The 57,671-nt window shown below is 65.4% G+C and carries 51 protein-coding genes, 1 tRNA gene, 1 other RNA gene and 2 pseudogenes (1 of these 55 running past the window's edge); 8 read left to right on the top strand and 47 right to left on the bottom strand.

Annotation, left to right across the window (positions count from 1 at the left end; all coding sequences use genetic code 11):
- Positions 1 to 1,881: the 3' portion of a transcription-repair coupling factor gene (gene mfd / locus F813_RS0109930; protein ID WP_017926421.1), read on the top strand. The gene continues 1,593 nt to the left of window position 1, outside the view; only the last 1,881 of its 3,474 coding nucleotides appear in the window; its start codon lies off the left edge, out of view; it ends in the stop codon at positions 1,879 to 1,881.
- Positions 1,882 to 2,547, top strand: a complete 666-nt coding sequence (locus F813_RS0109925) for a CsiV family protein (protein ID WP_017926420.1) — start codon at positions 1,882 to 1,884, stop codon at positions 2,545 to 2,547.
- 40 nt (positions 2,548 to 2,587) lie between these two features.
- Here the strand turns inward: F813_RS0109925 and F813_RS0109920 are convergent, their stop codons facing one another.
- Genes F813_RS0109920 through F813_RS0109910 form a run of 3 tightly spaced genes read right to left on the bottom strand, consistent with a single transcriptional unit; the run spans position 2,588 to position 5,244 of the window.
- Positions 2,588 to 3,553, bottom strand: coding sequence for a S49 family peptidase (locus F813_RS0109920; RefSeq protein ID WP_017926419.1), 966 nt, complete (start codon positions 3,551 to 3,553; stop codon positions 2,588 to 2,590).
- Positions 3,554 to 3,562: 9 nt separating this feature from the next.
- Positions 3,563 to 4,261 (bottom strand): HAD family hydrolase, encoded by a 699-nt coding sequence (locus tag F813_RS0109915; protein WP_017926418.1) that lies wholly within the window; start codon positions 4,259 to 4,261, stop codon positions 3,563 to 3,565.
- Complete coding sequence (locus tag F813_RS0109910; RefSeq protein ID WP_017926417.1) at positions 4,258 to 5,244, bottom strand: RluA family pseudouridine synthase; 987 nt, start codon at positions 5,242 to 5,244, stop codon at positions 4,258 to 4,260. The genes F813_RS0109915 and F813_RS0109910 overlap by 4 nt, the downstream gene beginning before the upstream one ends.
- A 432-nt stretch (positions 5,245 to 5,676) precedes the next feature.
- Between F813_RS0109910 and F813_RS0109905 the strand changes: the two genes are divergently transcribed.
- Positions 5,677 to 8,493 carry an Rne/Rng family ribonuclease gene (locus tag F813_RS0109905; RefSeq protein ID WP_017926416.1) on the top strand — a complete coding sequence of 939 codons (2,817 nt, stop codon included), beginning with the start codon at positions 5,677 to 5,679 and terminating at the stop codon, positions 8,491 to 8,493.
- Between the two features lie 73 nt (positions 8,494 to 8,566).
- Here the strand turns inward: F813_RS0109905 and F813_RS0109900 are convergent, their stop codons facing one another.
- Positions 8,567 to 9,061, bottom strand: a complete 495-nt coding sequence (locus F813_RS0109900) for a low molecular weight protein-tyrosine-phosphatase (RefSeq protein WP_012982588.1) — start codon at positions 9,059 to 9,061, stop codon at positions 8,567 to 8,569.
- A gap of 224 nt (positions 9,062 to 9,285) precedes the next feature.
- Here F813_RS0109900 and F813_RS0109895 point away from each other — a divergent pair, with 224 nt between their 5' ends.
- Both F813_RS0109895 and F813_RS0109890 read left to right on the top strand, forming a co-directional pair.
- Positions 9,286 to 10,521 carry a flagellar hook-length control protein FliK gene (locus F813_RS0109895; protein WP_026148243.1) on the top strand — a complete coding sequence of 412 codons (1,236 nt, stop codon included), beginning with the start codon at positions 9,286 to 9,288 and terminating at the stop codon, positions 10,519 to 10,521.
- A 9-nt stretch (positions 10,522 to 10,530) separates the two neighbouring features.
- A complete protein-coding gene (locus tag F813_RS0109890; RefSeq protein ID WP_012982586.1) occupies positions 10,531 to 10,890 on the top strand; it encodes an EscU/YscU/HrcU family type III secretion system export apparatus switch protein in 360 nt (119 codons plus the stop codon).
- An 18-nt stretch (positions 10,891 to 10,908) separates the two neighbouring features.
- On the opposite strand, the gene F813_RS0109885 is transcribed toward F813_RS0109890, so the two are convergent.
- The 43 genes and pseudogenes from F813_RS0109885 to F813_RS0109680 form a co-directional block, all read right to left on the bottom strand.
- The gene (locus tag F813_RS0109885; protein ID WP_017926414.1) at positions 10,909 to 11,328 is read right to left on the bottom strand and encodes a DUF2802 domain-containing protein; all 420 of its coding nucleotides are present in this window, start codon (positions 11,326 to 11,328) and stop codon (positions 10,909 to 10,911) included.
- Positions 11,329 to 11,422: 94 nt separating this feature from the next.
- Entirely contained in the window at positions 11,423 to 11,641 is a 219-nt protein-coding gene (locus F813_RS0109880) for a hypothetical protein (protein ID WP_017926413.1), read from the bottom strand.
- A gap of 100 nt (positions 11,642 to 11,741) precedes the next feature.
- Entirely contained in the window at positions 11,742 to 12,200 is a 459-nt protein-coding gene (locus tag F813_RS0109875) for a chemotaxis protein CheW (protein WP_017926412.1), read from the bottom strand.
- A gap of 84 nt (positions 12,201 to 12,284) precedes the next feature.
- Entirely contained in the window at positions 12,285 to 13,016 is a 732-nt protein-coding gene (locus F813_RS0109870; protein ID WP_012982582.1) for a chemotaxis protein CheW, read from the bottom strand.
- Complete coding sequence (locus tag F813_RS0109865) at positions 13,013 to 13,819, bottom strand: ParA family protein (RefSeq protein ID WP_012982581.1); 807 nt, start codon at positions 13,817 to 13,819, stop codon at positions 13,013 to 13,015. The genes F813_RS0109870 and F813_RS0109865 overlap by 4 nt, the downstream gene beginning before the upstream one ends.
- Positions 13,816 to 14,733, bottom strand: a complete 918-nt coding sequence (gene motD, locus F813_RS0109860) for a flagellar motor protein MotD (protein WP_017926411.1) — start codon at positions 14,731 to 14,733, stop codon at positions 13,816 to 13,818. The genes F813_RS0109865 and motD overlap by 4 nt, the downstream gene beginning before the upstream one ends.
- Positions 14,734 to 14,740: 7 nt before the next feature.
- Complete coding sequence (locus F813_RS0109855; protein ID WP_017926410.1) at positions 14,741 to 15,484, bottom strand: flagellar motor protein; 744 nt, start codon at positions 15,482 to 15,484, stop codon at positions 14,741 to 14,743.
- Complete coding sequence (locus F813_RS0109850; RefSeq protein WP_012982578.1) at positions 15,485 to 16,591, bottom strand: chemotaxis response regulator protein-glutamate methylesterase; 1,107 nt, start codon at positions 16,589 to 16,591, stop codon at positions 15,485 to 15,487. It lies immediately after the preceding gene.
- Between the two features lie 2 nt (positions 16,592 to 16,593).
- Positions 16,594 to 18,741 carry a chemotaxis protein CheA gene (locus tag F813_RS0109845; protein WP_017926409.1) on the bottom strand — a complete coding sequence of 716 codons (2,148 nt, stop codon included), beginning with the start codon at positions 18,739 to 18,741 and terminating at the stop codon, positions 16,594 to 16,596.
- A 79-nt stretch (positions 18,742 to 18,820) separates the two neighbouring features.
- Positions 18,821 to 19,597 carry a protein phosphatase CheZ gene (locus F813_RS0109840; RefSeq protein ID WP_012982576.1) on the bottom strand — a complete coding sequence of 259 codons (777 nt, stop codon included), beginning with the start codon at positions 19,595 to 19,597 and terminating at the stop codon, positions 18,821 to 18,823.
- A 102-nt stretch (positions 19,598 to 19,699) separates the two neighbouring features.
- Positions 19,700 to 20,080 (bottom strand): chemotaxis response regulator CheY, encoded by a 381-nt coding sequence (gene cheY, locus F813_RS0109835; protein WP_012982575.1) that lies wholly within the window; start codon positions 20,078 to 20,080, stop codon positions 19,700 to 19,702.
- Between the two features lie 59 nt (positions 20,081 to 20,139).
- Complete coding sequence (locus F813_RS0109830; RefSeq protein WP_012982574.1) at positions 20,140 to 20,901, bottom strand: RNA polymerase sigma factor FliA; 762 nt, start codon at positions 20,899 to 20,901, stop codon at positions 20,140 to 20,142.
- Complete coding sequence (locus F813_RS0109825) at positions 20,898 to 21,722, bottom strand: MinD/ParA family protein (RefSeq protein ID WP_038060152.1); 825 nt, start codon at positions 21,720 to 21,722, stop codon at positions 20,898 to 20,900. Before F813_RS0109825 ends, F813_RS0109830 begins: the two co-directional genes overlap by 4 nt.
- A gap of 159 nt (positions 21,723 to 21,881) precedes the next feature.
- A pseudogene (flhF, locus tag F813_RS0109820) lies at positions 21,882 to 22,953 on the bottom strand (flagellar biosynthesis protein FlhF); the annotation flags it as partial.
- A gap of 78 nt (positions 22,954 to 23,031) precedes the next feature.
- Entirely contained in the window at positions 23,032 to 25,143 is a 2,112-nt protein-coding gene (flhA, locus tag F813_RS0109815; protein WP_017926406.1) for a flagellar biosynthesis protein FlhA, read from the bottom strand.
- Entirely contained in the window at positions 25,143 to 26,294 is a 1,152-nt protein-coding gene (flhB, locus tag F813_RS0109810; protein ID WP_017926405.1) for a flagellar biosynthesis protein FlhB, read from the bottom strand. Before flhB ends, flhA begins: the two co-directional genes overlap by 1 nt.
- Before the next feature lies 1 nt (position 26,295).
- Positions 26,296 to 27,057 (bottom strand): flagellar biosynthetic protein FliR, encoded by a 762-nt coding sequence (fliR, locus tag F813_RS0109805; RefSeq protein WP_012982569.1) that lies wholly within the window; start codon positions 27,055 to 27,057, stop codon positions 26,296 to 26,298.
- Between the two features lie 18 nt (positions 27,058 to 27,075).
- Positions 27,076 to 27,345, bottom strand: coding sequence for a flagellar biosynthesis protein FliQ (gene fliQ, locus F813_RS0109800; protein ID WP_012982568.1), 270 nt, complete (start codon positions 27,343 to 27,345; stop codon positions 27,076 to 27,078).
- An 8-nt stretch (positions 27,346 to 27,353) separates the two neighbouring features.
- Positions 27,354 to 28,121 carry a flagellar type III secretion system pore protein FliP gene (gene fliP, locus F813_RS0109795; RefSeq protein WP_026148241.1) on the bottom strand — a complete coding sequence of 256 codons (768 nt, stop codon included), beginning with the start codon at positions 28,119 to 28,121 and terminating at the stop codon, positions 27,354 to 27,356.
- A complete protein-coding gene (gene fliO / locus F813_RS0109790; protein ID WP_017926403.1) occupies positions 28,121 to 28,564 on the bottom strand; it encodes a flagellar biosynthetic protein FliO in 444 nt (147 codons plus the stop codon). Before fliO ends, fliP begins: the two co-directional genes overlap by 1 nt.
- Positions 28,565 to 28,567: 3 nt before the next feature.
- Positions 28,568 to 29,179, bottom strand: coding sequence for a flagellar motor switch protein FliN (fliN, locus tag F813_RS0109785; RefSeq protein WP_017926402.1), 612 nt, complete (start codon positions 29,177 to 29,179; stop codon positions 28,568 to 28,570).
- 12 nt (positions 29,180 to 29,191) lie between these two features.
- Positions 29,192 to 30,166, bottom strand: coding sequence for a flagellar motor switch protein FliM (fliM, locus tag F813_RS0109780; protein ID WP_017926401.1), 975 nt, complete (start codon positions 30,164 to 30,166; stop codon positions 29,192 to 29,194).
- A gap of 8 nt (positions 30,167 to 30,174) precedes the next feature.
- Positions 30,175 to 30,663, bottom strand: coding sequence for a flagellar basal body-associated protein FliL (gene fliL, locus F813_RS0109775; RefSeq protein WP_017926400.1), 489 nt, complete (start codon positions 30,661 to 30,663; stop codon positions 30,175 to 30,177).
- Positions 30,664 to 30,952: 289 nt separating this feature from the next.
- On the bottom strand, positions 30,953 to 32,047 hold the full coding sequence (locus F813_RS0109770) for a flagellar hook-length control protein FliK (RefSeq protein ID WP_026148240.1): 1,095 nt from the start codon (positions 32,045 to 32,047) through the stop codon (positions 30,953 to 30,955).
- A gap of 63 nt (positions 32,048 to 32,110) precedes the next feature.
- Entirely contained in the window at positions 32,111 to 32,563 is a 453-nt protein-coding gene (locus tag F813_RS0109765; RefSeq protein WP_012982561.1) for a flagellar export protein FliJ, read from the bottom strand.
- Position 32,564: 1 nt separating this feature from the next.
- The gene (locus F813_RS0109760; RefSeq protein WP_017926397.1) at positions 32,565 to 33,941 is read right to left on the bottom strand and encodes a FliI/YscN family ATPase; all 1,377 of its coding nucleotides are present in this window, start codon (positions 33,939 to 33,941) and stop codon (positions 32,565 to 32,567) included.
- On the bottom strand, positions 33,938 to 34,639 hold the full coding sequence (locus F813_RS0109755) for a FliH/SctL family protein (protein ID WP_017926396.1): 702 nt from the start codon (positions 34,637 to 34,639) through the stop codon (positions 33,938 to 33,940). The genes F813_RS0109760 and F813_RS0109755 overlap by 4 nt, the downstream gene beginning before the upstream one ends.
- A complete protein-coding gene (gene fliG, locus F813_RS0109750; protein WP_017926395.1) occupies positions 34,636 to 35,649 on the bottom strand; it encodes a flagellar motor switch protein FliG in 1,014 nt (337 codons plus the stop codon). Before fliG ends, F813_RS0109755 begins: the two co-directional genes overlap by 4 nt.
- Positions 35,639 to 37,297, bottom strand: a complete 1,659-nt coding sequence (fliF, locus tag F813_RS0109745; RefSeq protein WP_017926394.1) for a flagellar basal-body MS-ring/collar protein FliF — start codon at positions 37,295 to 37,297, stop codon at positions 35,639 to 35,641. Before fliF ends, fliG begins: the two co-directional genes overlap by 11 nt.
- A gap of 29 nt (positions 37,298 to 37,326) precedes the next feature.
- Positions 37,327 to 37,656, bottom strand: a complete 330-nt coding sequence (gene fliE, locus F813_RS0109740; protein WP_017926393.1) for a flagellar hook-basal body complex protein FliE — start codon at positions 37,654 to 37,656, stop codon at positions 37,327 to 37,329.
- 120 nt (positions 37,657 to 37,776) lie between these two features.
- Positions 37,777 to 39,150, bottom strand: coding sequence for a sigma-54-dependent Fis family transcriptional regulator (locus tag F813_RS0109735; protein ID WP_017926392.1), 1,374 nt, complete (start codon positions 39,148 to 39,150; stop codon positions 37,777 to 37,779).
- A gap of 186 nt (positions 39,151 to 39,336) precedes the next feature.
- The gene (locus F813_RS0109730) at positions 39,337 to 40,725 is read right to left on the bottom strand and encodes a sigma-54-dependent Fis family transcriptional regulator (RefSeq protein ID WP_017926391.1); all 1,389 of its coding nucleotides are present in this window, start codon (positions 40,723 to 40,725) and stop codon (positions 39,337 to 39,339) included.
- 86 nt (positions 40,726 to 40,811) lie between these two features.
- A complete protein-coding gene (locus F813_RS0109725) occupies positions 40,812 to 41,345 on the bottom strand; it encodes a PilZ domain-containing protein (protein ID WP_017926390.1) in 534 nt (177 codons plus the stop codon).
- A 69-nt stretch (positions 41,346 to 41,414) separates the two neighbouring features.
- Complete coding sequence (gene purL / locus F813_RS0109720) at positions 41,415 to 45,290, bottom strand: phosphoribosylformylglycinamidine synthase (protein ID WP_012982552.1); 3,876 nt, start codon at positions 45,288 to 45,290, stop codon at positions 41,415 to 41,417.
- Between the two features lie 86 nt (positions 45,291 to 45,376).
- The gene (locus F813_RS0109715; protein ID WP_012982551.1) at positions 45,377 to 45,796 is read right to left on the bottom strand and encodes a secondary thiamine-phosphate synthase enzyme YjbQ; all 420 of its coding nucleotides are present in this window, start codon (positions 45,794 to 45,796) and stop codon (positions 45,377 to 45,379) included.
- 54 nt (positions 45,797 to 45,850) lie between these two features.
- Positions 45,851 to 46,211: a transfer-messenger RNA gene (gene ssrA / locus F813_RS14110) on the bottom strand.
- A gap of 18 nt (positions 46,212 to 46,229) precedes the next feature.
- On the bottom strand, positions 46,230 to 47,324 hold the full coding sequence (rlmM, locus tag F813_RS0109710) for a 23S rRNA (cytidine(2498)-2'-O)-methyltransferase RlmM (protein ID WP_017926389.1): 1,095 nt from the start codon (positions 47,322 to 47,324) through the stop codon (positions 46,230 to 46,232).
- A 97-nt stretch (positions 47,325 to 47,421) separates the two neighbouring features.
- Positions 47,422 to 49,155, bottom strand: coding sequence for a thiosulfohydrolase SoxB (soxB, locus tag F813_RS0109705; RefSeq protein WP_026148239.1), 1,734 nt, complete (start codon positions 49,153 to 49,155; stop codon positions 47,422 to 47,424).
- Positions 49,156 to 49,631: 476 nt separating this feature from the next.
- Positions 49,632 to 50,636, bottom strand: a complete 1,005-nt coding sequence (locus F813_RS0109700) for a class I fructose-bisphosphate aldolase (protein WP_017926387.1) — start codon at positions 50,634 to 50,636, stop codon at positions 49,632 to 49,634.
- A gap of 134 nt (positions 50,637 to 50,770) precedes the next feature.
- A complete protein-coding gene (locus tag F813_RS0109695) occupies positions 50,771 to 51,328 on the bottom strand; it encodes an RDD family protein (RefSeq protein WP_012982547.1) in 558 nt (185 codons plus the stop codon).
- A 32-nt stretch (positions 51,329 to 51,360) separates the two neighbouring features.
- Positions 51,361 to 51,831 carry an SgcJ/EcaC family oxidoreductase gene (locus F813_RS0109690; RefSeq protein ID WP_017926386.1) on the bottom strand — a complete coding sequence of 157 codons (471 nt, stop codon included), beginning with the start codon at positions 51,829 to 51,831 and terminating at the stop codon, positions 51,361 to 51,363.
- Positions 51,832 to 51,868: 37 nt separating this feature from the next.
- Complete coding sequence (locus F813_RS0109685) at positions 51,869 to 53,431, bottom strand: phospholipase D family protein (protein WP_017926385.1); 1,563 nt, start codon at positions 53,429 to 53,431, stop codon at positions 51,869 to 51,871.
- 136 nt (positions 53,432 to 53,567) lie between these two features.
- Positions 53,568 to 53,644 (bottom strand) — tRNA-Val (locus F813_RS0109680).
- 268 nt (positions 53,645 to 53,912) lie between these two features.
- On the opposite strand from F813_RS0109680, the gene F813_RS0109675 reads away from it, so the two are divergent.
- The 3 genes and pseudogenes from F813_RS0109675 to F813_RS13645 form a co-directional block, all read left to right on the top strand.
- Positions 53,913 to 54,815 (top strand): complex I NDUFA9 subunit family protein, encoded by a 903-nt coding sequence (locus tag F813_RS0109675; RefSeq protein ID WP_017926384.1) that lies wholly within the window; start codon positions 53,913 to 53,915, stop codon positions 54,813 to 54,815.
- Between the two features lie 259 nt (positions 54,816 to 55,074).
- Positions 55,075 to 57,390, top strand: a pseudogene (locus F813_RS13650) (DNA methyltransferase); the annotation flags it as partial.
- A gap of 43 nt (positions 57,391 to 57,433) precedes the next feature.
- On the top strand, positions 57,434 to 57,671 hold a 238-nt coding region (locus F813_RS13645; RefSeq protein WP_038060148.1), incomplete at its 3' end, for a transposase.

The raw sequence follows: 57,671 nt of genomic DNA, 5'->3' as shown, positions 1-57,671 counted from the left end.
TCCTCGCTGCACCTGATCAGCCGCTATACCGGCGCCGACGCGGAACACGCCCCGCTCCACCGGCTGGGCAGCGAGCAGTGGAACCGCGCCCGCCGCAAGGCCGCCGAAAAGGCGCGCGACGTCGCCGCCGAACTGCTGGAGGTCCATGCCCGGCGCGCGGCCAAGCAGGGCACGGCATTCGCGACCGAGACCCCCGAGTATCACGCCTTTGCCGCTGCTTTCCCGTTCGAGGAAACCGCCGACCAGCTCCAGGCGATCGACGCGGTACTGACCGACATGGCCGACACCCGGCCCATGGATCGTGTCATCTGCGGCGATGTCGGGTTCGGCAAGACCGAGGTCGCGATGCGCGCCGCGTTTGTCGCCGTCCAGAACAATCGCCAGGTGGCCGTTCTGGTCCCGACCACCCTGCTCGCTCAGCAGCACCACCAGAACTTCAGCGACCGCTTCGCCGACTGGCCGGTGCGCATCGAGTCGCTGTCGCGTTTTCGCAGCGCCAAGCAGCAGGCCGCCGTGCTGGAAGGGCTGAAGGAAGGCAAGGTCGACATCGTCATCGGCACGCACAAGCTGCTGCAGTCGGACCTGGATTTCTCCAATCTCGGGCTCGTGATCGTGGACGAGGAACAGCGCTTTGGCGTACGCCACAAGGAGGCACTGAAGAGACTGCGCGCCGAGGTCGACATGCTGACCATGACCGCGACCCCGATCCCGCGCACGCTCAACATGGCCCTGTCCGGGCTGCGCGACCTCTCGGTGATCACGACCCCGCCGCGTGAACGCCTGGCGATCAAGACCTTCGTCAACGAGTGGAACGACGCGATCATCCAGGAGGCCTGCCTGCGCGAGATCCGCCGCGGCGGCCAGGTGTACTTCGTGCACAACGAGGTCAACACCATCGAACGCATGGCAGAGCAGATCCGTGCGCTGCTGCCGGGCGCCCGCATCGGCATCGCCCACGGCCAGATGCGCGAGCGCGAACTCGAGCAGGTAATGCTCGACTTCTACCACCGGCGCTACAACATCCTGGTCTGCTCCACCATCATCGAGACCGGTATCGACGTACCCACCGCGAATACCATCGTGATGAATCGCGCGGACAAGCTGGGCCTCGCCCAGATGCACCAGCTGCGCGGCCGCGTCGGGCGCTCCCACCACCGGGCGTACGCCTACCTGATCACGCCGCCGGAGAAGGCCATGTCGGCGGACGCGCGCAAGCGTCTGGAGGCAATTGCCTCGCTGGAAGACCTCGGTGTGGGCTTCACCCTCGCCAGCCACGACCTGGAGATCCGGGGCGCCGGCGAGTTGTTGGGCGACGAACAAAGCGGCCAGATCCAGGAAGTCGGCTTCTCGATGTACAACGACTTGCTCAACCGCGCGGTCAATGCCCTGCGCTCCGGCAAGATGCCCGAACTGGACACCCCGGAGACCCCCGGAACGGAGGTCGAACTGGGCCTGCCCGCCCTGCTGCCAGATGCCTACGTGCCCGATGTGCACACGCGCCTGATCCTTTACAAGCGCGTCAGCAGCGCCGAGAACAGTGATGCACTGCGCGAGCTGGAGGTGGAACTGGTGGATCGTTTCGGCCTGCTGCCCGATCCGGCGAAGGCCCTGTTCGAGGCCGCCCGTCTGCGACTCAAGCTGACGCCCCTGGGCATCCGCAAGCTGGAACTGGGCCCAGCCGGCGGGCGCTTCGTTTTTGGACCCAATCCCGAAATCGATATCGCCGCCCTGATCGAACTGGTGCAATCCGACCCGAATGCCTACAAACTGGACGGCCAGAAGGCTTTCCGCTTTTATGCCGAAATGGAGACCCTGGAAGCCCGCTCGCAGGCCGTCCAGCGTCTGATCCATACCATCAGCCCGAAACGACAGGCCGCCTGAATGCACGCCAAAGCCGATCGCCCGAACCCGAACCGCCGCAGGCTCGTCAGCGGCCTCGCCCTCCTGCCGCTTCTCGGGGTCGGGACGACCGCCACGGCCCAGGTCGGCCGGCGCTACCGCATCGAGCTGGTCATCTTCGAACACACGACCGCGGAGAGCCGGCGCCTGCAGGAAGAGATCGCCTCCGTGCGCGAACCCAACCTGGCGGGATCAGAGCTGGGGGGACGCATCTACCAGGATTCCCGACGCGGATTCGAGTTGCAGCGGGCGGCGAGTCGGGTCGAGGACTCCGGCGCCGGTCGCGTGATCGCACGTCTGGCCTGGGACCAGCTGGGCCGCGACCACAGCGCCACGCCCTGGCTCAAGGTGCAGCAGGGTCGCCGCCTCGGGGTGCGTCAGGCCGTGTTCGGCGACACCACCACCGCCGCCGCCCAGCCGATCGTGGCGGACGAAGACCGCTACGAACTGGAGGGCCGGCTACGGGTATGGGTCGGGCGTTTCCTCCATCTGGAGACCGACCTCGTCTACCACATCGACCGTGACGGGCCCGAACCGCTCGGGGTGACCGTGCGCGGCCACCAGCGCATGAACTCCGGCAGCCAGCTGTTCTACCTCGACCACCCGGTCGTCGGGATCATCGCCCGCGTGACGCGGCTGGACCGCTAGCCCGGGCTGGAACAGGCCAGCACCCCGCCCTCTTTCCGGTTCAGCGCCAGTTGGGCTTGGTCTCCATCGCCAGCCAGCTCTGCAGGGCCGACATGCCCAGGTCTTCGAACAACAGTTGCAGGGCACTGCGGCGTGGCTTGAAGGTCACCATCTTCTCGACACCGATCACGTCCCGCGCGACCGACTGATCGGTCCCCAGACCATCGATCAGGCCCAGGTCGACCGAGCGTTGTCCGGTCCAGATCAGCCCGTCGAACAGCTCCTCGTTTTCGTCCAGACGGTCCCCGCGCCCCTGGCGGACCACATCGACGAACTGCTGGTGCAGCCCGTCCATCAGGTCATGGATATGGCTGACGTGACCCTCGTCGAGCGGCAGAAAGGGATCCAGCAGCGCCTTGTTATCCCCGGAGGTAAACAGCCGGCGTTCGACACCGATATTGTCCAGCAGATCCACCACGCCGAAGCTGTCCAGACGCACTCCAATCGAGCCCACCATGCTGGCCTGGCTGGCGTAGATTTCGTCTGCCGCCACGGCGATGTAGTAGGCGGCCGAGGCCCCGATATCGGTAATCACCGCGTAGACCGGGATATCCTCGTGTTCATCCTTCAGCCGCAGAATCTCGTCATGGATCGCGGCGGCCTGGACCGGACTCCCGCCTCCGCTGTTGATGCGCAACATCACGGCTCGGGTCCCATCCGCCTCGAAGGCCCGTTTCAGTGTCTTGTTGAGCTCTTCCGCGTTGGCTCGCGCGCTCGACGCGATCAGTCCGTCGACCTCGACAACGGCCACGTGCTCCTCGAGCTCGCGGTCGTCCTCGAACCAGCCAGACAGGCCCATGTCACCGCCCCGCACCAGGACCAGCAGGGCGAACAGGTAGATGAACAACAACAGCTTGAAGAAGATGCCCCAACGCCGGGCACGGCGCTGCTCCACCACCTGGGCCTGAACCAGGCGCTCCAGCGTCTCGCGCTCCCAGCCCGGCTTGCTTTCGTTCGACCAACCCATCGTTTGTCCTCAGTCCTCGGGAAGCGGCTCCGATTGCCGCAGGCGATCCAGCAGGTCCTTCAGGTCGCGGGCCACGGCCAGCGGGCGTTCGTCGATCAGCCGGCGGTGATCGTGGACCCCATGCGCCACCGCCAGCGACGCAACGCCGGCGGCGCGCGCCATCTGCAGATCATAAACGCTATCACCGACCATCCGCGCCCGGGAGCGTTCCACCCCGCAGCGCGCTATCACACGCTCGAGCATCACCGGGCTGGGCTTCGACGGATGCTCGTCCCCGCAGGCCGTCGCGACAAAACGTCCCTTGAGGCCGGTAGCCTCCAGTGCCTGATCGAGCCCTGCCCGAGACTTGCCGGTCGCCACCCCCAGCAACACACCACGTTCGTCCAGCCAGTCGAGCAAGGGCTCGACATGCGGAAACAGCGGCGTCTCGGGGGCATCCGTGGCGCCCAGATAGCACTGGCGGTAAGCGGTGGCGAACGCCCCGACGAACGCTGTATCGGCACCCGGGAACAGCCTTTGCACTGCGGCCTCCACACCCAGGCCAATAATATCGCGCAAGGCACTTTCGGCGGGTGCCTCGCGACCCAGTGCCGCGCAGGCCCGCTGCAGACAGTGAACGATCCGCTGCGGCGAGTCCATCAGCGTCCCGTCCCAGTCGAAGACGACCAGGCGCAGGGCACCGCCTTCCGGTGGAAGCAATGGCTTCATTCGGACGCTTCGGGGCTCGCGAGCGCGTCGAGGACCGACTGCAAGTCGTCCGGAAGCGGCGCGGAGTACACGTGCGACTCGCCCGCCGAATCCTCGTACTGAAGCGCCTGGGCATGCAGAAACAGGCGCTTCAGGCCTGCCCGGCGCAGGACACGGTTCGCATCGGGCAGCCCGTAGTCGTGATCGCCCCCGACGGGATGACCGATGGCCTGGCCGTGCACACGGATCTGGTGGGTCCGACCGGTACCGATCCGTACCTCGGCCAGCTGGAAGGATCCATAACGTTCCAGCGGGACGAACTGGCTGATCGCCGAGCGCGCGCTCTCGGGGTCGGCATCCTCCCCCGCCCGCATGCGGCGCTTGCCGTCCGGCCCCCGACTGGAGGCAATCGGCTCGTCGCACACAATGGGCTGGTCGCTGGGGAACGCCCCCACCTGCAGCGCCAGATAGCGCTTCTCCACGCGCCCCTCGCGCAGGGCCGCGTGGAAGTCCTGCAACCCCGAGCGGCTCTTGGCAAGCAGCAGACAGCCACTGGTCTCGCGATCCAGCCGATGCCCCAGCTCAAGCTCGGAACCGGGACGCAGCTGGCGCATCGCCTCGATAATCCCAAAGGCCAGTCCGCTGCCGCCATGCACCGCAAGGCCCGAGGGCTTGTCGAGGACCAGGACCTGGTCGTCTTCATGCAAGATGGAGCGCCGCAGACGGTCCAGGACCCCCGGGGGGATGTCCCGGTCAACGGCCTCGGGTCGGTCGAGGTCCGGCACGCGCACCTCCGAGCCGAGGCTCAGCCGCTGGGTCACCTTGGCGCGCCGCCCGTCGACCCGGACCGCCCCCTTGCGCACCAGACGGTAGACCAGGCTTTTGGGAACTCCCTTGAGCTCGCGCAGGAGGAAGTTGTCCAGACGCTGACCATCCCCGCGCTCGGTGACCGAGAGCGTGCGTGGCCCGGAGGGAGACTGCGACTGTTGGGGGCGTCCTTTCATCCGGCGCGATGCTACCGCAGGCGCGCCGTCCGAACCATGTTCCCTGACATTGACGCGACGAAAAAACTTGCCCAAACGGGGGGTTATGCCCTACATTGGCGCACGGTACCTGCTGGCGGACATTGCGCCCGGGCGCCTCGAATTACCCGCCGATCTGGTCCTGCGCTGTGCGTCTTCGTGCGACCAGACGGCCATCGCCCAAAAGCGAACCTGTGACACTATTTCTTCTAACCCAGTCCTGTCTCCCCGGCCCCGCATCCCGCGGGCGGCTGGTCCCGTGGCTATTGGTGAACACCTGGCTGGCGCGTTGGATTCCCCTTCGCGCCGCCATAGCGGGCATGCGTCTCGAAACGTCGACGTGCCGCCTCCGTTCCGCACCGCGTGGCCCCGGGCTTGTGACCGACGTACAGGACGACCGACCGAGTCCATTGCATGAAACGCATCCTGATCAATGCCACGCAGCCCGAAGAGCTGCGCGTGGCCATGGTCGACGGCCAGCGGCTGTACGACCTCGACATCGAACTGCCCTCGCGCGAGCGCAAGAAGGCCAATATCTACAAGGCCAAGATCACCCGCGTCGAGCCGAGCCTCGAAGCCGCGTTTGTTAATTTTGGCGCCGAGCGCCACGGCTTTCTCCCGTTCAAGGAAATTGCCCCCTCTGCCGTCGGTGCACCGGCTGACAGCGACAAGCCCATCCGCGAGCTGCTAAAGGAAGGGACTCAGCTGCTCGTTCAGGTGGAGAAGGAAGAACGCGGCAACAAGGGTGCGGCCCTGACCACGTATATCAGCCTGGCCGGGCGCTACCTGGTCCTGATGCCGAACAATCCGAAGGCCGGTGGCGTCTCGCGGCGCATTGAGGGCGAGGATCGCGCGGAACTGCGCGAGGCCCTGTCCGGCCTGACCATGCCCGAAGGCATGGGCGTGATCGCCCGCACCGCCGGCGTGGGCCGCAGTACCGAAGAATTGCAGTGGGACCTCGACTACATGACGGCCCTGTGGTCGGCGGTCACCGAGGCGGCGGAAAAGGCCAATGCCCCAGCGCTGATCCATCAGGAAAGCAACGTGATCATCCGCGCCCTGCGCGATCACATGCGCAATGACGTCGGCGAGGTGATCATCGACGACGAGGCCGTCTATCAGCAGGCGGAGGATTTCGTCCGACTGGTGATGCCCAACAGTCTGCGCAAGCTGAAGAAGTACGACGACCCCGTCCCGCTATTCAATCGCTATCAGATCGAAAGTCAGATCGAGAGCGCCTTCGACCGCGACGTGCAGCTCCCCTCCGGCGGCGCACTGGTCATCGACCATACCGAGGCCCTGATCTCCATCGACGTGAACTCCGCCCGCTCCACCAAGGGTGGCGACATCGAGGAGACCGCCTTCCACACCAACCTGGAGGCCGCCGAAGAGGTGGCGCGCCAGTTGCGCGTGCGGGATCTGGGCGGTTTGATCGTGATCGACTTCATCGACATGAACGCCAACAAGCACCAGCGCGAGGTGGAAAACCGCCTGCGCGAGGCGCTGGAGCTCGACCGCGCGCGCGTTCAGGTCGGCCGCATCAGCCGTTTCGGGCTGCTCGAGATGTCGCGCCAGCGCCTGCGTTCCTCGCTCGGCGAGTCCAGCCAGATCACCTGCCCCCGCTGTCAGGGGCATGGCCAGGTCCGCAGCGTCGAATCGCTCGCCCTGTCGATCCTGCGCCTGATCGAAGAAGAGGCGATGAAAGACCGTACCGGCCTTGTCCTGGCGCAAGTCCCCGTCGATGTCGGCACCTTCCTGCTGAACGAAAAACGCGCATCGATCAACGAGATCGAGGCACGTCATCGGGTCGACATCAGCATCGTCCCGAACCCGCAGTACCTGACGCCGAAGTTCGAGGTCCAGCGCGTGCGCGGCGACGAACGCGAAGAGGTCGTCAGTGGCCGCGGATCGCATGAACTGGTGGAGCCCGTCGAAGAGGATACCGACACGCACGGCGAACGCCGCGGCAAGGTAGAGAAGCCCCTGGTCCAGGGTGTGAAGGTCAAGGCCCCGGCACCCATGGCCGAGTCCCCCGCCCCGCAAGCACCCAGCGAGCCCGTGCAACAACCCGGGTTCTTCACCCGCATCTGGTCCTCGCTCTTCCCCAATGCCGCCCGCAATCAGGAACCGGAAGCCGACGAGAAGGATGAGGGGCGCAAACGCGGCAAAGGCGGACAACGCCCCAGCCGAGGTGGCGGAAACAGCCGTGGGGGTGGCTCCAGCCGACGCCGTGGTGCGCGTGACGACGGCGGGGAAAACCGCGAGGCGGCCAAGCCATCAGGCAAAGGCGAGGCACGCCCGGATGGCAGCGCCGCTGGCGACGAGGGCGGCAAGGGCCGCTCGCGGCGGCGTGGCGGTGGCACGGGTGGCGCCGCCACCAAGACCCGTGACGCCGAACCCAAGGCTGCAAAACCGAAGGCGGAAGCGGAAGAGCCCACCACAAAGTCCGAGGAAGCCGCGGCACCGTCCGGGAACGGCCCGCCCACGTCCGACGACGATGGCAGCAAGGGCCGCACCCGTTCGCGCCGTTCGCGCCGTGGCGGGCGCCGTCGTGGTGGCCGTGGCCGTTCCACGAACAGTGAAGACAGCTCGGGCGGTGACAATGCCGGAAACCAGGATGCTGCCGGGGCCCCGAAGGAGGCCGACCCGTCCGGCTCCTCGTCCCCGGATAGCGACGTCCCCAGGAAGCCGGCGGTGAAGGAGTCCGGCAAGGGCGATAGCCAGTCAGGCGACAGCGAGTCCAAGCCGGCCGCGAAGCCGAAATCGGCCGACAAGGACTCCGGCCAGGCCACCGATGGCAGTAGCGCAAAGACGCCGGAAGAGAAAGGGGCCGGCAGCGACAAGGCTCAGGCCCCGGCGGAGCATTCCAGCGAGGCCGGAAAGGCCGATAAAGCGGCAGAAGACAGCCCCAAGGCTTCATCCGGCGCACGCCGGACGAAGGCGAGCGCTCAGTCCACGAAAACGGATGATGCCAAGGGCAAGAACGACTCCGGATCGCACACCGAGAATCGCCCTTCCGAAGCCGCCAAAGCGGATGACACCCCCGCGTCGAAGCCTTCTCGTGGCAAGAAAAGTGATGCCAAGCCGGCGCCCTCGAAGGCCACATCCGCCGAGGCCAGCGGTACTGCCCGATCGGAGCCGGACTCGGCACCACCGGCCGACAAGCCGGCCCGCAAGCCGGAACCGGAGTCTGCGTCTTCGGGCAGCGCGGACGACAAGCCGCGCGATTGAGGTGAAAAACGGCCGCTCGCGTTTACACGTTATCGGCCAGTGGGAGAACGCCCCGGTCGCCTGACCGGGGTCCTCAGGATACGCGCTCCAGCGCGTGTTCCCGGCAGATATGGTCCAGCAGGCCGTCGCTGGCGGCCTCGACCAGATCCATCACATGAACGAAGCCATCCGGCCCGCCATAGTACGGGTCCGGTACTTCGCGCTCGGGATAGTCCTGGGCGAACTCCAGGAAACGATGCAGCCGCGCGCGGGCGCCATCCGGCTGAATCTGCTGGGCATTGCCGTAGTTCGCCTCGTCCATCGTCAGGATGTAGTCGAACGTCTCGAAGTCTTCGACCTCCAGCTGCCGTGCCCGCAACTGATCGAGATCGTAGCCTCGGCGACGGGCTTCCTCGCGGGCGCGCGGGTCCGGCCGTGCCCCAACGTGATAACCCGCCGTACCCGCCGAATCCACCTCGATGGCGGACTCCAGACCATGCGCGCGCACGCGAGCCTGGAAGACACCGTGAGCCATGGGCGAGCGGCAGATATTGCCCAGACAAACCATCAGCACTCGAATCTTTTGCATGCCTACTTTATGTGTTCGCGAAATGGGCACACAGCATAGCAAAGCCCCGCTCCGATGCCCGCCCGTAGGCGCGGCGGACGCGGTGTGCGATGCTGGTGGCGTGCCTGCTGTGCGGGCAGCCGCTTCCCCGGCGACTCGGAGTGTCCATGCCCGACTTTACCGGCCCTCGTCCAACCGGAATGCCCGCAGGCGGCCTTGATCGGTTAGGGCCGCGCGCGAGCGCGATGCCAACGCTTGAGACCGGCACCCGGTTGCAGGTTCAGATCATCGGGCAGCTCGCCGAACGGGGAGTGCAACTGCGCCCGCTGACGTCGTCCGGCGCGCAAAGCGTGGACACCCGCGCGCCCACCTTCAATGCCCAACTGGCGACACCACTACCCAACGCACTGCTACCCGGCAACCAGTCCGGTCCGCGCCTCGCCCTCGCCGAGGTGATCCGCACGGAGCCGCGCCTGGAAGTGCGACTGTTACCCCTGCCCCCTGGCACCGCACTGGCGACCCGCCCGGCCACGCCCTCGACACCGACTTCACCATCGACTCCGACGGTGGGGCAGCAAGACGCCTCGCAGTGGCTGTTGCGCGAGTTGCGCCACCAGATACCGGGGGCGCGAGGGCTGGCCGGTGGCATGCAAACGATTCAGAACACCCTGGCCACGGCCATAGCAGCCGGCACGCCACCCACGGCGAGCGAAGCCCGACTGCTACCGGCGATGAACCGCCTGATCGAACTGACACCTCCTGCCGTGCGCCTGACCAGCCCCGATAGCCTGAATCGCCATATCCAGCAGTCCGGCCTGTGGCTGGAGGCCATGCTCGCCCAGGGAGTACGAACCAATACCTCTGGCACAGCCACTCAGGACCTCAAGGCCCAGCTGCTGCGCGTCGCCGAACACCTGCGCCAGTCGGCCGAGACCCGCGCCCCTCTGCCAACACCCGCGACGACAACCACGGCCCCACCCGCGCCCACTACGGCGGGGCTGCCTCCCATGGGAGCACTGGCCGGGCTCATCGAGGGGATGCTGAAGCGCATTACCACGCTGCAGCTGCACTCACTGCAACCCAGCGCGCAGGGGGACGACGAGTCGCATCCCCGCTGGTTCTTCGAACTGCCATTTCGCAGCCCGCAAGGGCTTCACTCGCTGGCCGGCCAACTGCAGCACGAGGCCGGCCGCCCCCCCGAACGCCCGGAGGGATGGACCCTTGTGCTGGATCTTGATTTGCAGGCGCTCGGTCCCACTCGTGTAGCCCTCGCGCTGCGCGACGACCGGGTATCCGTTCATTTCACCGCAGAACGCCCGGAAACCGCCCAGCGCCTGCGCGCCGGCACGCCGGAACTCCACCAGCGGCTGGTCGGGCGTGACCTGATCGTCGGATCACTCTCGGTGCGTGAGGGTCGGGTGGAGCCACAGGATCCGGCGAGCCTTACCTTGCGTGACGGGCTCCTGGATGAACGCGCCTGAAGGCTTGAGATGAGCAAGCGCCGCCCCCCTCACGAGCACGATGAGCCGTACGTGGAGCCGCGCGGTCCCCGCCGCCCGCAAGCGGTAGCGCTGGAATGGGATCGGCAACGGGCGCCGCGGATTACCGCGAGTGGCAGTGGTGTCACTGCCGAACAGATCCTGCGTATCGCCGAGGAACATGGGATTCCCCTGCACCAGGACCCGGGCCTGACCGAGGCACTCGCGCAGGTACCGCTGGGTGAAGAGGTGCCGGAGAGTCTTTATGTCGCCGTCGCCGAGGTGCTGGCGTTTATATTTGTGCTTGCGGGGATCACGCCCGAGGACCGCGAACAGGGATACCGCCGCAACGATTCAACGTCGGGCGAGTGAAGGCACACACAGAAGGCGCTAACGACGACCCGCAGAGCCGGGGGCGTGCAAGCTGTACAGAAGATCCAGTTCGGTCGTGGTCAAGCCGCACATACGGCGCACCTCTTCCCGCTCGCGGCCCTGACGGATCAGCTCGATCGCCTGCTGATAGGCGCCATCATCGGCGTCGCGGGCCCGGAGCTCGCTTTGCTGGTCATTGAGACGCTCCAGCGCGCGCTGCACCGCAGACTGCGCCTGGCTGTGATTGACGACCCCCTGGGAGATGACCTTCATCGCGCCCTGCAGCGCCATCACCGAGGTGGCCTGGCGCTGATAGTCCTGGCGCAACGCTGCGAGCTGGCGCCGCAAGGTCAGCACGAGCGAAACGGCCAGCACTGCCACGACGGTCGCCACCAAAGCGATTGCCGCGACAATCCAAACCACAATGCCTTCCCCCATCGGCCCAATACTCCAAACGGTCCAGAGGCGATTGTCGCGTGAAATGCCCGGATACACCAGCCGGGGCGATCCAGCGGCCCCGTGAAACGGGCAATCAGGCGTAATCGTCGATCAGGCCCTTGCGAGGGCGCTTGCGATCACGCGGGGAACGTTGCTGTGCGGGCTTTATGGCCGGACGCAGGACCGGGTCCCGATCCTGGTCATCGCTGAGCGTGCGCCCGGGCACGGTGGTGTGGACCGGGCGAACCGTGGAGTTCGTGGCCGGCGGCTGCACGGGGCGAACCGTTCGATCCGGCTGCAGTTCATCCACCATCGTCCCACCTCCCCTCCGCTTGCCGTGTTCCGGGGAACCATCCACCGGTTTGATCCGTACTACTGCACGGCGGTTCCTGATCGCCGAATGTCCCGCCCTTCTACAGCTCCCGCAGCTGCGCCCATTCCTCGTCGGAAAGGAGCTTGTTCAGGTCAACCAGGATCGTCAGCCCCTGCTCCGTGCTCGTGACCCCCTGGATGAACCGCGAACTGTCGTCGTTCCCGACTTCCGGAGCAGGCTCGACCGAATCCAGCGAGATCCTTACAACCTCCGAGACCGAGTCCACCAGGATGCCGACATTCTGGTTGTCGACATCGATGATCACGATGCGCGAGGCTTCGTCTGGCTCGCGATCGTCCAGCCCCATGCGCCTGCGCGCGTCGATCACGGTCACGACGTTGCCCCGCAAGTTGATGATGCCGAGGATATAATCCGGCACACCGGGCACGGGCGCGATCTCGGTGACCTTCAGCACCTCCTGCACCTGCAGGACGTCAATCGCGTAGGTCTCCTCCGCGAGACTGAACGTCACATACGGGGCCGTATCGGCCTTGGCCATCGCTTCTACGTCTTGTGCGCTGCTCATGTCTTCCTCGTCGCTCGCGAACCCTGTTGCGGGCCCGGTGTTCGGTTCCTGAATACTTTATCGGCCGCGCTCGTCGCGGCTTGAGTCCGGAGCACCGCCCATTTCCCAGCTACCCTGGTCCAGGGTCCGGTCGAGGGCCTCCAGGTCCAGCAACGTGGCCATCTGTTCGCGCTCCACCCCGGCCAGCCAGGGCAGGCGCTTGCGATGGCTGCGCCAGCGCAGATTCTGGGGCTCTATCACACGGGTCCCCTGAATCGAGCGGCAGGCCAGCGCAAAGCGCGACCCAGCCAGGAACACGACGTGGCGGGCCGTCTCCGGCTCGTACTCCCTGTCTTCGGGCGTTACCACGGCCGCGAGATCAATCAACTGCACCCGCCCTTGTTTGGTGTCCGCCAGGCCCAGATACCAGACAGAGTGGTTGGGCGTGGGGCGCACCTCCAGATCGTCGAGCGGCGCAACACCGCCGAGCGAGGCTAGCGGCGCCAGCAGAGTCAGATTCCCGGCCTCCAGCACCAGCGCGGAGAATCGCTCGGACGGACGCGGATACTCCTCACTTTCGACAATCGTGCGCGGGGGTGCCGGGGGCGCGACCGCTTCGGCCACCACGGGGACGTCGGGTACGGCGGCAGGCTCCGGTTCAGCGGGAGCTGGTCTCGGTTCGAGGATATCCGGGCGCAGCAGGTGCGCCGGGGCGACCGGCGCCGGTTCGTCCAGCAGGCTGCCGAAATAGTCATGCAGGGCTTCGGGTTCCGCCTTGAGCGCCAGGTTGTGATCACGCGAATGGTTCATCCCTTCTGCCTCCGGGCCCGGGCATGCGGCTGCGAAAGCTGACCGCCAATTGCCTCCAGCAAGTCCGAGTACGCCAGCACCCCACGGGCGTCCGGAATCATGAAGCACAGGGGCTGGCCAGCACTCGACGCATCGCGGAATTTGGTATCGACCGGAATCACGCCGGGCCAGACCTCATCCCCATATAGTCGGCGCAGCTCGGCAAGCGCCTCGTGCGCGGCGCGGGTGCGCCGATCGAACAGGGTGGGAATAATCCGGTACTGCAGTTCAGCCTTGCGCGACTTCTGGACCATTTTCAGGGTATTGATCATTCGTTCCAGCCCCTTGAGCGCAAGGAACTCGGTCTGTACCGGGACCAGCAGCTCGTCGCAGGCCGCCAGGGCATTGACCATCAACACGCCCAGCATCGGCGGGCAGTCCATCAGCACGTAGTCGTACTGGTCGGCGACCTGCTCCAACGCCTGGCGCAGCACCAGGCCCATCCCGCTGCGCGTACCGAGTTGCCGATCGAGCGTGGCCAGTGCCGTGCTGGCCGTCAGCAGGTCCAGCCCCGGGAAGCGGGTCTCGCGGATCAGCCCCCGCGGATCAGGGCGCTTCCCCTCTGCACACTGGCTGAACAGCTCGTATACGCCCCGCGTGGCCGTCTCGGGATCGTGGCCAAAATAGGCCGTCAGCGAGCCATGCGGGTCGACGTCGACCATCAATACGCGCTGTTCCGGCCCCGACAGCAGGCCACTCAGGGTGACTGTGGTCGTGGTCTTGCCTACCCCGCCCTTCTGGTTGGCCACCGCCCAGATCTTCACTCGGTATCCCCCTCGTCCCCATCCATCGTCGGTGCCCCCAGCGAGACCGGCAGGTCCTCGCGCAATTGCTCGGGCTCCTGCGCCCCGTCTTCACGCGGGCGCGCGCCAGGCAGGACCACGATGGCGACCCGCCGGTTTTCCGCCCGTCCTTGCTCGGTGTCATTGCTCGCGACCGGGCGATGCTCACCGTATCCAAGGGCCACCAGATTCTTCGGCTCGATGCCCGCGTCTTCAAACACGCTTACCACGGCTGCGGCGCGTCCCGACGAAAGCTCCCAGTTCGAAGGATAGACCGCCGTCTGGATCGGGACATTGTCCGTATGGCCCTCCACGTGCACCCGCGACACCCGCGGCGCCAGGATCGCCCCCACCTCATCCAGCAGGGACCGGGCCTCTGGATTCAGCGTAGCCGAACCACTGCCGAACAACAGCCGGCTGGTGATCTCGATCTCCAACCAGTACGCCTCCCGGCTGACCCGCAGATCACCATCCTCGATCAGCGGGGCCATCGCCATTTCCAGCTCTTCGGCGACCTCGGCCAGGGCCTCCAGGAAATCCTGCAGCTCGTCATCCGTGCCCGCGTCGTCGAGCAGGCCCGAAAACGCCATGTCGATCGGGGCTACACCCTCCTCGACGATACCGGGCTGCACATCGATCGGCACCAGCGCACGCATCTCATCCAGGGATTGCTCACGCGACACCGTGGGTTCGCCCACCTGGATCGGGTCAGTCTGCGCCGGCGCGCGGAAGGCATCCACCAGCGACTCCGACAGCACACGATACTTCCCGTCATCCACCGAAGAGATCGCGTACATCACGACGAAAAACGCCAGCAGCAGCGTGACCAGGTCGCCATACGGGATAGCCCAGGCCTCGTGATTCTCCGCTTCTTCATGGCGTTTTCGCCGGGCCATCGCGACCTCACTCGTGGATGAAGCCGCTAAGCTTGCTTTCGATGTTGCGGGGGTTCTCGCCCTCAGCGATCGATATCAGACCCTCCATCAACATCAACTGGTGCTGCGAGCGCTTCTGGATGATCGATTTCAGCTTGTTGGCCACCGGCAGGAACAGCAGGTTTGCCGACGCGATCCCGTAGATCGTGGCGACGAAGGCCGCGGCAATCCCCGCCCCCAACTTGCTGGGGTCCGCCAGGTTCTGCATGACCGCCATCAAACCCATTACGGCGCCGACAATGCCAAGCGTCGGGGCGTAGACCCCCATGCTCTCGAACACCTTGGCGCCCTGGGTATCGAAATGCTCGCGATTGTCCAGATCCGCCTCCAGGATCTGGCGGATGGTCTGCGGCTCGGAGCCGTCCACGAGCAGTTGCAGCCCCTTACGGGCGAACTCGTCGCTCTCCTCGTCGGCCAGCGTCTCCAGACCCAGGAGCCCTTCCTTGCGCGCCACGTTGGACCACTCCACGATGCGCGCCAGCATCGCCTCGTTGTCGATCCGCGGCGGCTTGAACGCCCAGGGCAGAATGCGCATCCCGTGGAGAAATACCGCCATGCGCGCCTGCACCAGGGTGGCCCCAAGAGTCCCCAGCACCACGATCACGAACGCGGCCGCGTTCCACAGCGCGCCCAGACCACTCCCCTTCGCGATACTCCCCCCGAGCACCGCGACGAGCCCCAGGGTGATCCCGATGAGGCTCAGGATATCCATCTAGCAAAACCCCTTGACCAGTGCAGGGCCCACATCCGGCAACGGATACACATGGTCCACGAGTCCGGCCTCCGCGACTGCGGCCGGCATCCCATACACCACCGACGTGGCCGCATCCTGTGCCCACACCTGTGCCCCGGCGCCCTTCAGCGCCCGCGCACCTTCGCGGCCATCCGCGCCCATTCCGGTCAGCACCACGGCCAGCACCTGTCCGCGCAAGGCCTCGACCGCCGAGCTGAACGCCGCATCCACGCTGGGCTTGTAGATCGTGCCCAGCGGGCTCTCGGTCACGCGCACCGTTGTCTGGCTGCCGCGCTCCAGCGTGGTTTGCATACCGCCGGGGGCCAACAGGGCCACCCCGGGACGCATGACATCGCCGTCTTGTGCCTGCTTGACCCGGATCTGGCACATGGCGTCCAGGCGCTCCGCAAAGGCCGGCGTAAAGCTCGCAGGCATGTGTTGAATCAGCAGAATCGGCTGCGGGAAGTTCGCCGGCAGGGCCTTGAGCACCTCCTGCAAGGCCACCGGGCCTCCGGTGGACGTCCCAATCAGCACCGCGCGGACCTGCCGCAGCGGCACGGCGGGCCGACTGACCGGCGGTGCCTGTCGCTGTACTTCGGCCGCCTTGCGATCGGACTCTTCACGACGCGCAGAGGGGCGGGCCTCGACCGCTGGACGTGCGCTCCCCGGCTGGCTGACCGAACGGGCCCGGCTGCGCGAAAGGCTGCGCACCCGCCGGCGCAGCATCATACGTGCGCTGTCCTCGTCGGATGCGATGTCACTGAAGCGTTTCGGCAGAAAATCGACTGCCCCCGCCTCCAGCGCATCCAGGGTCGCCTGGGCTCCCTCGGTGGTGAGACTCGAGAACATCAGTACCGGCCGAGGGTTCTCGGCCATGATCCGGCGCACCGCGGTGATACCGTCCATTACGGGCATCTCGATGTCCATGGTCACGACATCCGGGTCCAGTTCCTTGACCTTGCGAATCGCCTCCTCGCCGTTCTCCGCGCTGCCGACGACCTCGATCCCCGCGTCGGCGTCCAGAATTTCACTGATGCGGCGGCGGAAAAACCCGGAGTCATCCACCACCAGTACCTTTACCGGCATCCTTAGCCCTCGATTGTTTGCGCGGGCCGCCGGGTGCGGCCCGCCGACGGGATCTTGTGCGTCAGCAAGCCCACGAGATCGGCGACATCCAGGATCAGCGCAATCCCTCCGTCGCCCGTGATGGTCGCGCCTGCCAGACCCTTCACGCCCTGCAAGTTCTGCCCCAGTGGCTTGATCACCACCTCTTCCTGTCCGACCAGGTCGTCGACAACCAGCCCCACCTTGCGATCGGCCGTATGCACCACCACCACATGCGACTCCGCCTTGGCTTCGGGGACAAATCCCGGCTTCAACCAACGCTTGAGATAGTGGACCGGAAGCGCCTGATTTCTGACGACAATGACCTCCTGGTCATCCACATAATGGGTTTTGGTCAGATCCAGGTCCAGGATCTCCGAGACAGACGCCAGCGGGATCGCGAACCGCCGCCCGTCGAGGATAACCATCAATGCAGGAAGTATCGCCAGGGTCAGCGGCAGCTTCACCCGCAGCGTGGTCCCGACCCCAATCTCGGAATCGATCTCGATGGTCCCGTTGAGCTGCGAGATCTTCGTCTTGACGACGTCCATCCCCACCCCGCGACCGGATACATCCGAGATCTCGGTCTTGGTGGAAAACCCCGCCATGAAGATGACGTTGAAGGCCTCGCGATCGGTCATCCGCTCGGCCATCGCGGGCTCCATCAGGCCCTTCTCGACGACCTTGCGCCGCAGGGCCTGCGGATCCATACCGCCCCCATCGTCCTTGATCAGCAATGCGATGTGGTCGCCTTCCTGCGCCGCACCGAGCACCACCGTACCCTTGCGCGGCTTGCCGGCCTTTTCGCGCACCTCCGGGGTCTCGATACCGTGGTCCACGGCGTTGCGCACCAGATGCACCAGAGGATCGGACAGCGCCTCGACCAGGTTCTTGTCGAGGTCGGTGTCCTCGCCAAAGATCTCCAGCTCGATCTCCTTACCCAGGCTACGCGACAGATCGCGGATCACCCGCGGGAAGCGATTGAATACCTTGTTGACCGGCTGCATGCGGGTCTTCATCACCGACGTCTGAAGATCCGATGTCACCAACGCCAGCGAACTAATGGCCTTGCCCAGCTCGTCGTCCACATGCTGGGTTCGCAACATGCTCAGGCGGTTACGCACCAACACCAGCTCGCCGACCAGATTCATAATCTCGTCGAGCCGTTCGGTGTTCACACGGACCGAGGCCTCACGCTGAGGGGCCTGCCGGGCGCCAGCCGCCGCGGCCGCAGGCTTGGCAGCCTGTGGCTTGGCCTCGGAAGCCGGCGGTTCCTGTGCCGCACTGGCGGCGGCTTCGGGCTCCACGCTCGGCTCTTCCTGCGTGGACGACTCAGCGGCAGCAGGTGCCGGCGCGGCACTGGCAGGAGGCCCATCACCTCGCGCCTGCAACTCGTCCAGCAGGTTCTCGAATTCATCGTCGGAAATCAGGTCCTCTTCATCCCCGCTTGGCCCGGCTGCATCCGAATCCGTGCTGGGCGACCCTGCGTCCGCATTCGACGACGTAGCGGAGTCCTGGGCCGCCTGCGGCGAACCATCGCCGTGCAGCGAATCCAGCAGGGCCTCGAACTCATCGTCGGTGATCTCGTCATCGGCGCCGACCAATCCCGAGTCTTCCCCCGCCGCGTCGTCCGCGGCCATCGCGGTCGCTTCCACCTCCGCGGGGGGTGCCGGTTCCGGCTCCGGCTCGGGGGACTCGTCGGGCGTCGCGACTGCGTCGGGTTCGGAATTGCCGGCCACGTCTTCGTTCTTCGCCATCCGCCGCAGGTCTTCGACCAGATCAGCCTCCGCGGGCGTCGGATCGACCCCGGAGCGGAGGTCGCCAAACATCACGTTCAGCGTATCGAGGACCCGCAGCATGGTATCCATCAGGTGACCGTCGACCTGACGCTCCCCGTTGCGCAGGAGATTAAACACGTCCTCTGCGTGATGGCAGACGGTCACCAGCGGATCCAGGCTCAGAAAGCCCGCGCCACCCTTGATCGTGTGAAAGCTGCGGAATACCGCGTTCAACAGATCCCGGTCATCGGGATGCTGTTCCAGGTCGATCAGCTGCTCGTTGAGTCCTTCGAGCAGTTCCCCGGCCTCGATCAGGAAGTCCTGAAGGATTTCGTCGTTGGGGTCGATGGCCATTCGGTCTCTCCGTTCCGGTGAGGCTTGCCGTTAAGGGATGGGCGCCGGGAAGCCGCTGATTCAGGAATCAGCGGGCTGCCTAGAAGCCCAGACTGGACAACAGATCGTCCACCTCGTCTTGTCCTTGAACGACATCCTGGCCGGAATCTTGAGTCTTTGGCACTGCTGGTCCGTGTCCGCGCCGATCGCCCTCGCGCCGCTCGGTATCATCGTCGAGCGTCTTCTCGGCGGCCTCGATGGTCTCCATGCGCCCGCTGGACAGTCGAATGAGCGAGACCAGGTTCTCCTCCAGGTCCGTCACGAGCTGGATGACGCGCCGGATCACCTGCCCGGTAATATCCTGGTAGCTCTGCGCCATCAGTACTTCCGACAGCAAGCGCCGCAGCTCTTCGGTGTCGTCGTTGGCCTGCGCAAAAAACGCATCCAGCTCGCGGGCAAACTCCCGGAACTCATCGACCGAGAGTTGCCGATTTCGGAAACGAGTCCACTTCGCCGTCAGTTCGCCGGCCTGCTGGCTGAACGACTCGGCAATCGGCAGACTCGTCTCGATGGCGGTCAGGGTCTCGTGGGCGGCCTTCTCGGTCATCGTGACCACATAATTGAGACGCTCACGGGCATCCGGGATCTCGGCCTGGGTCAGCTCCACCAGCCGCGAATCCCCGCGGAAGCTTTGCAAGGCCTCGTGCAGGTCGCGCGTGAGCTTTCCGAGTTCGTCGAAGAGTTCGCGGTCGTAGGGACGCGCCAGCTCCTGGATCAGCGCGCGCGCGGCCACCTCGTCCCCTGCCTCCAGAACCTGCACGAGCTCCCGCGCGCGAGCGATCTGCTGCTCACCGATCGATTGTTCTTGGTCTGTCATCCAAAGCCCCTTGCTCGCTCCCCATCCCGAACGTGATGCCCGGAATCAATCCCCCGGCCATGCATTGTCGCGGACCAGGAGATGTCGACACCGAAACCCAAGTTAACCTTGCGCTTCAATGCGTTCGAATATTTTGTCGATCTTTTCCTTGAGGGTTTCCGCGGTAAAGGGCTTCACCACGTAGCCGTTCACGCCCGCCTCGGCCGCCTCGACGATCTGATCACGCTTGGCCTCCGCCGTCACCATCAGCACTGGCATCGTCTTCAGCTTCTCGTCGGCCCGAACCGCCCGCAGCAGGTCGATGCCCGGCATGTTGGGCATGTTCCAGTCGGTGATCAGAAAATCGAAGTCGCCGTTCTGGAGCATCGGCAGTGCCGTGCTGCCGTCATCGGCCTCTTGCGTGTTGTTGAAGCCAAGATCACGCAAGAGGTTCTTGATGATCCGTCGCATCGTGGAGAAGTCGTCCACGATGAGAATTTTCATTCCCTTGTCCACAGGTCACTCCGGGATAAATGATTCATGTGAGTACTAGAGCGCGGCCCTCAGAATAACTGCAAAGCCTCGCCGTCTTCGAGCCAGGAACCCAGGCGCGCGCGCAGTCGGATGACGGCCTGACTGCGGATTTGGCTCACACGCGACTCGGTCACCCCCAGCACCGCGCCAATCTCGCGCAGGTTGAGCTCCTCGATGTAATAAAGCGACAGCACCAGACGTTCGCGTTCGGGCAAATCACCCAGCGCGGCGGCCAGCTCCTCGCGAAATTCTCCAGCCTCGATCGTGCGCGAGGGCGAGGCCTCCTGCCCCTCGATCACCCGGTCCGCATCACCATCAGTGCCGCCCAGGTCGTCCAGCGCGAACAGATGGGCGCCGGCATGGTCCTGCAGCATCGAGTAGTACTCGTCGATCGGCACCTCGAGTTCCTCGGCCACTTCGACCCCGCGCGCCGCCCGCCCCTCTCTGGCTTCGACCGTCTGGATCGCCTCGGCGATCTTGCGGCTGTTGCGGTGTACCGATCTCGGCGTCCAGTCACTGCGGCGTAATTCGTCGATCATCGCGCCACGGATCCGAATCCCGGCATAGGTAGCAAACGTGGCACCCTGCCCGCCTTCGAATTGCCGCGCGGCCTCCAGCAGGCCGATCATGCCGGCCTGGATCAGGTCATCGACCTGGACCGAGGAAGGCAGACGCGCCATCAGATGATGCGCGATGCGATGCACCAGCTCGATATGCTCCGCAACGCGCTGCTCGTGGCCTGTCGCGGCCACGCTCTCGTATCCGGGAAGGCGATTACGCGGCGACATCATGCGCTCTGCAGCATCCGTTCGACGAAAAACCCGACACCACCGTCCGCACCACGGGCCACCGGCCAGCGGTCCACCGTACGGGCGAGCTCGGTAAAGGCCTTGGCCGCCGGACTGCCCGGATACTGCTGCACGACCGGCGCACGTTTCTGTACGGCCTTGCGCAGATGCTCGTCCATCGGGATGTAACCGGCAAGATCCAGGATCACCTCCGGCAGGTAGTTGTCGCAAACCGTGGTGAGTTTCTGCAACAAACGCTCGGCACCCGCGCGGTCCTGGACCATGTTCGTGACCAGCCGGAAACGCCGCATGCCATGGTCGCGGTGCAGCACCTTGATCAGCGCATAGGCGTCGGTAATCGACGCCGGCTCGTCGCAGACGACGACCAGGGTCTCCTGGACCGCCCGGCAGAAGGTCGTCACGGATTCCTGCAGACCTGCCGCCGTATCCACCACCAGCACATCCAGCGGTTTGGAATAGGCGCTGAATGCCTGGATCAGACCGTTGTGCTCAAGCGGCGTGAGATTCGCCATCGCCGCAATCCCCGACGCCGACGGGATGACCTTGATTCCCTCGGGACCCTCGATCAGGACTTCCTGGAGGTCGTCCACCTGCCCCGTCACCAGGTCATGCAGGGTGCGCTCGGGCCGCAGCCCGAGCAGTACATCAGCGTTGGCCAGCCCCAGGTCAGCATCAAACAGCATGACCTCGCGGCCCAGCCGCGCGAGCGCTACCGACAGGTTAACCGACACATTGGTCTTGCCGACGCCGCCCTTGCCGGAGGCAACCGCAATGACCTTCAACGGCTCATTAGTGCGTGGCATAGCGTCCTTTCCCTACCGGATGGATCATCTCCAGAACGCCCGCATCCCGAGTACGGCCCGGCGACGGCGCACTGCGACCGTTATTTGCGAAATCCGCCAGGCTTGCATCGGTCCATCGTTCATCGCGAGAGGATCGACGCGCTGGCCCGCGCTCCTCGCCGAGCGCCCGCCGGGTCAGATCGCCCGTCTCGACCCGGTGGAAGTCTTCGGCAATCCGCTGCCCATCGCTGACAAACGTGAGACCCAGGTGTTGATCGAGCAATACCGACAACGTCTCCCCCAACTGTTCGGCTTCGTCGAGTTTGGTCAGCACCAGTGCCGATGGCTCGGTCTTCCGAAACGCATCCAGCACTCTTCGCAGCGCCGCCGCCTGAGTGGTCGCGGAGACGACCAGCCAGCTCTCGCGCCGAACACGGTTCGGCCAGCCGGCGAACAGGGACTCGTCACCCACCGCGGAAGGTGCCTGTCCGGCGGTGTCGACCAGGATCAGGTGCCCATCCTCCGCCCGCGCGGTCATGTCGCGCAACTCGCGCGCGCCCTGCAGCACCCGCAATGACACGCCCGCCATCTGCGCGAACGCCTGCAACTGGCGCGTGGCCCCAATGCGCTGCGTATCCAGTGTGACCAGCGTAACCGAATCCGCGCCCATACGGCGGATCTGACGCAGGGCGATGCGCGCGAGCGTGGTGGTCTTGCCCACCCCCGTAGGCCCCACCAGGGCCAGTACGCCGCCTTCATCCAGGATATCCGGATGGCGAGTCGCAATCGCCCCGGAAAGGCGTGCGCGCAGCCGCTCCCAGGCCTGTTCCACGGTGCTGTCGTCGAGAATACTCCCGGCGAGACTGCGCGCCAGTGACTCGCTGAACCCCCGGTCCATCAGACGAGACTTGCACTCCGCCGCCAGCGGATGTCGCGCCGCCCACTGTGCGGCCTCGTTGTCGCTGTGCTGGCGAGTGAGCAGGCTGCGCAGATCCCGCAGTTCCTGGCGCATCGCGGCAAGCTCGGGGTCCGCGGGCCAGGCCGAGCCCGGGGTCGGACGCGAGGCGGATGGCGACGCCTCGTGCGGGGCATGGACCGCATTCACCGCGGCCTGCTGCTCGCGTTCCGAGACGCCCGCATCCCCATCTTCCAGCGCCGCGACGACCTCCAGCCAGCCATCGACACGACGGCTCGACAGGATCACTGCATCCTCGCCCTGCTGTTCACGCACCTGCCGCATCGCATCGCGCATGTCGCGTGCCCGGTACCGTCTCACATTCATCGCTGTTCTCCCGTTTAGCCCTGGCGGACCCGATCGCTACTGTTCGTCTCAGGCACTCGTGGGGGCTGCCTGCCGGGCCGAGTCTTCCTGGCCCACTGTGGCCACCACGCGGATCCGCCGGTTGTCGGGGATCTCGGTAAAGGCCAGCACCGCCAGGTTGCGCACGGCTCCGCGGAGCCACCCGGCAATCCAGGAACGGATCTCCGGGGCCACCACCAGGATGGCGGGCTGGCCGCTGGCCTCCTGACGCTGGGCGGCCTCGGACACCGAACGCTGCAGGCGTTCCGCCAGGCCCGGCTCCAGCCCCACGGTCTCGCCATTACTGCCCTGAAGGGACTTATGCAAAAGCTGTTCCAACGATGGGTCGAGGGCAATCAAAGGCAGCTCATCGTCCGGTCCCACAAGGTCCTGCACGATCGAACGCGACAGCGAGACCCGCACGGCCGCGGTCAAAACGCCGGGATCCTGACTCTTCACACCCTCCTCTGCCAGGGTTTCGGCGATCGTGCGCAGATCGCGAATCGAGACCTGCTCGGCCAGCAGGTTCTGCAGGACCTTCAGGATCACCGACAGCGAGAGCGTCTTCGGCACCAGGTTCTCGACCAGCTTCGGCGAGTGCCGCGCCAGCTGGTCCAGCAGGTGCTGAGCCTCTTCGTGACCAATCAGTCGATGGGCGTTCTCGCGGAACACCTGCGACAGATGCGTGGCGATCACGGTGGAGCAATCGACCACGGTGTAGCCGGCGCCCTGCGCCTGATCACGATCGGCCGGGTCGATCCACAGAGCGTCAAGATTGAAGGTCGGGTCCTTCGTCGGCGTGCCCGGCACAGTGCCGAACACCTCGCCCGGATTGATCGCCAGCTCGCGATCCGGGAAGACCTCGGCCTCCGCCACCGTGACACCCAGCAGGGAGATGCGATAGGCATTCGGACTCAGTTCCAGGTTGTCGCGGATATGGACCGGCTGCAGGAGGAAACCCAGCTCCTGGGACAGCTTGCGGCGAACACCCTTGATCCGACCCATCAGCTGGCCGTCCTGGGTGCGGTCCACCAGTGGGATCAGGCGATACCCGACCTCCAGGGACACCAGGTCGACCGGGGGCACATCGTCCCAGGTCAGGTCGCGATTTTCCGGACTGGTCTCCGCCGCCTCGTCGGGCACACGCTCCACCTCCACGGTCTGTTCGCGCTCACGCCGCTGCATCAGGTAGGCCGAGCCAATAGCGAGCGACGCCAGGCCCAGGAACACGGCATTGGGCATGCCCGGCACGAGCCCGAGCACGGCGATCACGCCACCGGCCACGTACAGCACGCGCGGGTTGGAGAACATCTGCCCGAACACCTGCTGGCCCATGTCCTGGGTGCTGGAGACGCGCGTCACGATGATCGCCGTGGCCGAGGACAGGACCAGAGACGGGATCTGCGCGACCAGGCCATCGCCAATCGTCAGCAGCACGTAGTTGGTCGCGGCGTCGCCCATCGACATGCCGTGCTGCAGGGTGCCGATGGTCAGCCCGCCAATGATGTTCACGAACAGGATCAGGATCCCGGCGATCGCATCGCCGCGCACGAATTTCGAGGCACCGTCCATCGAACCGTAGAAGTCGGCCTCGCTGGCGATCTCCTCGCGGCGCTTGCGCGCCTCTTCCTGAGTGAGCAGGCCGGCGTTCAAGTCGGCGTCGATCGCCATCTGCTTGCCGGGCATCGAGTCGAGGGTGAACCGGGCGCTGACCTCGGAGACGCGCCCGGCGCCCTTGGTCACCACCACGAAGTTGATGATGATCAGGATGGCGAACACCACCAGACCCACGGTGTAGTTGCCGCCGACCACGAAGTCGCCGAAGGCCTGGATCACCTGCCCGGCCGCATCGGTACCAGTGTGACCCTCCAGCAGGATCACGCGCGTGGAGGCCACGTTCAGCGCCAGCCGCAGCAATGTGGCGACCAGCAGCACCGTCGGGAACACCGCGAACTCGAGCGGGCGCGGGGTGTAGACTGCGACCATGATCACGACCAGCGACAGCGCGATGTTGAACGTAAACAGGACGTCCAGGGCGATGGGCGGCAGCGGCAGCACCATCATCGAGAGCATCGCGATCAACAGGATCGGCGCCCCCAGGCCCCACTTGCCGACAGTTCCCAGGCGGTCGAAGAAGGCCACTAGCGATTCCTCCGACGGCCGCGCTGCTGCTGCGGATCGAGATAGTCATCCGGCACCGGCAGGTCATCCGGCATCGCGACGTCTGCATCCGAGCGCTTGAGCTGATAGACGTAGGCGAGGATACGCGCGACCGCGACGAACAACCCGTTCGGGATCTCCTGGTTCAAATCCGTGGTGAAGTAGATGGCGCGGGCGACCCGGGGTGCCTCGACGCGAATGATCTTGTGTTCGTCCGCAACCGCGCGGATCGAGGCCGCGACCTCGTCCACGCCCTTGGCCACCAGCTTCGGCGCGGCCATGCGCGAGGCCTCGTAGGTGATCGCCACCGCATAGTGGGTCGGGTTGGTGATGACCACGTCCGCCTTCGGCACCTCCTCCATCATCCGGCGCTGCGCCATCTCCTGCTGCAGCTGCCGGATCTTCTGCTTGACCTCCGGCTTGCCGTCGGTCTCCTTGTATTCGTCCTTCAGCTCCTGGCGCGTCATGCGCAGCTGCTTCTGGTGGTTCCACATCTGGAACGGAGCGTCGATCGCGGCCACGAGAATCAGTGCGGCCGAGACCGCAACGAAGGTCCCCAGCGCCAGCTGCGCCGCATGTGCGATCGCCTGCTCGAGGGGCTCGTACCCGAGCATCAGCAGGCGATCCGAGAAGGTCCACAGCACCGACATCGCCACACCCGCGACCAGCACGAACTTCGCGAAGGTCTTGCCAAACTCCATCAGGCCCTGCCACGAAAAGATGCGCTTGAGACCCTTGAGCGGGTTCAGCTTGGAGGCCTTGGGTTTCGCCGCCTGCCAGGAGAAGTTGGCGCCCCCGATCAGGATGGGCGCCAACACCGCCGCGACCATCAGCACCCCGAAAAGGGGCAGCAGCATACGCAACGTCATGAAAATCTGTTCCGACAGATACGGCAGCAGCAGCGAGCTGTCATAGGCCAGATCACGCTCGATATCGAAGCGCCCGGCCGTCTGTTCGGCCAGCTGCCCGCCCAGCGTCGGACCGAAGAACGTCATGAAACCGCCGGCCGCCATCAGCACGAGGAAGGTCGACAGCTCCCGCGAACGCGGGACCTGGCCCTTCTCCTTCGCCTCGCGCAGGCGTTTCGGAGTCGGTTGTTCGGTTTTCTCTTGTCCGCTCTCGTTCTCGGCCATCCTAGAACCCCAGCATCGCTTGCATCAGGCCAAAGCCGTCGAACAACAGATCCCCAAGCCGCTCCGGCAGCCCGGGCATGGTCAGCATCAGCAGAATGAAGCCCATCAGGATCATCATCGGGAAGCCCACCGCGAAGATGTTCAACTGCGGCGAGGCCCGGGTGATCACCCCCATCGACAGGTTGACCAGCAACAGCGAAGCCACGGCCGGGATCGCTACCAGCACGGCCCCCTGGAACATCACACTGCCAAACGCGATCAGCGAGGCCAGCGCCTCGGCATCCAGCCCCGAGGGCGCAACCGGCAGCGTCTCGAAGCTCGTCAGCAGCAGCTCCAGCGCGATCAGATGCCCATTCATCGCCAGGAAGATCAGCGTGGCCATGATCACGAAGATCGTGGAGACCACCGGCACCTGCACGCCCTGCGCCGGATCCACGATCGAGGCGAAACCGAGGCCCATCGACAGTGCGATCACCTCGCCGGCCTGCGTCAACGCGGAGAACACCATCTGCAGGATGAAGCCCATCACCAGGCCGATCAGGATCTGGTGCACGGTCACCACCACGCCCTCGATGCTGATCGGGTCCACCGCCGGCAGCGCCGGCCCCTGCATGGCCACGAAGATCGCCAGTACCAGGGCGAACAGGATGCGCACCGTCGCGGTGAGCTGGTCGCCACCGAACACCGGCATCACCAGGAGCATCGCCCCAATGCGGGCGAACGGCCACATGACCGCCCCCACCCACACAAGGATCTGCTCCATGGCAAGGTTCACGCCTGCCTACCCCACCATGCCCGGCGCGGCATCGTAGAGCCGCTCCGTGTATTCGATGATCAGCGCCAGCATCCAGTGCCCGGAGATCAGCAAGGCGGCAAACATCGCCAGCAGCTTGGGGATGAAGGACAGCGTCATCTCCTGGATCTGGGTGGCGGCCTGCAGCATTCCGATCGCCAGGCCCACGGCCAGGGCCGTCAGCAGCGGCGGCGCGGCCAGCAGGACCACGACCGTGAGCGTCTCGCGCCCGACATCAACCACCATCTCCGGCGTCATGTATCCCCCTAGACAAAAAAGCTGGTGGCGAGTGTGTTCATCATCAGCGCCCAGCCATCGACGAGAACGAACAGCATCACCTTGAACGGCAGCGAGATGATCAGCGGCGACAGCATGACCATCCCCATCGACATCAGAACCGAGGCCACCACCAGGTCGATAATCAGGAACGGAATCAGGATCAGAAAGCCGATCTGGAACGCCGTCTTCAGCTCGCTGGTCACGAAGGCGGGTACCAGCAGGCGCAACGGGATGTCATCGGCGTCGTCGAATCCATCGATGCCGTTGATCTCGGCAAACATGCGGATATCACTCTCGCGGGTGTGCGCGAGCATGAACTCGCGAAGTGGCTGCACGCCGGCCTGCAGGACCTCTTCGGTCCCCATCTCCTCGTTCATGTACGGGACGACGGCGGTCTCGTAGATCTCGTCGAACACCGGTGCCATCACGAACAGCGTGAGGAAGAACGCCAGGCCAATGAGAATCTGGTTCGAAGGGGTCTGCGTCGTCCCCAGCCCCTGGCGCAGAATCGCCAGCACCACGAGGATGCGGGTAAATGCCGTCATCATGATCAGCGCCGCCGGCAACAACGTCAGCAGCGTCATCAGCAGCAGGATCTGCAGGGTGACGGAATAGGTCTCGCCGCCCTCGCCGTCGGTGGTCACCGTCAGCGCCTCGATCCCCTCACCGCCGAACTGACCCCACGCCAGTCCCGGAAGCAGCAACAGCGCCAGCGCCAGCAAGGCGCCTGGTAGATGCCTGAGCCGACCCGCCATCACGACCGCTCGCCTCCCGCCTCGCGCCGCCCCGAGACGGCTCGGCGCAACGCACTGGAGAAGTCCGCCGTAGTCGTCTCCTCCACACTGACGGGTTCCCGCAGCGTATGCAGGGTTCGCATGCCCGAGGGCGCCACGCCGATCAGCACCTGCTCCTCGCCCACCTGGACCAGCATCAGGCGCTCGCGCGTCCCCACCGAGCGCACCGCGACCAGCTCGATGGTCTGCGAACCTCGGCTCAGCCCCCCCTGGGTGCGTCGAAGAATCCAGCCCAGAACAACGATCGCAATGATCACAATGACCAGTCCGCCGATCATCTGCGTCAGGTGGGCGGCGGCCGAAATCCCGCCGTTCGCCTCCTCGGCGAACCCGATCGCAGGCCAGAGCCCCCCTGTGCCGGCCAGTCCGAGGACTGCCAGCCAATGTGCAAATCGTAGTGTCATCAGTTACTTGAGCTTGCGAATGCGTTCACTTGGGCTGATCACGTCGGTCAGCCGTATACCGAACTTCTCGTTGACCACGACCACCTCGCCGTGCGCGATGAGCGTCCCGTTCACGAGCACATCCAACGCCTCCCCCGCGAGCCGGTCGAGCTCCACCACGGATCCCTGGTTCAACTGCAACAGATTGCGAATGGGAATGCGGCTGCGACCGATCTCCATCGAGATGGTGACCGGCACATCCAGCACCATCTGCAGATTGATGTCCTCGGCCGACATACCGGCCGATGCCGCCAGCTCCTCCGGCTTGAGCGGTTCTGCTTCCGGATCAGGCTTGTGCTTGCGCTCCCTTTTCTCCGCCCCCATCAGGGCATCGGCCGATTCACTCACGCCACTGCTCGCCTGGGCCTGATTCAACAGTTCGTCCGGATCGGCGGCCGGCTCGCCGTCGGTGTCCTTCTGCTCGGCCAGCGCTGCGGCCCATTCGTCCGCCAGGGCATCCTGATCGTCTTCGGAATCGCCCGACTCGGCTTCTTCAGTCGCCTCGGTCGTGACATCGCCCTCCTCCTCGGAGGCCTGATTTTCGTCGTCTTTCTTCTGGTCTTCGGTGTCTGCCATGGGTGCAGCCCTCTATCGCTTGATAATGCGATCCGTCACCTGGATCGCATTCTTGCCATCGGATACGCCAAACTTCCCTCGAAACAGAGGGATATCTTCGACTTTCAAGGTCACGGTCTCGGGGAGAGTGATCGGAATGATGTCGCCCGGCTGGATGTCGAGCAGCTCCTGCACCGTCACTTCGGTCTCGGTCAGGGTGGAGCTCACCTCGACTTCCGCGTCCTGGATCTCTTCTTCCAGCGCCTTCATCCAGCGCTGATCCACATCGGTACGGTCCGATTGCAACCCGGTGTCCAGCTGCTCGCGGATCGGCTCGATCATCGAGTACGGCAAGGTAAAATGCAGATTGCCGCCACCACCATCGAGCTCGATATGAAACTCGCTGATCACGACGATCTCGGTGGGCGAGACGATATTCGCGAACTGCGGGTTCACCTCCGAGTTCAGGAACTCGAAGCGCAGATCCATCACCGGCTGCCAGGCCTTGACCATGTCCTCGAATGCGCCTTCGAGGATGCCGTGGACCACGCGCATCTCCATCGGCGTGAAATCACGTCCCTCGATGCGCGTGTGGTAGCGGCCATCGCCCCCGAAGAAGTTGTCGACCAGGATGAACACCAGCTTCGGGTCGAACACGAACAGACCGGTCCCGTGCAGCGGATGGGCCCGCACCAGGTTCAGGCTGGTCGGCACGAACAACGAGTGCATGTACTCCGAAAACTTCGAGACACGGGTGCCCACCACTGAGAGTTCCGCGGAGCGACGCAGCATGTTGAACAGGCGTACCCGGAGGTGTCGTGCAAAGCGCTCGTTGATCATCTCCAGCGTGGGCATGCGCCCACGCACGATCCGATCCTGCGTCGCGAAGTTGAACTCGCGGGCCTCTCCGTCATTCGGAAACGGGTCATCCGTTTCGATATCGCCGTCGTCGACGCCATGCAGGAGGGCGTCGATTTCGTCCTGGCTGAGAATGTCGGTCTGCGCCATGGTTGTACCTACTGCATGACCAGTTCGTTAAAGCGCACCGCTTCCACATCATGTGGTGCGTCCCGCTCCTCGAGGATCTCGGCGATCGCCTCGCGCAGCTCCTCGGCGAGCGATTCCTTCCCGTCACGCGTATTGAGGTCGTCGTAGTGCTTCTCTCCAAGCAGGCCCAGCACATCATTGCGAACGGCCGGCATATGCCGCTCCAGCGCTGCAATCACCTCGGGGTCGGTTGTCACCACGCTTAGCTCGACCCGGAGATAGCGAATGCGTCCGGGCCCATCAATGTTCACGGTCATCGGCTCCAGCCCGTGATAGTGACGCTCGGCAGGGCCTTCTTCGCCCGTCTCTTCCTCGCCACCGGCGGACAAGAAAAACCACGCAGCCGCCGCGCCGGCGCCGGCGAACACGAGCACCAGCAAAATGACAATCCAGATCAGCCCCTTCTTGCCCTTTTTGCCGGCGCCTTCTTCACCCAGTTCGACTTCCTTCTCCGCCATTTCCCACCCTCGAGATTCGTGAATCCGTCCATGTTGACGGCACGGGATCGCGCTGACTATTGCCTGAACTCATAGCAAAGGCAGTGCCAATATGGGTTTAGTTAATGATTTCCGTCACTTAAGGGGAACAAAAAAGATCACTGGAGGGGGATAGCCAGGAACAAAAAAGGGAATCGTCAAGATTCAGCCGCCCCGAACCCGGCAGAAGACGGGATCTTGGCGGCACAACAACAGGGGATGGAAACGACCGTGCGCGTTCACGCACCCGGTCTGCTGCGAACGGACTTACTCAGGCGAACAGGTCGAGCCGGCGGTTCAGGATCGAAAGGGTGCTACCCGTAGCCTGCTCGTCCTCGGCCTCGGGCCCATCGGCCTCGTCCCCGGCCCGCTGCCCGTCAGCCAATGGCTGCTGGCCTTCGCGCTCCTCGGCCGCCTGATCGGACACGGTCGCATCCTCAAGCGTGAGACCACTCTGGGCGAGACTCTCGCGCAGGCGGGGCATCGCCGCCTCCAGGACCTCGCGCGTCACCGGATTTGCGCTGATGAACTGGACCGTCGCGCGATCGCCATCGACGTTCAGGCGCACATCGAGCGTCCCCAGTTGCGGGGGATGCAGTTTGATCTCCGTTCGGCCGCCCTGCGCTCGCGCGAGCATGCGCATCTGATCCGTCAGTTCGCGCTCACCACCCGGCTGCAGCAGCCGCGCAAGGTCCAGGCGCAGCGAGCTGCGCGAACCCTCGCTGGCTTCTGCGGCTTGGGCATGCGCCGGCAGAATGCCGGCCAGGGGCTCGGCGCGCGCCAGTCCCCTTTGCGTCTCGGAGCCCTGGGACATCCATTGCGCCAGCAGTTCCAGCACATTTTCGCGCGAAAGGCGACTGTTCGGACCCAGCAGCTCGGTACCCGCCACGCTACCCGAACCAGTCGAGCCAGCCGGGCCCTGGCTGGACTCGAGGAACAGCCGCATGACCGCCGCCGGCAACGGCTTGATCTCGCGCGCACCACCGCTTTCATCGGCGCGGTCCATCCGCGCAACGGGCGGATCGGGGCGATCATCGACTGCCGTCATAAGCGCGGCCAGCGGCAAATCCTTGCCGCCCGGCTCGACCTCGAGGGCCAGTTCTCCCTCGTCCATCAGGGACTGCAAGCGGGCCAGCATGCCCTCCAGATCGAGCCCCTCAAGCTCCTCCTCACCGACGCCCAGATCGACCAGCAGCGCCTCAAGCTGCGGCCGAAGAATATCGAGGAAGCCCTCGCCGTCTGCGGTTTTCAGCTCCTTCAGCCCTTCGAGGCCTTCGAGCGCCTGAAGGTCCTTGAGGTCACTGCCACCCCCCAACAACTGCAGGAGCGGCATCATCCCCTGACCGGCATTGCCTGTCGCGATCATCAATGGATCCTCTGATTCATTGCCCGGCTCGCAGCCGTTGCCGGGCATTCCTGGTCAGCTTATTCAAGATTCTTGCCAGTCCTGGTGCGCAGCCTGCGCGCGCGTGTGCACTTGCCGGGTCGCCCACATGTCCTGCTCATGCTGGCGACGGCGGTCGGCCTCTCGCTCCTGTTCTGCAATGCGGCGCTCCAGGAGCTTTTCCAGGGACATCACCGCCCGGTGGCGGAGCAGCCACTCCTGGCGTGCCTGCTCCGCCTGGGCACCCGCGGCCTGCGCGCGAAGATCCTGCTGTTCCAGGGCATGCCGCAACTGATCCCGCATCCCGGAAAGCCACTTGAGCTGATTTGTGTCGTCGGGCAGTGGCGCGCGGAGATACTCGAGCTGATAGCCCTCCAGCTGAGTCCGCTGGGTCTCGACAGCGTCCAGTTGTTGCAGTCGCGCCCCCAGTTGGCGCGTGGCTTCACTTTCCTCGATGCGTCGCAGACGCAAAAGACGTTCCAGCCGCCGAGAATCCATTTCAGGCGCCCCCGATCAAGGCCAGGAGTTCGTCGCGGGCCTGATCAAACCCGACCGCCTCGTCGCGGCCCTGTCCAAGATAGGCCTCCAGCCGCTCGTGCATCGCCACCGCTTCGTCCAGATGGGTATCCGCCCCCCTGCGGTAGGCGCCCACGGCAATCAGGTCGCGGTTGCGCATGTAGGTCGAGGCAAGATCCCGGAAGCGCCGGGCCGCCTGCTCGTGCTCCGGCGTGATCAGCGCGCTCATCACTCGCGAGACCGACGCCGACACGTCGATCGCGGGATAGCGCCCGGTCTCGGCGATCTCGCGCGACAGGACCACGTGCCCATCGAGGATCGCACGCGCCGCATCCACGATCGGGTCGTTCTGGTCATCCCCCTCGGCCAGCACCGTATAGAACGCCGTGATCGAACCACCGCCCACATCCCCGTTACCGGCCCGCTCCACCAATTGCGGCAGACGCGCGAACACCGAGGCGGCATAGCCCTTCGAGGCCGGTGGCTCGCCAATCGCCATCGCGATTTCGCGCGCCCCCTGAGCAAAGCGCGTGAGCGAATCCATCAACAGCAGCACATTGAGCCCACGGTCGCGGAAGGATTCCGCGACCGTAGTGGCCACCCAGGCGCCGTGCTGGCGAAGCAGTGGCGACTGATCGGCAGGCACTGCCACGACCACGGTTCTCTGGCGGGACTCCTCGTCCAGAATCTCGTGGATGAATTCATTCACTTCGCGACCACGCTCGCCGATCAAACCAACCACGATCACATCGGCACTGGTATTGCGCGTCATCATCCCGAGCAGGACACTCTTCCCGACACCGGAGCCGGCGAACAGGCCCAGCCGCTGCCCCCGCCCGACCGACAGCAGCCCGTTGATCGAGCGTATCCCGACATCCAGCGGTTCCCGCACCGGCGCCCGCTGTAACGGGTTGATCGGGCGGCCCGACAGCGGACTGTGGTCACGCGCGCGCAAGGGCCCCTTGCCATCCAGCGGCTGGCCATTGGCATCGATCACGCGCCCGAGCAGCGCGTCCCCGACCGGGATCTCGCGTTGGGTATCGAGTGGTTCAATGCGCGCGCCGGGCGTCAGCCCCGAAGCCAGCTCCTCCGGCATCAGAAAGGTGCGATCGTTCTGGAACCCGACCACCTCGGCCGGAACGGCCGCGCCGTTTTCACCGTGGATCAGCGCCCGGCCCCCCATCGGCAGGCGCAGCCCTTCGGCCTCGAAGGTCAGGCCGGTCAGCCGCGACAGGCGGCCTTCGGACTGTGGCGGATGAACGCGTTCCAGGCGGCCACGCGACTGTTGCAGACGATCCAGCAGCCCCGAGGTCAACTGCTCCTGCCCACGCTTGCGCAGGGTGTCGAGACGCGAACTCACGAATCATCCTCCGACGCCGCGCCATCCTCGAAGGACATCGAATCGGCCGGGTTATCCAGCTCGCCCCAGACTGCGTCGACCGCTTGCTGCAGGCGCCGTTCCAGCGAGGCATCCACCGATGCCGCGCCTGCCTCCACACGGCAGCCTCCCCGAGCAAGGTTCGTATCAGCGACCCAGTGCACCCGCGCATCCAGTGACTGGGCGTACTCTTCCAGCAGGGATCGGTCATCCGGATGCACATGCACCCGCACTTCCTGATGCCGCCCCGGCAGTTGTGCAAGGGTCTGATGCAAGACCTGTTCGATGCGCTCGGGGCGGGTCTCCAGCTCGGCGCCCAGCACCTTGCGGGCCAGAGCGACCGTCAGCGCCAGAAGTTCCGGCTCCAGCTGGTCGGCGGCTTCGGCCAACGGGTCGGTCAGACCGCCTGCCAGTGATTCCAGTTTGGCAACCGTCTCGCGCAGCTGCTTGTCCGCCTTTGCCCGAGCGGCCTTCTCGGCCTCCTGTCTGCCGACCTCGTGGCCTTCGGCATATCCCGCCTCGAACCCGTTCTGTCGCGCTTGCTCCTCGATCGCCTCGATCTCGGCGGCAGTTGGCAGCCTTCGCGCCGGACGCAGCCCTTCATCGCCAATCTCCGGCGGTTCCCAAACCGACGCGTCGGGGTCATGGACCCGCGCCTGGGCGCCGGGACGGGAGGTCACAACATCGCCTCGCTACCCTGTCCGCCGAGCACGATCTCGCCATTCTCGGCCAGACGGCGGGCCACCGCCAGGATCTCCTTCTGAGCGGCCTCGACCTCACTGACGCGGACCGGGCCCTTGGCCTCCAGGTCCTCACGCAGCATCTCGGCCGCACGCTTGGACATATTGCGGAAAATCTTGTCCTGGAGCTCATCTTCGGCGCCCTTCATCGCCAGCACCAGCGAATCTGTCGAGATCTCCCGTAGCAGGGTCTGGATGCCGCGATCGTCGATATCCACCAGGTTCTCGAAGACGAACATCTCTTCTTCGATACGCCCGCCAAGATCCGAATCGGACTCCTTGATGGATTCCATGATCTCGGCCTCGCGCGAGCCTTCCATCAGGTTCATGATGTTGGCCGCTGTGCGCACCCCGCCCAGCATAGAGGTCTTGCTGGCGGCATTCCCCGACAGCTGCCGATCCAGGATTTCATCCAGCTCCTGCAGCGCCTGAGGCTGGATGCCGTCCAGCGTCGCGATCCGCATCACGATGTCCGTCTGCACGCGGGTAGGCAGGTATTGCAGCGTGTCCGATGCCTGATCGGAATCCAGGTGCGACAGCACAATCGCGACGATCTGAGGGTGTTCGTTGCGCAGCATGTCGGCGATCGCGCGCGGGTCCAGCCACTTAAGGGCATCGATGCCCTTGGAATTGCGCCCCAGCAGGATCCGGTCGATAACGCCCGAGGCCTTCTCCCCAAGGGCATTCTCCAGCACGCTGCGCACGTACTCATCGGCGCCCACGCCAAGCGCCGTTTGTTCCTGCACATGCGTGGAAAAATCGTGCAGCGCGGAGTCCACATCCGCGCGCGAGATGCGGTCCATCGAGGCCATCGCAGTGCCGATCTTCTGCACCTCTTTGGGCCCCATATGGCGCATGACCTCGGCGGCGGCTTCCTCGCCGAGACTCATCATGAACACCGCGGCGCGTTCCGCGCCATCGAGCTTTTTGGGTTGCTTGTCAACGGCCATCGTCACCCAACCAGGTCTTCATTACCTGTGCCACGCGCTTCGGATCCTCGCGCACCATCTCGCGTACCGCCTCGAGATCCATCTCCTGCTGATCCGGCCCCTTGGGACCCGTCAGTGCGGCCACGGCCGACTGCGACCCCGCCGGCGCACCGGCACTATCGTCGTCCGACTCGTCCGTCAACGCCCTTTGCTGGTCGGCCCGCCGATCACGCGGCGGGCTCGCCATCAGCTGCTTGAGCGCCGGGCGCACCACCGTCAGCAGCAGGATCAGTGCCAGCAACAGGCCTGCGCCGATCTTGACCATCTCGAGGAACCACGACTGAGACCAGAACGGCACCTCGTCTTCGATCATCTCCTCCGCCGGGGCCTCAAAGGGCGCCGTCACGACGTTCAGCGTATCGCCTCGGGCCTCCGAGAATCCAACCGCTTCCCGCACCAGCGCTTCGATCCGTTCCAGCTCCTCCGCATCGCGCGCCACGCTCTCGGTGGCGCCGTCCTCGCCCACCTGCTCACGGAAGTCCACCACCACCGCGGTGGACACCCGCCGGATCCCGCCCGGCGCCTCGCGGATATGGTTGATGCGTCGATCGACCTCGTAGTTACGCGTAATGTTGGCGCTGCGGCTCGTCGGCAACGGGGCCGGGGCCACCTGGCCTTCCGGGTCTTCTACCGCCCCGCCCTCTGGCGGCTGATTCGTCAGGGCCCCGGGGACACCGGCGGGACCGCCGTCCATCCCGGTGCGCTCGTCTTCGCGCGTCTGCTCCGAGCGCAAGGCAATGGTTTCCGGATCGTAGAGCTCCTCCGTGCGTTCCACCTGCGAGAAATCGATATCGGCATTGACCTGGACGCGCACCTTGTCCGAGCCGACGATCGGCGCCAGCAGATCGTGGATGCGCTCTGCGTAGCGTTGCTCGACCTCGCGCGAGAAGGACAGGCGATCACTGCTCGCCATGCCACCGCGGTCGGCCCCGTCCTGCGTCAACAGACGGCCACGCTGATCGACCACCGTCACCCGCTCCGCCTCGAGCTCCGAGGTGCTGGAGGCCACCAGATGCACGATCGCGGCCACCTGCGAATCGGAAAGCGATCGACTTCCACGCAGATGAACGACCACCGAGGCACTGGCAGGCCGGCGATCGCGTACGAACACCGACTGCTCGGCCTGCGCAATATGCACGCGCGCCCGCTCGACCGCGTCCAGGGACGCAACGGTGCGCGCCAGCTCCCCCTCCATCGCACGATGAAAACGCGCCCCCTCGACCATACGGCTGGTACCCAGCCCAGTGTCTTCCTGCAGCAGCTCGAAGCCCACATCGCCCGAGCGCGGCAGGCCTTCCGATGCCAGCTGAAGACGCGCCTCGGCTACATCGCCCTGGGGTACCTTCACCTGTCCGGTCGTGGCATCCACCTGGTACGAAATTCCGGCCTGGGAGAGCGCCTGCACCACTTCTGCCGCTTCCTCGCTCTCCATGCGCGGAAACAGGGGCACATAGGTGGGCCGAAAGGCCCAGTACAGTACCGCCACGATCACCACGATCGCGCCGGCGAGCATCCCAAGAAGCGCAAGCTGGCGCCCCGCCGGCATGCCATTGAACTCGCGGATACCGCCCGTGATTACGGTCGGCAGGGATTGTGCGTTCTCGGCCATGAGTACTTATTCTCCGTGGGGTCCGCGCATCAGACCTGCATCCGCATGATTTCCTGATACGCATTCAGGAGCCGGTTGCGCACCTGGTTCGTGGCCTCGAACGCGATGCTCGACTTGTTCATCGCCACCATGACCTGGGGCAGGCTGACGTTCTCGTCGCCCAACTCGAAGCGAGTCTGCAGATCGGTCGCACTCTGCTGAACATCATTCACCCCGCGCAGCGAGTCGCGCAATACGTTCTGGAACTCCGCCCCGCCGACCTTGCCCGGCTGCTGTGCGGGATTGGTCCCCTCCACGCCCGAGCCCTGGGTCAGTTGGCGCATCTGGGCCAGCACGTTCTGTATCTGCATCTCGCTCATGATCCGATTCCCCTATTCACCATCCACGCCCACGGGCGCGTGTCTTTCCCTTCGCGCCAATGCCCGTGTGGCCGGTCGGCGTCGAAATAGCACGAAGCAAAGGCCATGCCAGTCAGCCCACTAGTGATTCGACGAAGGAACCGCGAAGCCCGATTTCCGCAACCGGGCAATCTTGTAACGCAATGTTCTGGGGCTGATTCCCAGACGTTCCGCCGCCTCCTTGCGCCGTCCGCCCGACTCGCGCAGGACATTGAGAATCACCCGACTCTCCTGTGTCTGCAGGGTCTGTTCCAGCATGGGCGTCGAGTTCTCGTCGACCGAGTCGCGGTCAGCGGGGGCTGAAGCGTCCGATGCCCGACACTCGTGCGTGCCCCAGGGCATCAGCATGTCCAGGTCCAGCCAGATGGCCTCGACACCGATGACGGGTCCGCGCGCCGCATCGTGCAGGGTCACCGCGCGTTCCATCACGTTGGCCAGCTCGCGCACATTGCCCGGCCAGTCGTGTTCGACCAGCCGCTTCCGGGCAGAGGCATCGAGATCCGTCAGGGCATTACCGCTCAATCGGCGCAGCAGGGCGCGCGCCAGCGGCACGATATCCTCCGGACGCTCGCGCAAGGGCGGGATCCAGACTGGAAAAACATTCAGGCGGTAGTAGAGGTCGTCGCGCAGCACCCCTTCCGCCAGTGCCTCGCGCAGGTCGCGGTTCGACGTCGCGATCACCCGCACGTCCACGCGGCGGGCCTGCCGGCCTCCCAGTGGCTCCACCTCGCGTTCCTGCAGTACCCGCAGCAGCTTGGCCTGCAGGTTCACCGGGATCTCCGTGACCTCGTCGAGCAGCAGCGTCCCGCCATGGGCCTGGGCGAATTTACCGGGCCGCGCCTCCAGCGCCCCGGTAAACGCCCCCTTCGCATGCCCGAACAACAGGGCCTCCAGCATGGTCTCCGGAAGCGCCGCGCAGTTGACCGCCTCGAACGGGCCGTTCGCACGTGGTGAGCGGGCATGCACCTGGCGGGCCAGAACCTCCTTGCCAACGCCTGATTCGCCGGTGACGAATACCGTCGCGGGGCTCGCCGCAATCCGCGAGACAAAGGCGTCCAGCAACTGCATCGAGGCGCTTTGCGCCACCATCCGCGGCACCACGATGCTGGGCGATGGCTTGGCCACCGAACGCAGCCAGTCAGCCATGGCCTCGGCCATGTCAGGCAGGGCGAAATGCGCAGCCAATCCTTCGCGCAAGGCCCCGATCTCTTCGTCCCGCGTGGCCTCTTGCCCGACTGCCGCGACCGGTATCCGCGCACCCAGCTCGGCCCAGTTGCCCGGTGCGCCACTACGGGCCACAAGCACCGCACAAGGGCGATGCGTCTCCAGTGCGACCGGTAGCGCCTCGCCCCGACAGGATTCCAGCCGCACACGCGGGATCGTCGCCAATACACGGACCACCGCCTCGCGCAGCGCGGGTTCCGCATCGACTAGGAGAATGGTCGCTCTGGACATAAACCGGTTCCTCGAAAGTTCAGGAGGCAACCAGCAAGAAGCAAGCCAGAAAAAATCAAATGAAGTAATACAGGGACTTCAGGAGGGATTCAGATGCCTGTCGTCAAATCCTCGTCGGACGTATCGATCTCGACGCGGCCCCCACCTGACGGCTTCCCGACGATGTGGGAGCAAGGGGCAGTAACCTCAGGCCTTGCCCAATCCGAACTTGCGCATACGCTCGACCAGGGTGGTGCGGCGCATGCCGAGCCGGCGCGCCGCACGCGCGACGACCTGCCCGGTTTCGTTCAGCGCCGTAACGATCATTTCGCGCTCCAGGTCATTCAGATAGCCCCGCAGGTCTACGCCTTCCGGGGGCAACCCCTCGCGGGCCAGGCCCAATGCCCCATTCGGCGCGCTGCCGGCCTGCCCATTCGCATCGCTCTGCGGTGGCATGGTCAGGTCTTCGATCCCCTCCGGACGGACCCGTGGGGGAAGCTGCCCGAGGTCCACTGGCAGATCCGGATACATAATGGCCAACTGCTCGAGCAGGTTCGCCAGTTCACGGATGTTGCCCTTCCACGGCAGCTGGCTCAGGTGAGCCATCACAGCCGGGGTCAAATGGGCCGGCGTCATGCCCTGCTCTCGCAACCGGTCCTCCAGCGCCGCCACCAGCGAGGGGATGTCGCTCGCGCGCTCGCGCAGAGGCGGTAGTTCGATCGGGAATACGTTGAGCCGGAAAAACAGATCCTGACGGAAACTGCCCTCGGTCACCGCGTCATCCAGATTGCGGTGCGTAGCGGCGATGATCCGTGCATTGGTGGAGATGGACTTGTTCGAACCGACACGTTCGAACACCCGCTCCTGCAGAACACGCAGCAGCTTGACCTGCATCGGCAACGGCATGTCCCCGATCTCGTCGAGGAACAGCGTCCCGTCACCGGCCAGTTCGAAGCGGCCGGTACGCGCGGTAAAGGCGCCCGTAAAGGCCCCCTTCTCGTGCCCGAACAGCTCGCTTTCGAGCAGATCCGCCGGGATCGCACCGCAGTTGACGGCGACGAAGGGCTTGTCCGCACGATCGGACGCCGCGTGGATCGCCCGCGCAATGACCTCTTTGCCGGACCCGGTCTCGCCCAGAATCAGCGCCGTGGCATCGGTACGGGCCACCTGTGCGACCAGGCGCTTGACCGCGAGCATCGTCGGATGCACACCCACCAGGCCCGGCATGTCGTCGTGACCGGGCTCGCGGCCGTACCGCAGCCACTGCAGGACCTGGCTGACCTGGGCAATCGACAACGGGTGCTCGACCACGCAACCCGAGTTCGGGGCGCTGATTTTCTCGCCATCGGTGGGCTGCACGACCACGGTCGTCTGACCGTTTAGCCCATCGAACAGGCGCTGGTCCAGCTCCGCGGCCGGGCCGCACCACCATACCGCGGCGGCATCGGAACCCTGGTCGATCAGGGCTTCGGCGGATTCATGGGATTCGGTCTCACAACCAAGACAGGACAGAATCGCCTGCGTGTCGCGGGCAGCGCCTGGTTCACCGGTGAGAGCAATCCGTAGTTCCTGGCTGCGTCCATTCAGATCCGTCATACCGGCCACCGCTCGTAGACTGAGTTGACTCATGCAGGGTCCGAAGCCGACCCATACAAAGGTGTGATGAGCGTCTCAGTATCCGGCTAGTTGTGATCGGCGTCAACTTTCTGTCGTTTGTCGGCAATCTCGCGCCGATGCAGCCGAAAAATCCAGCGTCCAAGGGCCTCTCTGAGGGTGTCTTCCATGCCAGCCCACCGCATCAGCTGTACGTCTCCGGTGGTTGTCGGACTCTCGACACCCAGTACGCAAGGCTGCGGCAGCAGCCGGCTGAGGTAGATCTCCAGCCGATCACAGTCCTCGGGTACGGTGCCCGCCGGCAATACAATCCCGTGGCGTGACAACGTGGCCTCCACGGGTGCTGGACGGGCCGGGTGCAGCGATTCGGCCACCAGATGCAGCAGCAGGTCGAGCTTGTGTTCCAGGCGCTGGATCTCGGGTGCGCTCTCGTCCTCGTGCGGGATCGAGCGCGGGTGAGTGTCGTCGAACAGATCCAGGCTTTCGATCAGACGCTGTGCGAGCCCCGGATCCGTCAAGGCGCGCTCGGATGGGCCGACCGCCAGTGCACTGCTCACTCGCAGATCATCCCCCAGGTACTCGCTCCATTCGCTCGCCGTCATCGGACCTCCTGGTTACCGGCGGGGTGCGTTCCCGCCACTTGCGCGGCTTGTACAGACGCTTATAGACGATCAGCCCACAAACACACGCGCATTGCGGAACAACCGCATCCAGGGGCCATCTTCGCCCCAGTCCTGCGGGTGCCAGCTGTGCTGCACGGTGCGGAACACCCGTTCCGGGTGCGGCATCATGATCGTGGCACGGCCATCCTGCGAAGTGAAACCGGTGGCGCCGCCCGGGGAGCCGTTGGGATTCGCCGGGTAGAGGGTGGCCGGTGTGTCGTCGGCCTCAACGTAGCGCAGCGCCGCCTGATCGTGTACCGGGACTTCGTCCCGGTACTGCACGCGGCCCTCCCCGTGCGAGACCACGACGGGCAGCAGAGACCCGCCCATACCGTCCAGCAGGACCGAGGGTCCCGGCTCCACCCGAACGAGTGACAACCGGGCCTCGAACTGCTCCGAGCGATTGCGCACAAAGCGCGGCCAGTGATCCGCCCCGGGGATCAGCGGGGCCAGATGAGACAACATCTGGCAGCCATTACAAACCCCGAGCGTAAAGCTGTCGGTGCGGTCGAAAAAGGCCTGAAACTGATCGCGCAGCGCCGCATGGTTCAGGATGGTCTGGGCCCAGCCGCCCCCGGCCCCGAGCACGTCCCCGTAGGAAAAGCCGCCGCAGACGGCGAGGCCCTGCATCTCGTCCAGTGCTCGTCGACCCGAGAGTAGGTCCGTCATGTGGACATCCACCGGCTGAAAGCCCGCGCGCTCGAACGCCGCCGCCATCTCCAGCTGGCCGTTCACCCCCTGCTCGCGCAGAATCGCCACGCGCGGCCGCTCACCGGTCGCGATCATGGGCGCGGCGATATCCTCGGCCGGGTCGAAACCAAGGCGTGCTGTCAGGCCGCCATCTTCGTCTACGCGAGAGAATTCCTCGTCGGCGCATTCCGGATCGTCGCGCAGCCGCTGCATCGCGGCCGAGGTGGCCTGCCACACGCCCTGCAACTGCGCCCGCGTCGTCTCCAGCAAATCCTTCGGTCCCTGGCGTACGAGGACGCGGTCATCCACGCGCACGGTCGCAACGCGGTGCAGGTGCGCGCCCAGGCCCACGGCGTTCAGCCCGTCACGTAGCGCCGCCTCGGCCCCCGGGGCCAGCTGCACGACTGCGCCCAGCTCCTCGTTGAACAGCCACTCCTGAGCGCGGTGGTCGTCGGGCACCGTGACCTCCAGCCCGCAACGACCGGCGAAGGCCATCTCCGCAAGTGTCGTGAACAGGCCGCCATCGGAGCGATCGTGGTAGGCGGCCAGCAAATCCTTGCGGCGTAGCCCCGTGATCACATCAAAGAAACCACGCAGGCGCGCCACATCGACCAGATCCGGTGCCTCGCGCCCGATATGCCCCCAGGCCTGGGCCAGCGCCGAACCGCCCATGCGGGTGTTCCCCTCGCCCAGATCAATGAGCCACAGGGTCGAATCCGCGCTTGGATTCAGCTCGGGCGTCACGCTGCGCCGGACATCGGCGACCGGGGCAAAGCCCGAGACAATCAGCGAGACCGGGGAGTACATGTCGCGCGCCTCGCCATCGGCGGTCTCCCAGACCGTACGCATCGACAGCGAATCCTTGCCCACCGGAATGGAGATACCCAGCCCCGGGCAAACGTCCTCGGCCACCGCGCGCACCGTATCGAACAGGTTCGCGTCCTCCCCGGGCACGCCGGCGGCCGCCATCCAGTTGGCCGACAGCCGAATCATCTCGGTACTGTCGATATCCGCGGCGGCCATGTTGGTCACGACCTCGCCGATCGCCATACGCCCCGAGGCCGGGCCGGAGAGCACCGCCAGCGGCGTGCGCTCACCCATCGCCATTGCCTCGCCGGTATAGCCCTCGAAGTCGGTCAGCGTCACGGCGCAATCGGCGACCGGCACCTGCCACGGGCCGACCATCTGATCGCGCGCGACCAGCCCGCCCACGCTGCGATCACCGATCGTGATCAGGAAGTGCTTGGCCGCCACCGCCGGCACCTGCAGCACGCGACGCACCGCCTCATCCAGCGGGCAAGCCCCCGCGTCAAAGTCAGTGGCCGGCGGTGCCGTACGACGGTCCTCGCGCGTCATGCGCGGCGTCTTGCCGAGCAGCATGCCCATCGGCATGTCCACGGGCGGCTCGTGGAACAGCCGGTCCTCGACCTTCAGGTGCCCTTCCTCGGTCGCACGCCCCACCACCGCGAACGGTGCCCGCTCGCGCTCGGCCAGCATGCGGAAGGTCGCCAGGCGCGCGTCGTCCACGGCCAGCACGTAGCGTTCCTGCGCCTCGTTGCACCACAGCTCCATTGGCGACAGGCCCGGCTCGGCGGTCGGGACCTCCCGCAGCTCGATCACGCCGCCCCGACCGGCATCGTCGAGGATTTCGGGAATCGCATTGGACAGGCCGCCCGCACCCACGTCATGGATCGACCGGATCGGATTCTGCGTCCCCAGCGCGGTGCAGCGGTCGATCACCTCCTGGCAACGCCGCTCCATCTCCGGGTTGCCACGCTGCACCGAGGCGAAATCGAGCTGCTCCGCACTGGCGCCACTCGCCATCGACGAGGCCGCCCCGCCGCCCAGGCCGATCAGCATCGCGGGGCCACCCAGCACCACGATCGGCGTACCCGGGGGCACGTCCTGCTTGTGCACGTGTTCGCCCCGGATCGATCCCAGCCCGCCGGCCAGCATGATCGGCTTGTGGTAGCCGTACAGCGCCCCGCTGCCATCCGAGCGCGGCAGGGCCATCTCGAAGGTGCGGAAGTATCCGGCCAGCGCGGGGCGGCCGAACTCGTTGTTGAATGCAGCGGCGCCGATCGGGCCATCCAGCATGATCTGGCGCGCGCTCTCGATGCGCTGCGGCCGGCCGAAATCATGCTCCCACGGCTGTGGCAGCTCCGGGATCTGTAGATTGGACACGGTAAAGCCGGTCAACCCTGCCTTGGGCTTCGAGCCCTGGCCGGTGGCCCCCTCGTCGCGGATCTCGCCCCCCGAGCCCGTGGCAGCCCCCGGGAACGGCGAGATCGCGGTCGGGTGGTTGTGGGTTTCCACCTTCATCAGGATCGGCAGATCCAGTGATTCGCGCTGATACTCGCCGGTGACTGCGTCCGGCATCAGACGGATACCCGCATGCCCGGCGATCACCGAGGCATTGTCGCTGTAGGCCGACAGAACGCGTTCCGGGTGCTTCTGGTGGGTACTGCGGATCATCCCGAACAGCGTGCGGTCATCCGCCTCGCCATCCAGGATCCAGGCGGCATTGAAGATCTTGTGGCGGCAGTGTTCGGAGTTGGCCTGGGCGAACATCATCAGCTCGGCATCGGTGGGCGCACGCCCGAGCGCCGCATAGCCCTCCGCCAGATATTCGATCTCGTCCGGCGACAGCGCGAGCCCCAGATCGACATTGGCGGCTTCCAGCGCCCGGCGCGGGTCGTCGCCCAGCTCGACACGACCCAGCGAGCGCGGCGTCTCGGACTGGAACAGCCGCGCCGCCTCCGCCGGATCCTCGATCACGGTCTCGGTCATCCGATCGTGCAGGACATCGCCCAGCGCCTCGAGGGCCGCGCCTTTGGCCCCCTGCCCGCCAATCTGCCAGTGAATGCCGCGCTCGATCCGCCCGACAGCCTCCTCGAGACCGGCGTGGTGGGCGATCTCGGTGGCCTTGGACGACCACGGGCTGATCGTGCCAAAACGCGGAATCACCACCAGTTCGCGCTGAATCTCGAAGTCTGGCTCGCGCCAGGCTTCGCCCTCGCGCAGCAGGCGGTCCAGGATCGCGTCTTCTTCCGTCGTCAGGCGGCGTCGAGGTTCGATGAAGTAGACAAAACGCGCCGTCAGTGGGCCTGCGTCAGGGACACTCGCCCGCAGGCCGGCTTCCAGTGCCCGCAACCGAAATGGCGAGACGGCGATACCCCCTTCCACAAACCGCATTGCGCTTCCTCAATACCCGGAGATGACAAAGGCTGCGCATTGTACCGGACCCGGCGCCGGGCCGGGACCGCCGCTCGCCTGCTGGGTCACTCTCCGTGGACCGTCACAGTCAGCGTGCGGGTGTGCGCGGCGTAGCGGTGCTCCCACAGAAACAGGCCCTGCCAGGTACCCAGGATCAGCCGGCCGCGCCCGACCGGCACGGTCAGGTCGTTGTGGGTCAGCATGGCGCGAGCGTGGGCGGCCATGTCGTCGTCGCCTTCCATGTCGTGCCGGTATGCGGGATCGCCGTCCGGTGCCATGCGTGCGATCAGGGTTTCCAGGTCATGCCGCACATCAGGATCGGCGTTCTCGGTCACCAGCAACGAGGCGCTGGTGTGGTGCTGGAAGACGTGACAGGTGCCGGTCGTGATGCCGCTGGCGCGAACGATCTCCTCGATCTGACGCGTGATGTTGAGGGTCCCGCGCCCCTCGGTTCGTACGCGGAGGGTTTCCTGATGAATGGCCATGCCTTGCTCCCCAACAAAAAAGCGCCCGAAGGCGCTTGATTGGACTGGCTAATGTGGTGGAGGCGGCGGGAATCGAACCCGCGTCCGCAGGCCCTCCGCCTTCGGCTCTACATGCTTATCCCGTCTTTGAGTTTAACCAGACGCTACCCGACAGGCAGGGACAACGGCTGGCGATCCCGGTTGAGTTTTAATGGATCCACGCCGGGCGCGCTTCACCACGAGCTTGTGAGAGTCGACGCCCGATACTGGACGCACAAGCACGGCTCCAGTCGGACGGCATCTACCGGTTTTTAAGCGGCGAGTGCGTAGTTGTCGTCGTTGGCAACTATTTTTTTGCAGTGATTTTTACGAGGCTCACCACATCCTCGGCATGCACCTAAGGTTTCGCGACCCGCGTCGAATCCAAGTCGCCCCCTTGTAGTACACAGACAGTCTAGCGCGCCCGGGGTTCCGCGGCCAGTTGAACATGCACCGTCACCTCCTCCCGGTCGTGATACAGCTGCCGGGCCTTGATGTCATGGGCAAGCCCCGCCGCATCCAGCCGCTCACCCAGATGCGCCAGGCAGTCCCGCACGGTTTGCCAGCGTTTCTTCATCGGTAGTTTCAGGTTGAACACCGCCTCGCGGCACCACTGCCGTTCCAGCCAGTCCCCCATGCGTGCGGCGACACGCGCCGGCTTGTCCACGATGTCGCAGACCAGCCAGGTCACGGGGTTGGGTGGCTCCCAGACAAAGGCATCCTCGCGGTGATGTTCCACCTGGGTCGTCGCCATCAGGCGCTCGTCCATCGGACCGTTATCCACTGCATGCACGTGCATCCCGCGCCGCACCAGCTGCCAGGTCCAGCCGCCCGGAGCGGCCCCCAGGTCCACAGCCTGCATGCCCTCGGCCAGTCGTTCCGGCCATTGCTCCGCCGGGATAAATGTGTGCCAGGCCTCCTCCAGCTTCAGCGCGGACCGACTGGGCGCGTCGGACGCCGCCCGCAGGCGCGGCTTGCCCTCCAGCCACTCACTGCGTTCTCCCGGCCGGGAGAATGCAATCTGTACCCGGTCACCCGCGGACCAGAACAGATGCGCCCGCAAGCCCGCCGCATCCTCCACCAGCAGGCCGCGTTTGCGCAGCACGGCCTGCAAGGGTCGATCCAGCGCGCGCGCCAGCCGGACCAGCGACTGGCCCTCGTTGGTGTCCGGACATTCGTGCCACACCGAGTCGAAACCGATCCCCGTCAACTGAAGCTGGTCCAGGATTGGGGTGACCCGATCGTCCCGACTCAGGCGTTCCAGTGGGTGCAGCGCTAACAGGCGCTGGCGGGCAAAAATCAATTCATCCAGCGGCAGTGCCGCGGCCAGCCCCACCAGATCGCCATCCGCCGGGACAAAGCGTACAAAACCGGTATCGGGCTTCGCACGCGGATAGGCGGCCATGCCCTTCTCCGCTGCCCGCTCCGTCAACTCGGCAATCAGGTCGGGCTCGAAGCCCGGGCGGCAGTAAAACAGCAGTTCGGACGCCGTCGCCTCGATCGCCTCCATGTCCCCTCCATGAAAAAAAGCCGCCGCACCCGAGAGGGGTGAGGCGGCTTTGAGGGTACCCGGACCGAACATCCGGGTCACCAATCCACGGTCGGGATCAGACCTCCAGGCCCGGATCGCCTTCGACGTTCTTCAGCTTCGGCAGATAGGGCTTGCTGACCTCGACCGTACCCTTCTCGCGCAGGTAGTCCGCGACCAGTTCCCAGACCGGCTCGGAATCCAGCGGCTCGTGCACGTTCGCCCAGCCGGCCACGACATAGTTCTTGTCCATGTCGATCGGCTCGCCGTTGATCTCCAGGTCGCTGATACGCGAACCCATCGACTCGTGCGGATCAATCGTGTACTTGATCCCGCCGGTACGGACCATGTCGCCACCGCGGTGGTGATACGGGTTGGCGTTGAAGATCGAGTTGGCGACGTCTTCCAGCGTGTTCTTCAGCTGTTCGCCGGTCATCTCGTTACGCTGGACCTCGGAGTACGTGGTCACGGTCTGGCTCATCACCTCCTCGAAGGTGATCGGCTGACCCGGCAGCACGCTGACACCCCAGCGGAAGCCCGGGGACAGCGCGACCTCGGCATCCAGCTTCTCGCGCAGCGCATCCAGGATGACTTCGTCGAAGGTGCCGTTGAAGTTGCCTCGGCGGTACAGCACACCGTCGGTCACCGCGAGCTCTTCGCTCAGCTTGTCCTGGTAGGGCTCGTGAACCTTCTTCACGTGCTCTTCCATCTCCGGATCGGCATCCAGCAGGTTGGAGAACACCGGCAGCATGTGGAACTTGTAGTCGCGCACGCCGCTCTCGCCGACATCCAGGTCCAGCAGGCCAAGGAACTTGCCGTTCGAACCGGCGTTGGTCACCAGCGTGATGTCGCCACCGGCGTTTTCGATCTCGACCGCACCCGGGATCGGGTCGTGGGTATGACCACCCATGATCACGTCCACGCCTTCCAGGTTACGGGCCATTTCCATGTCCGTGACCATGCCGTTGTGCGACAGGATCGCGACCACCTTCGCGCCCTTTTCGCGGCACTCGTTGATCATGCGCTGCATGTTTTCGTCGCGGATACCGAAGCTCCAGTCCGGGAACATGTAGCTCGGGTTGGCCACCGAGGTGTACGGGAAGGCCTGACCAATCACCGCCACCGGCACGCCGTTCATCTCGCGAATGGTGTAGGGCTCGAACACCGGGTCGCCCCAGTCGCGGTCCTCGATGTTTTGCGCCAGAAAGTCGATGCCGTTCGGCTTGAAGTCGTTCTCGACGATCTCCATCACGCGGTCGTCACCGAAGGTGAACTCCCAGTGGCCCACCATAATGTCGATGCCCAGCAGCTTCTGCGCGTCGACCATGTCCTGACCGTCGTCCCACAGGGACACCGCAGAACCGTGCCAGGTGTCGCCGCCGTCCAGCAGCAGCGCGTCCGGCCGGTCGGCGCGCAGCTTCTTGACCAGCGTGGACAGGTGCGCAAACCCACCCATGCGGCCGTATTTTTCCGCCGCGTCGGCGTAATCCAGGTGCGTGACCGCGTGCGCCATCGGCGTACCGGGCTTGATATCGAACCACTCGAGCAGCTCATTGCCCACCAGCACCGGCGGCTTGCCCTTCATGTCGCCCACGCCAATGTTCACGTTCGGCTCGCGGAAGTAGATCGGCTTCAGCTGCGCGTGGCAGTCGGTGTAGTGCAGGAACGAGACATTGCCGAACTTCGGGATGTCGTACATCTCGCTGCTCAGGGGCTTCCACGACCCCTTCTCGCCGGCCCAGGCATTCATCGAGAAGCCGGCGGCGCTCGCCACGGCCATGGCTTGCAGAAATTCTCTCCGAGTCAGATTCATTGACTGGCTCCTATTGGTGGTTTGAATTGGATAAATCGCAATTTCTAGCTGGACCTGTTCCGGTCCTCTTCCCGGTTATTCCCGACGTGCTGAGGCCAATTTTGTTCCATCGGCCTGGTCGTTATCGGGTGCGCAGCCTACCGGAGTTAGTGCGAGTTCGCGCGGGATCGAATGAAATTCGAACCCGTTCCAATCCGATCTGCGCCGACAAAAAAATGCTCCGGGAGCCTGCCAGAGCCACAACGCAGGTCACAAAAAAGGCCTGTCACCCTGGGGGTAACAGGCCAAGACGCGACATACACCGCCGGAGGAATCGATACGGGGGCACGGCGCCAACAGCGCTGATCCTTGTGCCTTCGCCGATCGACCCATGCCCGGCAGCTACAGTCTATGAACCTCAAACCCGGCGGGGATTGATTCAGATCAACTATCCCGCGGGGTTCGGGGTCACGCCCGCTTATCGTGATCCACGCGGCCTAGGCCGCGTACTTGCCCTCCGCGGCCAGACCATTGTCGCGGGCGCGCTCGTACACGGTCTTCTGCGCGCTCTCGAAATTCGCCTGCATGTTCTCGCCCCACAGCTTCATCGCGGCCTGCTGCATGCCACGGCCATAGGAAAACGAGAGCGGCCAGGGCGTGCCGCCAATGCGGTTCATCGCGTCCAGGTGCGCGGTCGCATCCTCGTCACTTTGCCCGCCGGACAGGAACACGATACCCGGCAGGATCGCGGGCACTGCGGATGCCAGGCAGCGCAGCGTCGCATGGGCGACATCCTCCACGCCCACCTGCTCCGGGCAGTCCTTGCCGGGGATCACCATGCTGGCCTTCAGAATCGTGCCTTCCAGCAAGACGTGGTGCTCGTACAGCGCGTTGAACACCGCCCGCTGGGTCGCCTCGGTGACGCCATAGCAGGTCTCGATGTCGTGATCGCCGTCCATCAGCACCTCGGGCTCCACAATGGGCACCAGCCCCTGCTCCTGACAAAGCGCCGCATAGCGGGCCAGCGCATGGGCATTGGCCTCGATACAGGTGTCCGTTGGCATGGTCTCGCCGATCGTGATGACGGCGCGCCACTTGGCGAACTTCGCCCCCATCTTCGCGTATTCCTGCAAACGCTCGCGCAGCCCGTCCAGGCCCTCGGTAACCTTCTCGCCGGGGAAGCCCGCCAGGTCCTTGGCGCCGGTGTCCACCTTGATACCGGGCAGAATGCCCGCCTCGCGCATCACATCCGCGAATGGCTTGCCGTCGCGCGTGGACTGGCGCAGGGTTTCGTCGTACAGGATGGCGCCGGAGATGTATTCGTTCAGCTTCGGCGTGGTCAGCAGGAGCTCGCGGTAGGTCCGGCGATTCTCCTCGGTGTTCTCCACCCCCACGGCATTGAATCGCTTGCCGATCGTGCCGGTGGATTCGTCGATCGCGATGATGCCCTTTCCAGGGGCCACCATCGCCTCGGCGGTCTCGATCAATGTGTCGATTTTCATGCCTGCTCCTTGGGGTCGGTATGCCCGTATGGATTTCCGTTGGAGAGTAGTTCCCCACTCGGGGTTCTTCCATAGGGACTCCCAACGCCCGGGAGCAGTTCACAAACCGTCTCTGCCGCTAACGTGCCGGTGGCCTAGTTCAGCCACTCCTTGCGCACCACGAAGGTCTCCGCGATCAGGTCATGCAGCGCCTGGCGGCGGCGGGTAAAGGCCACCATCAGATAGCCGATCCCGAACAGCAGGCCCGAGAGAATCTCGGCTAGATAACGCCCCGTGGCCCGCATAAAGGTGATGCGCTCGCCGTGATAGTCGACCACGCGCAACCCCACCGCCATCTTCCCGACCGTTGCCTGGTAGCGCGAGCTGTGCATGCCGGCCCAGTACAGCCAGGCCACCAGGATATTGATCAGCATCCAGGCAATATCGGCCGCCATCAACTCGGGTTCCGGACCCTTGGGGGCCATCGTCTCCGGGCTGATCACCATCTGCGCCACGATCTGCGGCACCCCGATCACCACCATATCGATCAAGGTGGCCAGTACGCGCCGCCAGAAGCCCCCAAAGGCCGCGCGATCCTCCGGTGGGCCGCCCTGGGCGCGCGGCGATGCCCCCGCACCCGCCAGATCCGCGCCGCAGCCATTGCAGTAGCGCGCCTCGGGCGGGTTGTCCCGCCCGCATGCCTTACATTCCATGTAAACCCCTTTTCTTCCCTGACATTACAGCCCTACGGATGCACGACCGTGTTATGCCCGAACCGGATCTGCCAGCCGTGGTGATCGTCTCTTTCAAGCAGGAAGCTCATGCGCGTGTACAGCACGTCATCGCCACGATCCGGAAGCCCGGCCGGCATGGCCTCGATGTCCGAGACCCGCAGCACGGCCTCCGCGAATGCCAGGTCCTCGTTCAGCATTGCAATGTCCTGGACATCCACATCCAGCGAAGTCCCGGCGAAGGGTCCCTGAAACACCTCCGAATGCCGCTTGGCGTTGGTCTCGCGATCGTCAAAACGCATTCCGAACAGGTTGATCAGCCCCGCATCGTCCTGATAATCGCGCGCCCAGGCCTCGCCGTCACCCGCCTCCCAGGCGGCCTCTTTGGCCTCCAGGATGCGCTGGATCTCGCCCTCGTCGGCACCCGCTGTGGAGGCCAGAGCCACGAACGGCAAAACCGCGAGCGATAACATTTTCTTGGACATAAAACCTCCGGTGCACAACGTTGGACGAGCCCCCTGTTTACAGGAGTGGCTCCACCGGCGCCAGCCGCGTAATCCCGGACAGGAAGCGCCGCCAGATCCCTGCCTTTGGATCCGTGCGGTAGAGCGTGCCCTCGTCGTCCGTCCAGATCGGCCAGCCTTCGTCATCCAGCCGAACCTGATACGCCAGCTCCGGCCGGGTACTGTGCTCATACAGGTCCAGCAACTCCTGGACGATCGCCGGCTCGCGCAGGAACACGCCCAGCTCGGTGTTGGTGTAACGCGAGCGCGGGTCCAGATTGAACGAGCCGACGAACCCCTCCTCGCGATCAATGATCAGCGCCTTGGTATGCAGGCTCGCATGCGAGGAACCGACCCCCATCTCGCGATCCGCCGCTGCGCGCGGTGGCAGCGCCGTCGGGCGCAGTTCGTGCAGCTCCACTCCGGCCTGCAGCAACGCGGGACGTCGACGCGAGTAGCCGCTGTGGGTAAAGGCCACATCATTGGCCGCCAGGGAGTTCGTCAAGACACTCACGCGCACGCCCCGCTCGCGCATCCCGACCAACTGCGTCGTCCCGTCCCGCCCCGGCACAAAGTACGGCGAGATCATCAACAGCTCGAACTCCACCGCATCCAGCCGTCGTGCCACCGCCTCGGCCACACCCTCGCGGATGTGTTCGTGCCCCTTGGCCTTGCCGACGTCATCCACCACCAGCTTCGCCTGAGCCGTCCAGGTGTAGGCCCCGGCATCATCGATCGGCTGGGTCAGAGGCGCGCCATTCAGCGGCTCAAGCGTCAGCAGCGGATGCCCCTGGTGCTCGGCCAGCCAGGCGTCGAGGTTCTCCCGGTATCGTGCGAGCTTCTCCGGATCCTGCTCCACCCGGCGCATGCGCCGCAGATCGATCGCCGCGCGGCTGTTCCAGTACTCCACAAACGAATGGTCGACCTCCGTCGCCAGCGGGCCGACCATCACCAGATCCAGATCCGTAAAGTTGTAGTACGGGCTCACCTCGAAGTACTCGTCCCCGATATTGCGCCCGCCGATGATCGCCAGGTGCCCGTCCACCACCCAGGCCTTGTTGTGCATGCGGTGGTTCAGGTCGCTGCCACGAAAGACAAACTCCACCCCCGCACGCACCGCACCCCGGCGCGTACGGAACGGATTGAACACGCGAACCTCGATATTCGGATGCTGATTGACCGCCGCCAGCAGGTCATCACTGCCGCGCACATCCATGTCATCCAGCAACAGCGACACCGCCACGCCCCGGTCCGCCGCATCCAGCAGCTCCCCGAGCAGCGTGCGACCGGCCACGTCATCGCGCCAGATGTAGTACTGGATATGGATGCGTTCCTGCGCCTTGCGCGCACTCTGCACCCGCCACTGGAAGGCCTCCGCCCCGGTATCCAGCAGCCGGAACCCCGTCTGCCCTTCCTCGGCTGCTGGCAACGTATCCAGCCAGGTGGCCAGATCGCCCTGCACCGCCGGCGCCTGCGGGGCACGGTCCACCCGATCCGGTGCCGGCTGCATCGGCGTACAGGCCGCCAGAAGCGCCAGCAACAGCGCCGCCAGAACCAGCCGAAGCCACACGCGCGTATTCATCCGCAGATGTCCGGCACCCGCCCCCGACAAAGGACCCATACCGACAGCATGTACCGCCCGTGCGAACCTTTCCATGGCCCGTATCCCCAAACAAAAAAAGCGAGCCGGGATACCCTGGCTCGCTTTCTCAAAATACTGGTAGGCGCGATTGGACTCGAACCAACGACCCCCACCATGTCAAGGTGGTGCTCTAACCAGCTGAGCTACGCGCCTGTCGTCTTCGAGCCGCGTATTCTACCCGCTCCCCGCGCCCTGTCAAAGCCACTCGTAACGCATTGCCCGCCCAACGCGCTCACCACCCCCGACCGGGGCGAATAACGCCAGCGCCCGGCGCGGTAACGCCCCCTACATCGCCCCGGAGAGACACCACCCCCAGGGGGATACTTCAAGCCTCACCACAGTCTCATTCATCAGAAAACTCCTCACGGCTCGATGCACCGCACAACCCGCATTGATCCGACGCGCCCAAAGGGGGCTCGCCATGCACCCGAACCTGATTACGGTATTCGGCGGCACCGGTTTTCTCGGTAGCGCCACGGTGCACGAACTGCTTAACGCCGGGCACGCCGTGCGCATCGCCTCGCGCCACCCGACGCTACCCGCCACCCTGCAAGATCACCCCCGGCTGGAGCACTGCCGCGCCGACATCCGGGACGATGCCGAGGTCGCCCGTGCCGTGGAAGGCGCGTGGGGCGTCGTCAACGCCGTCAGCCTGTACGTGGAGCAACGCGACCTGCGCTTCACCACCATCCACGTCGAAGGCGCCGCCCGCCTCGCCCGCGAAGCCCAAAAGGCGAGTCTGGAGCGCGTCATCCAGATCTCCGGCATTGGCACCGACATCCGCTCGCCCTCGCCGTACATCCGCGCCAGAGCCGAAGGCGAAGCCGCCGTCCTCCGAGCATGCCCCAGCGCCATCATCGTGCGCCCCAGCGTGCTCTTCGGCCCGGGCGATGCCTTCGTGCGCAACCTCGCCAGCCTCGCCGCCCTGCCGGTAATCCCGCTGTTCGGTCGCGGCAACACCCGCCTGCAACCCGTACACGTCACCGACATCGCCCGCGCCAGCGCAAAACTGTGCGCCGACGAGCCGCCCACCCAACACACCTTCGAACTCGGCGGCGCGGACATCCTCACCTACCGCCAGATCGTGACCCTCGTCCTGACACAGCTGGGCCGCAAGCGCCCGATGCTGCCCATACCATTCACCGTCTGGCACGCCCTGGCCGCCGTGGCATCGCTACTCCCCAACCCACCCCTGACCCGCGATCAGCTCTACCTGATGCAGCAGGACAACATCGCCAACCCCACCCTCGGCTCCTTCCCCAACCTCGGCATCACACCCCACTCCTTCGAACAATCCCTGCCCGACTGCCTCCCACCCCACTAACCCCAACCGAACACATCAACCCCACCTCCCCACCTCCCCACCTCCCCCCGTAGGAGCCTGCTCGCAGGCGAAGCTCCTGCCCGTGGTCGGCTTTGACTGGGGCTTCGCCTGCAAGCAGGCTCCTACAATCTGTGCCCCACCCCACACCGTCATCCCGCCGCAGAGAAGAGCCCGGATGTGCCACCACAACCCGCACAGACAGGACAACCGCGATCGGAATCGGTAAGGTTTCCACAGAGCGAAAACGGACTTACGTCACATGAACGGACTCGCGGCCCGCCCGGCCCACGCCGAAGAATCCGGCCCCGCCCCCATTGCCGCGCCGGAGCAGGTCGAGGCCTTCCTCGACCGCTGGCGCGACACCGGCGGCTCCGAGCGCGCCAACTACCAGCTCTTCCTCACCGAGCTGTGCGCGCTGCTGGACCTGCCGCAGCCCGACCCGGCCAGCGACGACACCGCCGACAACGCCTACGTATTCGAACGCCGCGTCACCATCCGCAACCCGGACGGCAGCGAGAACCGCGGCTACATCGACCTCTACCGCCGCGGCTGCTTCGTGCTGGAGGCCAAGCAGACCGGCAAGGGACTGCACACCCAGGGCTGGGACAAGGCCATGCTCGCCGCGCAGAACCAGGCCGACCAGTACGTGCGCGCCCTGCCGGAAGACGAAGGCCGCCCGCCATTCATCGTCGTCACCGATGTCGGCCGCAGCCTCGAGCTCTACTCCGAGTTCTCCCGCTCCGGCGGCACCTACGTCCCGTACCCGGACCCGAGCCGCCACCGCATCCGCCTGGAAGACCTGCGCGACCCCGAGATCCAGCAGCGCCTGCACCACCTGTGGCTCGCGCCCGACCGGCTCGACGCCAGCAAGCACGCCGCCCGCGTCACCCGCGAGGTCAGCGCGCGCCTGGCCGAGCTCGCCAAATCCCTGGAACAGGGCGGCTACAACGTCGAGCGCGTCGCCCACTTCCTCAAGCGCTGCCTGTTCACCATGTTCAGCGAGGACGTCGAGCTCCTGCCCAAGGGCAGCTTCACCGCCCTGCTGGAACGCCTGCAGCAAAACCCCGAACACTTCCCCGACGCCATGCGCTCGCTATGGGAGACGATGAACACCGGCGGCTACGAAGGCCAGCTTATGCACAAGGTGCAGCGCTTCAACGGCGGCCTGTTCCAGAACATCGACCCCATCCCGCTCAACGCCGACCAGATCGGCCTCCTCATCCAGGCCGGCAAGGCCGACTGGCGCTTCGTCGAACCCGCCATCTTCGGCACCCTGCTGGAACGCGCGCTGGACCCGCGCGAACGCCACAAGCTCGGCGCCCACTACACCCCGCGCGCCTATGTGGAACGCCTGGTCATGCCCACGCTCATCGAGCCCCTGCGCGCCGAATGGAACACCGTGCAGGTCGCCGCCGAGGCCTGGCTGCAACAGAACAAGCCCGACAAGGCCCTGGACGAGCTGCACCGCTTCCACCACCGGCTGTGCGAAACGCGCGTGCTCGACCCCGCCTGCGGCTCCGGCAACTTCCTCTACGTCGCGCTGGAACACCTCAAGCGCCTCGAAGGCGAAGTGCTCAACCTCATCCGCGACCTGAGCGCCGGCCAGGCCACCTTCGACACCGAAGGCCTCACCGTCGACCCGCACCAGTTCCTCGGGCTGGAGATCAACCCGCGCGCCGCCGCCATCGCCGAAATCGTGCTGTGGATCGGCTACCTGCAATGGCACTACCGCCTGCACGGCCGCCTCAGCCTGCCCGAACCCATCCTGCGCGACTTCCACAACATCGAATGCCGCGACGCGCTGATCGACTTTGATGCCCGCGAACCCATGCGCGACGAGCACGGCGAACCCGTCACCATCTGGGATGGCATCACCTACAAGAAAAGCCCCGTCACCGGCGAACTCATCCCCGACGAGACCGGCCGCACCCCCGTCTACCACTACAGCAACCCCCGCCGCGCCGAATGGCCCGAAGCCGACTTTATCGTCGGCAACCCGCCGTTCATCGGCGCCTCCACCATGCGCCGCGCCCTGGGCGACGGCTACGTGGACGCCGTGCGCAAGGTCTTCAAGGGCATCGTCCCGGACTCCGCCGACTTCGTCATGTACTGGTGGCACATCGCCGCCGAGAAGGTGCGCAAGGGCGAGGCCCGGCGGTTCGGCTTCATCACCACCAACAGCCTGCGCCAGACCTTCAACCGCCGCGTGCTCGAACCGCATCTGAGCGACAGCAAGAAGCCCCTGTCGCTCGCCTTCGCCATTCCCGACCACCCCTGGGTGGACAGCGCCGACGGCGCCGCCGTGCGTATCGCCATGACTGTCGGCATACCCGGAGACCAGCCCGGCACCCTGCGGCATGTCGTCAACGAACGGGACGCCGGCGACGATGCTCGCACCGTGGAACTGAACCAACGCGCTGGCAAGTTATTTGCGGACCTGAGTTCTGGAGCGAACGTTTCCGGAGGCAAACCTCTGGATTCCAACCGAGACCTCAGTAATCGAGGCGTTTGCCTGTTCGGAAAAGGTTTCCTGATTAGCGACGAGAGTCAGCCAGGCTCACTGGGTGAGCCACCCCCGGGCGTACGTTGAGGCTACACAGTGAGCGGAGAGTGGCCTCATGGCGCAGAATCGGATTCAGTTTCAGCCGGGGATGTCGTTGCCGGCATTCATCGCCCAGTACGGCACCGAGGCCCAGTGCGAGGCGGCGCTGGAGCGGGCCCGATGGCCGGCCGGCTTCCGCTGCCCGCGTTGCGGGTGCCAAGCCCACTGCGTCCTGCACGGCAGCCCGCGCAAGAGGTTTCAGTGCAACGCCTGTCGGCATCAGGCCTCGCTGATCGCCGGCACCGTGATGCAGG

It is taken from the genome of Thioalkalivibrio sp. HL-Eb18 (assembly GCF_000364985.1).
GTDB lineage: Bacteria > Pseudomonadota > Gammaproteobacteria > Ectothiorhodospirales > Ectothiorhodospiraceae > Thioalkalivibrio.
The sequence above is the reverse complement of the archived record's forward strand: the minus strand, read 5'-3'. Positions and strand labels throughout refer to the sequence as shown.

Bases quoted from the DNA above. Each gene is read 5' to 3' on its own strand.
- F813_RS0109925 (WP_017926420.1), top strand. From the start codon at position 1,882: ATGCACGCCAAAGCCGATCGCCCGAACCCGAACCGCCGCAGGCTCGTC.
- F813_RS0109920 (WP_017926419.1), bottom strand. From the start codon at position 3,553: ATGGGTTGGTCGAACGAAAGCAAGCCGGGCTGGGAGCGCGAGACGCTG.
- F813_RS0109915 (WP_017926418.1), bottom strand. From the start codon at position 4,261: ATGAAGCCATTGCTTCCACCGGAAGGCGGTGCCCTGCGCCTGGTCGTC.
- F813_RS0109910 (WP_017926417.1), bottom strand. From the start codon at position 5,244: ATGAAAGGACGCCCCCAACAGTCGCAGTCTCCCTCCGGGCCACGCACG.
- F813_RS0109905 (WP_017926416.1), top strand. From the start codon at position 5,677: ATGAAACGCATCCTGATCAATGCCACGCAGCCCGAAGAGCTGCGCGTG.
- F813_RS0109900 (WP_012982588.1), bottom strand. From the start codon at position 9,061: ATGCAAAAGATTCGAGTGCTGATGGTTTGTCTGGGCAATATCTGCCGC.
- F813_RS0109895 (WP_026148243.1), top strand. From the start codon at position 9,286: ATGCCAACGCTTGAGACCGGCACCCGGTTGCAGGTTCAGATCATCGGG.
- F813_RS0109890 (WP_012982586.1), top strand. From the start codon at position 10,531: ATGAGCAAGCGCCGCCCCCCTCACGAGCACGATGAGCCGTACGTGGAG.
- F813_RS0109885 (WP_017926414.1), bottom strand. From the start codon at position 11,328: ATGGGGGAAGGCATTGTGGTTTGGATTGTCGCGGCAATCGCTTTGGTG.
- F813_RS0109880 (WP_017926413.1), bottom strand. From the start codon at position 11,641: ATGGTGGATGAACTGCAGCCGGATCGAACGGTTCGCCCCGTGCAGCCG.
- F813_RS0109875 (WP_017926412.1), bottom strand. From the start codon at position 12,200: ATGGCCAAGGCCGATACGGCCCCGTATGTGACGTTCAGTCTCGCGGAG.
- F813_RS0109870 (WP_012982582.1), bottom strand. From the start codon at position 13,016: ATGAACCATTCGCGTGATCACAACCTGGCGCTCAAGGCGGAACCCGAA.
- motD (WP_017926411.1), bottom strand. From the start codon at position 14,733: ATGGCCCGGCGAAAACGCCATGAAGAAGCGGAGAATCACGAGGCCTGG.
- F813_RS0109855 (WP_017926410.1), bottom strand. From the start codon at position 15,484: ATGGATATCCTGAGCCTCATCGGGATCACCCTGGGGCTCGTCGCGGTG.
- F813_RS0109850 (WP_012982578.1), bottom strand. From the start codon at position 16,591: ATGCCGGTAAAGGTACTGGTGGTGGATGACTCCGGGTTTTTCCGCCGC.
- F813_RS0109845 (WP_017926409.1), bottom strand. From the start codon at position 18,741: ATGGCCATCGACCCCAACGACGAAATCCTTCAGGACTTCCTGATCGAG.
- F813_RS0109840 (WP_012982576.1), bottom strand. From the start codon at position 19,597: ATGACAGACCAAGAACAATCGATCGGTGAGCAGCAGATCGCTCGCGCG.
- cheY (WP_012982575.1), bottom strand. From the start codon at position 20,080: ATGAAAATTCTCATCGTGGACGACTTCTCCACGATGCGACGGATCATC.
- F813_RS0109830 (WP_012982574.1), bottom strand. From the start codon at position 20,901: ATGATGTCGCCGCGTAATCGCCTTCCCGGATACGAGAGCGTGGCCGCG.
- F813_RS0109825 (WP_038060152.1), bottom strand. From the start codon at position 21,722: ATGCCACGCACTAATGAGCCGTTGAAGGTCATTGCGGTTGCCTCCGGC.
- flhB (WP_017926405.1), bottom strand. From the start codon at position 26,294: ATGGCCGAGAACGAGAGCGGACAAGAGAAAACCGAACAACCGACTCCG.
- fliR (WP_012982569.1), bottom strand. From the start codon at position 27,057: ATGGAGCAGATCCTTGTGTGGGTGGGGGCGGTCATGTGGCCGTTCGCC.
- fliQ (WP_012982568.1), bottom strand. From the start codon at position 27,345: ATGACGCCGGAGATGGTGGTTGATGTCGGGCGCGAGACGCTCACGGTC.
- fliP (WP_026148241.1), bottom strand. From the start codon at position 28,121: ATGGCGGGTCGGCTCAGGCATCTACCAGGCGCCTTGCTGGCGCTGGCG.
- fliO (WP_017926403.1), bottom strand. From the start codon at position 28,564: ATGACACTACGATTTGCACATTGGCTGGCAGTCCTCGGACTGGCCGGC.
- fliN (WP_017926402.1), bottom strand. From the start codon at position 29,179: ATGGCAGACACCGAAGACCAGAAGAAAGACGACGAAAATCAGGCCTCC.
- fliM (WP_017926401.1), bottom strand. From the start codon at position 30,166: ATGGCGCAGACCGACATTCTCAGCCAGGACGAAATCGACGCCCTCCTG.
- fliL (WP_017926400.1), bottom strand. From the start codon at position 30,663: ATGGCGGAGAAGGAAGTCGAACTGGGTGAAGAAGGCGCCGGCAAAAAG.
- F813_RS0109770 (WP_026148240.1), bottom strand. From the start codon at position 32,047: ATGATCGCGACAGGCAATGCCGGTCAGGGGATGATGCCGCTCCTGCAG.
- F813_RS0109765 (WP_012982561.1), bottom strand. From the start codon at position 32,563: ATGGATTCTCGGCGGCTGGAACGTCTTTTGCGTCTGCGACGCATCGAG.
- fliG (WP_017926395.1), bottom strand. From the start codon at position 35,649: ATGGCCGTTGACAAGCAACCCAAAAAGCTCGATGGCGCGGAACGCGCC.
- fliF (WP_017926394.1), bottom strand. From the start codon at position 37,297: ATGGCCGAGAACGCACAATCCCTGCCGACCGTAATCACGGGCGGTATC.
- fliE (WP_017926393.1), bottom strand. From the start codon at position 37,656: ATGAGCGAGATGCAGATACAGAACGTGCTGGCCCAGATGCGCCAACTG.
- F813_RS0109735 (WP_017926392.1), bottom strand. From the start codon at position 39,150: ATGTCCAGAGCGACCATTCTCCTAGTCGATGCGGAACCCGCGCTGCGC.
- F813_RS0109730 (WP_017926391.1), bottom strand. From the start codon at position 40,725: ATGACGGATCTGAATGGACGCAGCCAGGAACTACGGATTGCTCTCACC.
- F813_RS0109725 (WP_017926390.1), bottom strand. From the start codon at position 41,345: ATGACGGCGAGCGAATGGAGCGAGTACCTGGGGGATGATCTGCGAGTG.
- purL (WP_012982552.1), bottom strand. From the start codon at position 45,290: ATGCGGTTTGTGGAAGGGGGTATCGCCGTCTCGCCATTTCGGTTGCGG.
- F813_RS0109715 (WP_012982551.1), bottom strand. From the start codon at position 45,796: ATGGCCATTCATCAGGAAACCCTCCGCGTACGAACCGAGGGGCGCGGG.
- rlmM (WP_017926389.1), bottom strand. From the start codon at position 47,324: ATGGAGGCGATCGAGGCGACGGCGTCCGAACTGCTGTTTTACTGCCGC.
- soxB (WP_026148239.1), bottom strand. From the start codon at position 49,155: ATGAATCTGACTCGGAGAGAATTTCTGCAAGCCATGGCCGTGGCGAGC.
- F813_RS0109700 (WP_017926387.1), bottom strand. From the start codon at position 50,636: ATGAAAATCGACACATTGATCGAGACCGCCGAGGCGATGGTGGCCCCT.
- F813_RS0109695 (WP_012982547.1), bottom strand. From the start codon at position 51,328: ATGGAATGTAAGGCATGCGGGCGGGACAACCCGCCCGAGGCGCGCTAC.
- F813_RS0109690 (WP_017926386.1), bottom strand. From the start codon at position 51,831: ATGTCCAAGAAAATGTTATCGCTCGCGGTTTTGCCGTTCGTGGCTCTG.
- F813_RS0109685 (WP_017926385.1), bottom strand. From the start codon at position 53,431: ATGAATACGCGCGTGTGGCTTCGGCTGGTTCTGGCGGCGCTGTTGCTG.
- F813_RS0109675 (WP_017926384.1), top strand. From the start codon at position 53,913: ATGCACCCGAACCTGATTACGGTATTCGGCGGCACCGGTTTTCTCGGT.